The sequence below is a fragment of the Achromobacter spanius genome (genome assembly GCF_003994415.1).
GTDB classification, from domain to species: Bacteria; Pseudomonadota; Gammaproteobacteria; order Burkholderiales; family Burkholderiaceae_B; genus Achromobacter; species Achromobacter spanius_C.
On record NZ_CP034689.1, the window covers coordinates 168872 to 224442 of the forward strand.

The following is a 55571-nucleotide window of genomic DNA, read 5'->3' on the forward strand; positions in this document are numbered from 1 at the left end:
GCCGGATGCCGGCCTGCAACTGCTCGATGCTCTCGAAGCGGTTGAGGTGGAAGAACTCTGCTTTGAGCGTGCCGAAGAAGCTTTCCATGGCGGCATTGTCCAGGCAGTTGCCCTTGCGTGACATGCTCTGCGTGACGGACCGGGCGGCCAGCATGCGCCGGTAGATGGGCTGCTGGTATTGCCAGCCCTGGTCGGAGTGCAGCACGGGGCGCTCCGTCGGCCGCAGCCGCGCCAGCGCCTTCTTCAGCATGCTGCCCACGAGCTTGAACACCGGCCGCAGAGCGGTCTCGTAGGCCACGATCTCGCCGTTGTACAGGTCCATCACCGGCGACAGGTACAGCTTCTCGCCACGCACGTTGAACTCGGTCACGTCGGTGACCCACTTCTCGTTCGGACGCTCGGCCTCGAAGCGACGCGCCAACACGTTGGCCGCCACATGATGCGACTGACCTCGGTATGACCGGTACTTCTTGGCGCGCACGAGCGACTTCAAGCCCAGCGCCTGCATCAGCTTCTGCACCGTCTTGTGATTCACCAGCTCACCTGCCTGGCGCAGCACCGCCGTGATCCGGCGGTAACCATAGCGGCCCTTGTGCTGCGCATAGACCGCGTCGATGCGCTGCTTGAGCTCGGCGTACGGGTCCACGGCGCCAAGCGCCTTCAGGTGGTAATAGAACGTGCTGCGCGACAGCTTGGCTGCTCTCAGCAATAGCGCCAGCGGATGACGATGCCTCAACCCTTGGACCATTTGCGCTTTTTCACCAGCGCTTCGGTCCGTTCCGCTTGGATCAAGGCATCGAGTTTTTTTAGGTAATCGAGCTCCGCTCGCAGGTACGCGTTCTCTTCGCGCAACTGCTTCTCTGTCATGTCCTTGGCTGTTGGCTCGGGTGGATACTTGTGTGGCATGGCGGGGCTATCTCGACGTCTGGGCGCCAATGCGCCCATTCCGCCCTCATCATACCCACGACGCCATTTGCCGATGGTCCCGGAATCGCCCAAGTTGTAAACCGCCACAGCCTGCCTGTCCGACAAGCCGTCCTGCTCGATGCGCTTCAACACCTCAAATTTGAATTGCGCCGAATACCGCTTGCGCGGCCTGACTAAACCAGCCCGTCCATGCAGTTGGTAGACAGCCACCCATCGCCGCAGCAACGCATAGTCCACGCCGACCTCCCGCGCCACTTCCGCATAACTATGCTGTTCAGACAGATACCGCCGGACAGCGTCCAGCTTGAACTGCTCGTCGTACTTTGCCATGCAAAAAACCCCCGAAGGATGGATCAAAGTCCAACTTTCGGGGGTCAGTTCACCTGGTGCGGGCTTTCATACTATCTTGCGATATTTTGAACTGCGGTTTTGTGCGGTGAAAGGAATCGTATTGTTGTTGGAGGCCGCGCCAATTCTGGAGAATAGAACTTAAAAATGAATGCTCACCCCAGGAGTACCCCCATATTCAGAAATCTGCGTGTATGTCATGCGCTGCCCGGGCGACCGAAGGGGGCTGGACACTAGGCCTTTTCGAGTAGCATCTATGCTTCGAACGGGCGCGCGTCTGCGCGATGATGAGTCGGGACAGCGGGTAAGGTCATAGCAAAAGCGTGGCAGGAAACCGTACATGGCGACATACAAAGACGTCCAGGAATGCACCCATGATCGTTTATGTAGGCATGCGCCGCGTAGTCAGAGTCATATCAATAGCAGCTTGGGTTGCGCTCGCCGCGTTCATTTGGATAGCTGCGCTCTCTTACCCTGACCATGTTGGCGTCTACGCATCCTCGGTATTTGGTGTTGTCGCTTACATCATCATTCAAGCCATCGCCTGGGTGACGGCAGGATTTTCAGAGAATCCCAAGGGCGACGACGGCCTCATCCGATGGCCTTTCAAGTCCTGAGCAACCTTTTGCAGTCGGCATGTGTATCGGAGAATGTTCCAGAATGGAGCTTGTATTCATAAATCTGAGCGCCCCTCCCCCAGCCTCAGAAGAACAAGATAAGGGACTGTAGTGAACAACGTTACGGCTGCAGAAGCGTACGAGATGCTCTCATTGCCATTGACATGTGAAGATTGCCCTGACTGGCTTCCAGGCAACGAATTGAAGGGCCTTCTCAGCATGAGCTGCGGTCTACTCGATGCAAACGGACGGAGCGCGAAACTAATTGTCGAGCTCAGATTCCGGCGCTCCAGTAAGACGAATGTCGCGCAGTATGTCTTCTCCGTCTTCCGTAGAGTGTTGCCGAAGGGCTTGGAGCGGGTCTACCAGCTAGACGTCATGCAATGGCCCAAGCCGGTGCGCGATCAGCACCAAATGCCTCATGAGCATTTTGGCAACGAACGTAACCTGGGGGATGATTCCTGGGCAAAATGGTCTTATGATGAAGTCTTGGCGTACTTCTGCGCCAGAACGAACATCACGTTCGTTCCTCCGGTTCCGCACCCGGAAGAGCTCCGACTGAAGGGGCAATAATGATCTGCGACAAGATACAAGACATCCTCGGGCTTACCTGCTTCCCTCTCAACGATGAGGGAAGCTTAGCGATGATTTCCACCCCGTTCACCTTCGAAGATGGTGACGGCGTCCCCGTGTACATCGAGAAGGTGCCGGGGCATGTCCGATTCTTCGACGACGGCGGGGTGGTCATGCATTTCTTAGGCCGGGGTCTGTCGTTGGATTCCGGCAGAAAGACCCGATTCCTCAAAACGATTGCCCAACACAACGGCGCGACGTTCAACGAGGACGGTGAACTTGAAGTCTGGGCGCCAGAAGCGCAGGCAAACATGGCCTTTGCTAAGTACATGGCCACTGTATTGGGGCTGGTTAGCTGGGAGCGCGAGCAACAAGGCACATCCACAGACATATCCTTTTTCATCGAGGAAGTAGCTATGTGCCTGAAGGCTTGGAAGCCGGCTGACGAACTGGTGGAAGGACCGGAATTTACCGGGATATCCGGCCACGCCTACCGGTTCGATTTCCAGCAAGGTAGCGACATAGTCATCGCGATTTCGCCTCACCCCCTTTCGGTGAGTGCGGCATTGAAAAAGATGGTCGATGTCATTAGTGCTCCTTTCAACCAGAACATCTCGCTAACGGTTGTCCTCGATGACCGCGCCCAGCCAGATCAAGCCAAAAGTGAAGGCGCAGTTCTGGGCGCGGTGGCGGGTGTCCTAATGATGAGCAAGCTAGAGCATCTGGCCAGCGTGCATAGTTCGATCAACTAGGAATCTCAAGTGTCTTAAAGAGCCACCTCCGGGTGGCTTTTTTGTTGGCCGCTCGCATTTGCCAATAGATACCCAGGCGGTTCGGAGCACATGGGAACTTACGCATTCGCCGTGTGCCATTCATAGCATCAACTAACCATATTTCAACAGTCTGTAGCCACCGCTACTATCCCACTTCACCACGTCCGAATCCCTCAAATGCCACCCACGGCAGCTCGCGAATCTCGCGGACAGCCAGCTCGAACGCCCGATCGCCCTGGCGCGGATTTGGTTCTCAGAAATAAATATCCTCGGTTGACTGTACTGGTACGATCTATGCCTTCTCGCCCTCGGATAAGACTGGCGCTTAGGCACCGACGCTAATTCAGTCTTCGGAAGGATGCCCACTTAAAAGTGGTAAGGACTATCGGAGACAGTGGCTGCGCCCAAAACGTGTTCGCGGGGCGCTTACCCTAGCCATGGTGGCGCGCTACGCAAACCAAGATGGCGATTACATCCATGCTGCATTGGACAAGCTTGACGGCCGTTTGGCCGAAACAATTGCGCCAAATTACGCAAACAAAAAAGGCCGATCCATAAGGAATCGGCCTAGCGCATTGATTTCATTGGTGCCGGTGAAAGGAATCGAACCCTCGACCTTCTCATTACAAGTGAGCTGCTCTACCAACTGAGCTACACCGGCACGGCGTGCCGGGGCACGCGCAGGGACTGCATTGTAATGAATATTGCGGCGTTTGTAAGGCCAGCATCCCCCAGGGGGAAAACGGGTCCGCCGTCCTCCTTTATCGCGGAATCTTTTGCGGCTGGCCGTGATGCAGCGATGCCGTGATGGCACGGGCAATACGCGTGGCTTCGGTGGCGTCTTGGAGCGACAGCGGCGAGGCGCCGCCCATGCGGCAGGCGTTTACGAAAGCCGTCAGCTCATGACGAAAGGCATCGGAGAAGCGCTCGAAGAAATCGGCCGTCGCCTGATGCCGCACGCCGTGCTCGTCACTGCGCACAACGTGGTCGCGGGGTGCGCCCTGTCCGATCAATAGCTTGCCCTCTGTGCCGATGATTTCGGTGTGTTGCTCGTGTCCGTGCGCGAATGTGCGCGACGCATAGAACACGGCGCGGGCGCCACCCTCGAATTCAACGATGGCCAGCCCGTTGTCCACGTCACCCATGGCGGCCAGTTCATCATGAACCGCAATGGTGCCGCTGGCGAACGCGCGCGTGGCCTTGGGATTGCCCAGCATCCAGCGCGCCAGATCGACGTCATGCACGCTGCAATCCATGAAGATGCCACCCGAGGTGGGCGCGAAGGCGAGGAAGCCGCCGTCCGGGTCAAGGCGGTCGCAGGTTTGCGAGCGCACCAGGAAGGGCCGGCCGATGTCGCCTTGCCGGACGCTGTCGAAGGCGTGGGCGTGGCTGGGGTCGAAACGCCTGACGAAGCCCACCATGGCGATCAGGTCGGGGCGTTCCGATGCGGCGGCCTCCACCCGCAGACAATCCGCCACATCAAGCGCCAAGGGCTTTTCGATGAAGACGTGCTTGCCTGCCTGCAGCGCGGCGATGGCCTGGTCGGCATGCAGGGACGTGGGGGTGACCAGCACGATGGCGTCAAGGTCGGGATCTTGCAAGAAGGCATTGAAATCGCGGTATGTCTTGCGGACGCCCAGCTTGGCTTGCGCGTAGGCGAGCTCGGTTTCGACCGGACTGCACGCAGCAGCCAAGATGCAGTCAGGCGTATGAAACGCCAGGTTTTCCGCGTGTCGTCGCCCAAGCCGGCCCATGCCGGCGATACCGACGCGCAAGGGTGCGCTTGCAGTGCTCATGGTGGCGCCTCTCAAAGTGCGACCGGCTGGCCGCTGGACAGGGATTGGGTGGCGGCATCCGCGAGCCGTTGCGCGGCGACGCCATCGGCGATCGTGGTGCCCAGCGCGCCGCCCGAGCGCAATTGCGTGAAGAAATGGTCCAGCTCCAGCCGGTAGGCTTGCCCGTAGCGTTGCAGGAAGAATGGCTCGGGTACGTCGCGAACAAGTCCCGCCGCCGTCCAGTGCTCGACCTCGGTGGGGCGATGGTTGCCGCAGGCCAGCATGCCGTCGGAACCCAGGATTTCGAAGCGCTGATCGTAGCCATAGGCGGCCCGGCGCGACGCGTTGATCTGGCAGAGTTTGCCGCTGGCCGTGCGCAGCGTCACGGCGGCGGAATCGATGTCGCCGGCGTCCGCAATGCGCGGGTCCGTCAGGCACGAGCCGCTTGCATGGATCATCGTTGCCTCTTCTCCTAGCAGCCAGCGAAAGACGTCGAAGTCGTGGATCAGCATGTCGCGAAACATGCCGCCCGATTGGCGCAGATAAGCCTGGCTGGGTGCACTGGGATCGCGGCTGGTGATGATCAGCATCTCCGGCGTGCCGATCGCGCCGCGCTGCAAGCGATCGCGGGCAGAGGCGAAGGTAGGGTCAAAGCGGCGTTGGAAGCCCATCATGCAGCGCACATTTGCCGCGGCCACGGCGTCCTGGCAGCGGATGGCGCGCTCGGTGGACAGGTCCACCGGTTTCTCGCAAAAGATGTGTTTGCCGGCGTGTGCGGCGCGCAGGATCAGGTCGCTGTGCGTGTCGGTGGACGAGCAGATCAGCACGGCGTCTATGTCGGGGTCGTTCAAGGCGTCTTGCTCGCTTGCCCGGCGTGCGCCGTGCTTGTGCGCCAGTGCGTCCGCCAAGCCGGTGGCGGGGTCGCACACCGTCGCCAGTGTCAGGCCCGGCATGGCGGCCAGGTTGGCGGCGTGGATAGCACCGATACGTCCGGCGCCGAAGAGTGCGACTTTCATGCTGCAGCCTCCGCAAAGGGGTCAGGGTCTGGCGCGCGCTTGCGCGGCGCCGGTTTCGCTGGCGTCAAACTTCAATTCCAGTTTGTAGGCCAGCGCGATGAACAACGACTGCACCAGGCTCATGGTGCTGGTCAGGGATCGGAAACCGAAGGTGGAGCTTTCCTGCACGACCAGGGTGGCGCTGGCCACGCGCGCGATGGGGCTCATCTGGCTGTCGGAAATCGCGATGACGCGCGCGCCGCGCGCCACCGCTTCCGTCACGGTGGCAACCGTTTCGTCGGCATAGGGAATAAAGGAGATGGCGATCATCACATCGCCCGCGCCCAAGCTGCGTAGCTGGCCTTCTTGCATGTGGCCCAATCCGCTCATCCAATGCACCGTCTTGCGGGTGTGCTGCAGCGCATAGGCCAGATACGCGCCCACCGGAAACGAGCGCCGCGACGCCACCACCCACACGGCGGGCGTCTCTTCAAGCAGGCTTACCGCCGCATCGAAAGCCTTGGGATCCAGATCGCGTGACAAGGCTTCCAGGCTGGCGATGCCGCCGCCGATGACCTCGTGCGACAAGGTCGACAGCGAAAGGTCTGCGGGCGCGGACTCGATCAGGTCACGAATCCGGTCCTGGTAGCTGCGGCCCGGCGCAATCTGCTGCGCCATGCCATCGCGAAACAGTTGCTGCATGTCCGAGAACCCGGAAAACCCGAAATGCTTGGCGAAGCGCACGATCGCCGACGGCTGCGCCTGGCAACGCTCGGCCATGTCCTGGATGCGGTCCAGGGCGACGTGGTCGCGGTTTTGCTCGATGTATCTGCCCACCGCTTTGAGCTGACGGCTCAGGCCCGGGTACTGATGCGAGATATCGCCAAGAAATTGCGCGACGGTGGCGTAGGGGGCGGTCTTGGTGGCGGATTTCGGCATGGCGGCTCGGCTATTGGGAAGACTCGGTATCGGGGGCGGATCGAACGAATTATAGGAATCCATAGGAATATTTAGAAAATTATTTCCATAGGGTTTACTCTCACAAATTAAATTCCATTCCGGCCTATGATCCCTGCACATTGATCGGCCAGACGCTGGAACGGCAAGGGCTTGACGACACAAGCCCGCCGCCCTGCCGCAACGCCGCACGGAGAAGACAGATGACGCACCCGCGATTCAAATTCACACTGCGCGCCTTGTTGTTCAGCGCTCTGCTGCTGGGCGCCATGCCAGCAATGGCCGACAAATACGTCTTGATCAGCCACGCGCCCGATTCCGATTCCTGGTGGAACGTCATCAAGAATTCGCTCAAGCAGGCGGGCGAGGACTACGGGGTGCAGGTGGACTACCGCAATCCCGCCACCGGCGATATCGCGGAAATGGCGCGCCTGATCGAACAGGCGGCCGCCGCCAACTATGACGGGGTGATGGTCACCATTGCCGACTTCAACGTGTTGCAGCGCGCGTTGGAAAAGGTTCGGGCCAAGCGCATCCCGCTGATCACCATCAATTCCGGGTCGGCCGAACAGTCCGAGCAGTTGGGCGCCATCATGCATGTGGGCCAGCCCGAGTACGACGCCGGCCACGCAGCGGGCCTGCGCGCGAAGGCGGCCGGCGTAGAACGCTTTCTATGCGTGAACCACTACGCCACCAACCCGGTGTCCTTTGAACGTTGCAAGGGTTTTGCCGATGCCATCGGTGCGGATTTCCGGGCCAGCACGCTTGATACCGGGGGCGTGGATCCCAGTGCGGTGGAATCCAAGGTGTCCGCGTACCTGCGCCAGCACCCCGACACCCAGGGCATTCTTGCCCTGGGTCCGGATGCGGCAGGCCCCACCTTGCGCCTGCTGGAAAAGGCCGGGCTGACAAACAAAATCTGGTTTGCCTCGTTCGACCTGTCCGACGAGCTCGCTCGCGCCATCAAGGCCGGCACGGTGCAGTTCGCCATCGATCAGCAACCTTTTCTGCAGGGCTACATCCCCGTGGCCGTCATGGTGGCGATGAAGGCGGATCGCGCGCGCGGCGCCGCGCCGGCCGAGTCTTTTCAAGCCGCGCTGAAAGCCAACGCGAAGGCCGTCGCGCGCTTCGAGGAATACGGACTGACGCCTGTGTACGGACCGCGCCACATCAGCTCGGGGCCGGGCTTCATCACCCAGGAAAATCTTTCCAAGGTGGAGAAATACGCCGGTCAGTATCGCTAAGCGAAGGAGCACGACATGACAGAAGGCTCGGCAGTGATGCCGTCGTCGCCCGACGAGCGCGTGCAATCGCTGGCATGGCCGCAGCGCCTGCTGGGTAGACCGGAAGCGGCGTCGGTATCTGGAACGGTGGCGGTCTTCCTGGTGTTCGGCCTGGTCGCCGGCGGCTCCGGCATGTTCAGCGCCGAAGGCATCGTCAACTGGGCCACGGTGGCCGCCTTCATCGGCATTCTTGCCACCGGCGCGGCCTTGCTGATGATCGGTGGTGAATTCGACCTGTCCATCGGTTCGATGATCGGCTTCGCGGGCATGGGCCTGGCGATACCCACGCTGTACTGGGGCTGGCCGCCCTGGCTGGCGTGCCTGTTCATGTTCGGCCTGTGCATCGCCATCGGCGCGCTCAACGGGTATCTGGTCATCCGCACCGGCCTGCCTTCCTTCATCGTCACCTTGGCGTTCTATTACATCCTGCGCGGGTTGACGCTGGCCTTGTCCACGCTATTCACCGGCAAGACCATCATCAGCGCCAACGGCCCCCTGATCTTGCGCGACCTGCTGGAATCCGACTGGGTCATGCAGGTGCTCTTCCAGGGCTATCTGCTGACCGGCCTGTTCGACGGTCTGGCGGCAATGGGATGGATCGATGCGCGCGAAGGAGGCGGCGCGCTGGCGATCGGCCTGCCCAAGGTCGTGGCTTGGTGGCTGGGCCTGGCGGCCATCGGCGCCTTCGTGCTGGCCCGCACGCGGTTTGGCAACGCGGTGCTGGCGGCCGGCGGGCACGCCGCGGCGGCCAAGAATATGGGCATCCCCGTTGCGCGGGTGAAGCTCATCCTGTTCATGATCATGGCCCTCTGCTCCGCCTTGTTCGCGGTCCTGCAAGTGGTGGACGCCGGCTCGGCCGCGGCGGATCGAGGTCTGCAAAAAGAGTTTGAAGCCATCATCGCCGCCGTCATCGGTGGATGCTTGTTGACGGGCGGGTTTGGCTCCGTCGTTGGGGCGGCGTTCGGCGCGCTGATCTTCGGCGTCGTGCAGATCGGCATCGGCTACACCAGCATCGACAACAACTGGTACCGCGTTTTCCTGGGCATCATGCTGTTGCTGGCGGTGGTCTTCAATAGCATCGTGCGCCGCCGCGTCGCCGTGGCCAGGCATTGAAGGAGCCCACCATGAGCGCACCCATCATTGAACTTGAAAGCATACGCAAGACGTTCGGCTCGGTTATTGCGTTGCACGGGGTGACCTTTCAATTGCGTGCCGGTGAAGTGCACTGCCTTCTGGGCGATAACGGCGCCGGCAAGTCGACGTTGATCAAGACGCTGGCGGGCGTGCATCCGCCGGATGAAGGGCGCTATTTCCTGGACGGCAAGCCCGCGCGCTTTACGTCGCCGCGTGATGCGCTGAACGCCGGCATCGCCACGGTGTACCAGGATCTGGCGCTGGTGCCCTTGATGAGCATCGCGCGCAATTTCTTCATGGGCCGTGAACCCACGCGCCGATGGCTGGGCGTATTGCCGGTCATGGATCATCGCGAGGCTGCCAGCACCGCCCGCGAGAAGCTGGGCGAAATGGGCATTCGGGTACGCGATCCCCAGCAGGCTGTCGGTACCCTGTCGGGCGGTGAAAAGCAATGCCTGGCGATCGCGCGCGCCATGCACTTCGGCGCCCGGGTGCTGATTCTGGATGAGCCCACCGCGGCGCTGGGCGTCAAGCAATCGGCCAACGTGCTCAAGCTGATCGCCACGGCACGCCAACGCGGCATCGCCGTCATTTTCATCACGCACAACGTCAACCACGCCTACCCCGTGGCAGATCGTTTCACGCTGTTGAACCGGGGCCGATCCTTGGGCACCTACCGAAAAGACGACATCTCCAAGGAAGAGGTGCTGGACATGATGGCGGGGGGGGCCGAGATGAAGGCTCTGATGCGTGATCTTGAAGGCGTGATCGTCTGAGGGTGCCATGAAACAACTTTGCTTTCCCGAGGGCCGCCGTTTTGACCTGGCCTGCCTGGGTCGTCTGGCCGTGGATTTGTATGCGCAGCAGATTGGATGCGCGCTGGAAGAGGTCTCGAGCTTTGCGAAGTACCTGGGCGGCTCATCCGCCAATATCGCTTCCGGCGCGGCCCGCCTGGGCCTGAAGTCCGCCATGATTTCGCGCGTGGGCAACGAGCAGATGGGCCGCTTTCTACTTGGCGCGTTGCAGGCCGAGGGTTGCGATGTCAGCCAGGTACGGCAAGATCCGCAACGGCTGACGGGACTGGTGCTGCTTGGCATCAAGGACCGCGACACGTTCCCGCTGCTGTTCTATCGTGAAAACTGCGCCGACATGGCCATGGACGCTGAAGATATCGACGCGGCCTTCATTGCGCAATGCCGGGCGTTGCTGGTCACGGGTACGCATCTGAGCACCGTGGGTGTGCGCCAGGCCTCGCTGCGAGCGTTGGAACTGGCGGCGCAACATCGCGTGACGCGGGTGCTGGATATCGATTTCCGCCCGGTGCTGTGGGGCTTGGTGGAGCAAGGCGACGGAGAGCGCCGCTATGTGCCCGATGCGGAAGTCAGCGCGCGGTTGCAGGCCTTGCTGGGCCATTTTGACTTGATCATCGGCACCGAAGAAGAATTCCTGATCGCCGGCGGCGTGCCCACGGACCTGATGGCGTCGTTGCGGACGGTGCGCGCCCACAGCGAGGCCGTGCTCGTGATCAAGCTTGGCCCCCACGGATGCGCCATTGTGCCGGGTGACGTGCCCGAACGAATCGAGGACGCACTCACGGTCGTGGGTGAAGACGTGCGGGTTTTGAATGTACTGGGGGCGGGGGACGCCTTTGCCGCGGGCTTGATGGCGGGCCTGTTGCGTGGACAGGGCTGGGAGGAGTCGGCGCGCATGGCGAACGCATGCGGCGCCATCGTGGTGTCGCGGCACGGCTGCGCGCCCGCCATGCCCACGCAAGCCGAACTGCGCTACTGGTTGTCGGGGAATAAATCCCGGCAGCCGGACGCTGACGTCATGCTGTCGCATCTGCACCGAGTGACCACGCCGCGTCCCGAATGGCGCGAACTCTATGTGCTGGCGTTCGATCATCGTTCGCAGTTCCACGAGTTGGCGGCAAGCCATGGCCGGTCCGATGCGGATATCGCGGCGCTCAAGCGCCTGATCGTGCAGGCGGTGGATGTGGTGGCCCAGGCGCCCGGCATGCAAGGTCGTATCGGGGTGCTGATTGACGACGTCTATGGCGAACAAAGCCTGCACGCGTCGACCGGCCGGGGTTGGTGGGTAGGCCGACCCATCGAACTGCCGGGCTCGCGCCCGTTGCGCTTCGAGGGCGCCCGGTCGCTGGCTTCTCGTTTGCAGCAGTGGCCGCGCGAACAGGTGGTGAAATGCCTGGTGCAGTACCACCCCGATGACGACGCGGATTTGCGCGTTGCGCAGGAAGACCAACTGCGGCATGTCTGGGAGGCCACGCGCCATAGCGGCCATGAACTGCTGCTGGAAATCATTCCCCCAGACGACATGCTTTTCGGCGAAGCCGCCGATGATGCCGTGCTGCGTTCGGTACGGCGCTTGTACAACCTGGATATCCGGCCGGAATGGTGGAAGCTGGGCATGATGGAGGCCGAATCCTGGGACGCGCTGGATCAGTTGGTGACGCAACGCGACCCGCATTGCTGGGGGGCGGTCATCCTGGGCTTGAACCAGCCGGTGCCCACGCTATTGCAGGGCTTTGCCCAAGCGCGGGCACGGGTGGTGAAGGGCTTCATGATCGGCCGCAGCGTCTGGAGCGAACCCGCCGCGGCCTGGTTGCGCGCAGATATCGCCGATGCGGAATTGGTCGATCGGGTTGCCGCGAGCTTTCGCAGCCTGATCACCGGCTGGCAAGCGAGCCGTTCCGACACCCACCGGACGGTCGCGGCCCGCGCCGACATCGTATCCGCGCCCGCCGAAAGGGCCGCGTCATGAGCCCCCGCCAAACCCTGCGCCTGACGACGGCCCAAGCGCTTACGCGCTATCTGGCCGCGTTGCGGGTCCAAGAACCGGACGGCACGCTTACGCCCTACCTGGGCGGCGTGTGGGCAATCTTTGGTCATGGCAATGTGGCGGGCATGGGTCAGGCATTGGCAGAGTCGCGCGATGCCTTGCCCGTCCTGCGTGCCCACAACGAGCAGGCGATGGCGCACGCGGCCATCGCCTATGCCAAGGCGCACATGCGCCGGCGCATCATGGCGGCCACAACGTCCATCGGCCCCGGCGCCACCAACATGGTCACCGCCGCGGCGCTTGCGCACGTCAATCGCTTGCCGGTCCTGCTGCTGCCGGGCGACACCTTCGCCTCACGCGCGCCCGACCCGGTGCTGCAGCAGCTTGAACCCTTCGGCGATGGCGACACGACGGCCAATGACGTGTTCCGGCCCGTATCGCGATACTTCGACCGCCTCGTCAGGCCCGAGCAGATCCTGACTGCGTTGCCGCGCGCGATTCAGGTGCTGACTGATCCCGCGCTGTGCGGTCCGGTCACGCTGGCCTTGCCACAAGATGTGCAGACGCAGGCGTTTGATTGCCCGCTTGAATTTCTACAGCCCGCGCCCCTGCATTTTCTGCGTCCTCCTCCCGACGAGGATGCACTTCGGCGCGCGGTAGTGGCCGTCCGTGCCGCGCGCCGACCGTTGTTGGTGGTGGGCGGCGGCGCGCTCTACGCTCAGGCTTCGGAGGCGCTGTCCGCGTTTGCCAAGGCGTATGGCGTACCCGTGGCCGAGACGCAGGCCGGCAAGGGCACGCTGGCCTGGGACCATCCCATGAATCTGGGCGCCATCGGCGTTACCGGTTCCCCAGCGTCGAACGCCCTGGCCGCGCGCGCTGACCTGATCATCGGCGTGGGCTCGCGCTTGCAGGATTTCACAACCGGATCGAACTCCCTGTTCGGCAATACGCTGTTGCTGTCGATCAACGTGCAGGCGCTGGACGCTGGCAAGCGACGTGGGCAGGCGCTGGTGGCGGACGCGGCGCTGGCGTTGGCGCAGTTGGGCAACGCGCTGACCGGTTGGCGCGCCGATGCGGATTGGACGGAGAAAGCCCGGCGGCTTGGGACACAATGGCGCGAACGGGTCCTGGCATTGACCACGGCGGCGCCGGATGGCCTGCCCTATGAGGCCGACGTGATCGGCGCGGTGCAATCTTCCGATGCGGCGTCGGCGAGCCATGACATTGTCGTGTGCGCCGCGGGGACGCTACCCGCTGAACTGCACAAGCTGTGGCGCAGCAGCCGGCCGGGCGGCTACCACGTGGAGTACGGCTATTCCTGCATGGGATATGAAATCGCGGGTGGCCTGGGCGTGAAGCTGGCCCAGCCCGACAAGGAAGTCATCGTGATGGTGGGCGACGGTTCCTACCTGATGATGAACTCCGAGATTGCCACGTCGGTCATGTTGGGGTGCAAGCTGATCATCGTGGTGCTCGATAACCGTGGCTTTGGATGCATCAACCGCCTACAGCACGCTTGCGGCGGCGAAAACTACAACAACTTGTTGGACGACTGCGTCGCACCCGCGGGCATCGCGCCCCGCATCGACTTTGCGGCGCACGCCCGCAGCCTTGGCGCGCATGCCGAGCACGTCGCTGATGTTGCCGAACTCGTACTGCGCTTGCGCGAGGCGCGCAGCCGTCAACACACCACGGTGTTGGTCATTGATACGTCGGCCTCACACACGACGTCGGACGGCGGCTGCTGGTGGGACGTGGCCGTGCCGGAAGTGTCTGACCGCGTTCAAGCGCAAACGGCGCATGCGGCCTACGTCGCGGACAAACGCCGACAGGCACTTTGAAGGAACCGGCATCGTGAACAGAGAGTCTGCTTGGAAGGTACGCATAGGCGTCAACCCCATTTCGTGGAGCAACGACGACCTGCCTTCGCTAGGCGGCGACACGCCGCTTGCAACGGCCTTGTCCGAAGGTGCGCGAATCGGCTACGCGGGTTTCGAGCTGGGCAACAAGTTTCCCCAGTCGTCGCAGGCGTTGAAGGCTGTGTTGGCTGAGTATGGCGTGGCCTGCGTATCTGGCTGGTACTCGGGCCGACTCGCTCATCAGGGCGTGGATGCCGAGATCCGCGATGGCGCGGCGCACATGGAAAAGCTGCAGGCGCAGGGTTGCAACGTGGTGGTCTATGGCGAGGTTGCCGATTCGATCCAGGGGCGGCGCGGCACTCCACTGGCCAAGCGGCCGCGCTGGCGCAGCGACGCATCCTGGAGCGACTATGGCAAGCGTTTGAACGCCTATGGCGAGCACTTGAGAGCGCGCTACGGCCTGACCCTGGCCTATCACCATCACATGGGCGCCTACGTTGAAACCGCCGACGACGTCGACCGGCTGATGGCGGTCACGGACAAGAACGTGGGTTTGCTATTCGACACGGGGCATTGCTATCTGGCGGGTGCCGTCGCGGGGCTGGACACCGACGTCGTGGCGCAATTGGCCCGGCACGCGCAGCGTGTCGTGCACGTGCATTGCAAGGATGTACGGCCCCGGATCGCAAGAGCGGTTCGCAACGAGGGCTGGTCCTTCCTGGATGCGGTGATGAACGGCGTGTTCACCGTTCCAGGCGACGGCTGCATCGATTTTCACGCGGTCTTGGCGGTATTGCACAACGCGGGGTATCAGGGCTGGCTGGTGGTTGAGGCTGAGCAGGATCCCGCCGTGGCGCCGTCCTACCAATATGCCAAGCTGGGCTATCAAACCTTGTCCGCCATTGTGGCTGACCTTCAGGGAGATCAGGCATGAGTTTATTGATCAAGGCCAGCGCAAGCGGCAGGCAGATCGTGGAAGTCACGCCCGCCAGCGCGGGCTGGAAGCATGTGGGGTTTCGCGCGTTGCGCATGCTGCAGGACGAAGAGGAGCTATTCAGTACGGACGCGCGCGAATGCTGCGTTGTCGTGCTGGCGGGCGAAGTGGATGTGAGCGTCGGCGCGCACCGCTATCGGGCGCTGGGTAGCCGCATGTCCGTGTTTGATCCGGTGTCGCCCTATGCCGTCTACGTGCCGCCTGGCCGGGGCGTGTCGATACGCGCGATCACGAATGTCGAGTTGGGACTTTGTTTTGCCCCTGCGCTAGGGCGCCATGCGCCGCGCGTGATTGAGCCGATGTCGATGCAACGCAGCGTTCGCGGGCAAGGCAGCAATGCGCGGCATGTATGCGACATTCTGCCTGAAGGCGACGTGGCCGAGCGCCTGCTGGTGGTTGAAGTGATCACGCCCGCGGGGCATGCATCAAGCTACCCGCCGCATAAGCACGACACGGCGGAAGCAGGCGAAACGCAGTTGGAAGAGACGTACTACCACCGCTTGAACCCACCGCAAGGGTTCGCATTTCAGCGCGTGTACACCGATGATCGCAGTCTGGACGAAGCCATGGCCGTGGAAGATCACGATGTTGTGACGGTGCCGCGCGGCTACCATCCTTGCGTCGCGCCCCATGGCTACGATCTCTACTACCTGAACACGATGGCGGGTCCGCGACGCGAATGGGCGTTTCGCAACGACCCCAGGCACGAGTGGATACTTCAGGCTTCAGCGTGAGGCGCTTGAATTGAGTAAGCCGGAAAAGCAAAGACGGCGTGCCAGGCACGCCGTCTTTGTGTCACGCACACTACTTGACGATCGTCAGGCGCGGGCGCTTGGGTTCGTCGTCGTTGCCGCCGTCGTCGCCTTGCGTGGCGTCGGCCTGGGCTTCAACGCCTTCCAGGGCAGCGGGGTCCGCCGTGCCCTGTGCGCCTGCTTCCGGCGGTTCATAGGGCTGCACTTCGAAGCCCATGCCCGCGCCGGTTTCGCGCGCGTAGACGGCGCTGACGGCGCCGACGGGAACATAGACGTTTTCGGTCACGCCGCTGAAGCGGGCTTGGAATTCAATGAATTCGTTGCCCAGCACCAGGCGGTTGGTGGCCAGCGTGCCGACGTTCAGTGTGATCTGACCGTCACGGACATGCGCGACGGGCACCATGGTGTGCTCATCGACCTGCACGGTGATGTACGGCGTGTAGCCGTTGTCGGTGCACCATTCATGCAGTGCGCGGATCAGATACGGTTTGGTCGAGGTTTCACCCATCACACTGCCAGCCTTAACGACGCATTACTTTTTCCGAAGGCGTCAGCGCTTCGATGTAGGCCGGGCGCGAGAAGATGCGTTCGGCGTACTTTTGCAGCGGAGCCGCGTTCTTGGGGAGTTCGATGCCGTAGTGATCCAGGCGCCACAGCAACGGAGCCACGGCCACGTCGAGCATCGAGAATTCTTCGCCCAGCATGTACTTGTTCTTCAGCAGCATCGGGGCCAACTGGGCCAGGCGGTCGCGAATGTTCTGGCGCGCGTTGGCCAGCTTCTTCTCGTCGGGCTTGGTGCTGCGGTCTTCCAGCGTCGAGACGTGAACAAACAGTTCTTTCTCGAAGTTGTACAGGAACAGGCGGGTGCGGGCGCGCATGACGGGATCCGCCGGCATCAGTTGCGGATGCGGGAAGCGCTCGTCGATGTACTCGTTGATGATGTTGGATTCGTACAGGATCAGGTCGCGCTCAACCAGGATGGGCACTTGACCGTACGGGTTCATCACCGCGATGTCTTCGGGTTTGTTGTACAGGTCGATGTCACGGATCTCGAAGTCCATACCCTTTTCGAACAACACGAAGCGGCAGCGTTGCGAAAACGGACACGTGGTTCCGGAATAGAGCACCATCATGGTGAAAGTCCTTTATGAAAAACGAAAGGCCAGCGCCTAAATCTAGCAGGCGCTGGCCCCGATTGCCAGGCGGGATAGGCGTACGGCCCTATCCTCCGTTGCCGTCCCTTATTAATGAGGTAGCGGCTTGCATGCCTGGCGGGGCGTTGCGGTTAGCGCACGTGTTTCCAGTACGAGGCGTTCAAGCGCCACGTAACCAGGAAGAACAACAGCAGGAACAACATGACGCCGACGCCGATACGGACGCGCAATGTCTGGACGGGCTCGGCCATCCAGGACATGAATGCGGTCAGGTCTGCGACGTCGTTGTCGTATGTTGCGACTTGGGCCGGGTTGGCGGCCTTAAATTTGGCATCAAAGGTGGCATGGCCGTGGTAATCAGCTACCGGTTCGGCCTTGACCGTGGAAAAACCTTGAGCATCGTACACCGTCGTGATGCGTTCCCAGTTTTTGGGTGCGCCTTCCTTGGCATCCTTGGCTTCCACTTCATGCATGGCCACGGTCGTCAGCTCGCGCGGACCCTGGCGTTCCCAGAGGGCGTGCGGCATGCCCACGGACGGGAAAACCAGGTTGTTCCAGCCCGTGGCGCGCGACGTGTCGCGGTAGAAGGTGCGCAGGTAGGTGTAGATGTAGTCTGCGCCGGACGGGCCGGCGTTGACCGATTTGGCCCGGGCGATCACGGATAAATCCGGGGGCGTCGTGCCAAACCACTTCTTGGCGTCCTGGGGCGTCATGGCGATATGCATCATGTCGCCGACCTTTTCGCCGGTGAACAGCAGGCTTTCCTTGATTTGCTGGTCGGTCAGGCCAATGTCCTTGAGCTTGTTGTAGCGCATCGACGACGCGCTATGACAGTTCAGGCAGTAGTTGACGAACAGCTTGGCGCCGTTTTGCAGCGACGACATGTCGTTGACGCGGTACGGCGCCTTGTCCAGCGGGAAACCGCCCTCGGCGGCAAATGCGGTGGTACACGTGAGCATCAAGGCCACGGCACCAATCAGCTTCTTGATCATGGTTAATCCGTTATCTGGTGGGCTCAGTGGGCGTGGAACGTAACGCGCTCGGGCACTTGCTTGAAGGTGCCAAGGCGGCTCCAGACCGGCATCAGGAAGAAAAATGCCAGGTACAGCAGCGTGCCAATTTGCGACGTGATGTTCAACGGCGGACTGGGCGGCTGCGTACCGATGTAGCCGAGCACCAGGAAGTTGACCATGAAGATGCCGTAGATCCACTTGTGCCAGGTGGGGCGGTAGCGGATCGACTTGACCGGGGAATGGTCTAGCCAGGGCAGGAAGAACAGGATCACGACCGTACCACCCATGGCCACCACGCCCCAGAACTTGGCGTCGATCACGCGCAGCAGCACGGCCACGACGATCAGGATGCCGGGGATGGCAATGCGCAGGATGCCGCGCAGGTTGCTCTTGACGAGCAACGCGATGGCGCCCAGCACCGAGGCACCCGCCAGCACCCACGTGAATTCGTCGGTAGTGGCGCGCAGCATCGAATAGAACGGGGTGAAGTACCAGACCGGCGCGATGTGCGGCGGCGTCTTCAGCGAGTCAGCGGGAATGAAGTTGTTGAACTCGAGGAAGTAGCCGCCCATTTCCGGCGCGAAGAACACGATGAACGCGAACACGAGCAAGAAGCCCGCCACGCCCATCAGGTCATGCACGGAATAGAACGGGTGGAACGGAATGCCATCCTTGGGGCGGCCGTACTTGTCTTTCGGGCCCTGCTTGATTTCGATGCCGTCCGGGTTGTTCGAGCCGACTTCGTGCAGCGCCACCAGGTGAGCCGCGACCAGGCCCACGAGCACCAGCGGAATCGCGATGACGTGGAAGGCGAAGAAGCGGTTCAAGGTGGCGTCCGACACGACGTAGTCGCCGCGGATCCAGATGGACAGTTCGGGGCCGATGAACGGAATGGCGGCGAACAGGTTCACGATCACCTGGGCGCCCCAATACGACATCTGGCCCCACGGCAGCAGGTAACCGAAGAAGGCTTCCGCCATCAGACAGAGGAAAATCGCCACGCCGAAGATCCACACGAGCTCGCGCGGCTTGCGGTAGGAACCGTATAGCAGCCCGCGCAACATGTGCAGGTAGACGACGACGAAGAACATCGACGCGCCGGTGGAATGCATGTAGCGCACGAGCCAGCCCCAGGGGACCTCGCGCATGATGTATTCAACGGATTGGAACGCGCGTTCGGCGTCCGGCTTGTAATGCATGACCAGGAAAATACCGGTCACGATCTGCAGCACCAGGACCAATAAGGCCAGAGAGCCAAAGAAATACCAGAAGTTGAAATTCTTTGGTGCGTAGTACTCGGACAGATGGGCTTTCCAGGTGGATGTCACCGGAAAACGCCGGTCCAGCCACCCCAACAGGCCTGTTGTCTCGACGGTTTTCTCGCCAGCCATGTAACGGCTCCTTCTCTAATACGTGGCGTATTTGTTTTACTTACGTAATCGGGAAAAAAGCGCGACGCGAGCGTCAGGCCTTGTTGTCTTCATCGACGCCCACAATGATGCGGGTATCGCTCAGATACTGGTACGGCGGAACTTCGAGATTATCGGGAGCAGGCTTGTTCTTGTAGACCCGGCCAGCCAGGTCGAACGTGGAGCCGTGGCAGGGGCAGAGGAATCCGCCTTGCCAATTGGCGCCCATGCCGCCCCCCCGCCTGTTTCGAAGTGCGAGGTGGGCGAGCAGCCCAAGTGAGTACAGATGCCGACGCAAACGAAGATCTCGGGCTTGCGCGAGCGAACTTCGTTCTTGGCATATTCGGGAGTGAAGCCAGGCCGCTCGGATTCCGGGTCGGCCAGCAAGGGGTCAAGCGTCTTGAGGGCGGCGAGCTGTTCGGGAGAACGGTGCATGATCCACACCGGCTTCCCACGCCATTCCACGGTTTTCATGGTGCCGACGGGTATATCGCCGATATCCACTTCAACGGGGGCCCCGGCCGCGCGGGCCTTTTCAGAGGGAGAAAATGTGCTCACAAGCGGCACTGCCGTTGCGACACCTGCTACGCCACCCACAGCACAGGCGGTGGTAACCCAGAAACGTCGCGAAGGATCAGGTGGCAGGTTGGGATCAACCGCACCGTCATCATCGTGCACCAGCGTATCCTGACTCATCTTCCTATCCTTGTTGATGCGCCCGCTCTACGAGTAGCATCACTTCTGCGGCATCGGGTTCGCGGGAATATGTAACAACATAGCAACCGCGTATTATAGCGCCAGCCCACTCAAGGGCGTATCACGATGGGAGTGCTTTTATGAGCAAAAAGACTGGTTTCGTCAAAGAATTCCGAGATTTCGCTGTAAAAGGCAACGCGATCGACCTGGCGGTTGGTGTGATTATCGGCGCGGCGTTCGGCCGAATCGTCGATTCGATGGTGAAAGACATCATCATGCCCTTGGTCAATTTCATCCTGGGGGGCGCAGTCGATTTTTCGAACAAATTCTTTGTACTGTCGATGCCTGCCGGCTACAACGGCCCGATGACGTATGCCGACCTCACCAAAGCGGGCGCCTCCGTGTTCGCCTGGGGTAATTTCGTGACGATCCTCATCAACTTCGTGTTGTTGGCGTTCGTGATTTTCTGGATGGTCAAAGCCATCTACAAGGCCCGCACCAAGGCCGAGGAAGCACCGGCCGCACCGGCCGCAACGCCGGAAGACGTGGCGCTGCTGCGCGAAATCCGCGACCTGCTCAAGAAATAAAACCCCGGAATGCCCCGCGCGGCACACGCGTCGGGGGCTTGCTGCTGGTGTTGCGGCGGTACTACGCCGGGTTATCAAGGTCGATGAATTCGACCTTGATGCCGAACTGCTCGGCCACCGCCTGACCCAGCGCCTGCGCACCATAGCGCTCGGTGGCGTGGTGGCCGGCCGCAATGAAGCCGACACCGGTCTCGCGCGCCAGATGCACGGTGGACTCCGACACTTCTCCTGTGAGGTAAGCGCTGGCGCCAGCGTCCACGGCATCGGACAGCATGCCCTGCGCCCCACCGGTACACCACGCCACGCTGGATAAGGGTTGATCCGGATCGCCCACCACCAGCGGCTGCCGGCCCAGCCGTTCGGCCACGCGCGCGCCCAGTTGGCCCAGCGTCGTCAGGCCCGTGGCCTCGCCCAGCCACACCAGGTTGTCCTGCCCACAGGTGCGCGGAGAGCCATCGTCGCGCCGCGCGGGGACCAGGCCCAGCACGCGGGCCAGTTGCGCGTTGTTGCCCAGACTGGGGTGGGCGTCCAAGGGCAGATGATAGGCGTACAGATTCAGGTCGTTTTTCAAGGCCAGCGCCATGCGCGTGCGGCGCGTGCCTATCACGCGGCGGTCTTCGTTGCGCCACATCCAGCCGTGGTGCACCAGCACTGCATCCGCGCCACGTTCGACCGCGGCGCGCAGCAATGCTTCGCTGGCGGTGACACCGGTGATAATGTGTCCGACTTCAGATCGGCCCTCCACTTGCAAGCCGTTGGGGCAGTAGTCCTTGAAGCGGGCGGCTTGCAGGGTGTCGTCCAGCCAACTGGCCAGCACGTGGGAGTCCACTTTTTTCATCGTTCGTCCTATCAGAATCATGCGCCGATATTGGCTGATATTTGCTCAGGCCGTCACGGTCTGCCTGGGTATTCTATTCGTGGTCACAACGTTGCGGCCCGACCTGCTGCGCCTTGGCGGCCCAGGGGCCGCGTCGCCCGCCGCCGTGGCGGCAGCGCGTCCACCCGCCGGCGGCGGCGTGGGGCCGGTGTCGTATGCGGACGGCGTGGCGCGAGCGGCGCCATCGGTGGTGAACGTCTACACGACCAAGCACGTGAACGTACCGCTGGTGCCGCTGCCCGACGATCCGGTGCTGCGCCAATTATTCGGACAAGTGCCGGGCATGAGCCGGCGTCAGGCGACGACCAGCCTGGGCTCTGGCGTCATCGTCAGCCAGGACGGCCATGTGCTGACCAACTACCACGTGGTGCAGGCGGCTGACGCGATTGAAGTCGCGCTGCGCGACGGCCGGCGCGACACCGCGAAGCTTGTGGGCGCGGATCCCGATACGGACCTGGCGGTGCTGAAGCTGAGTTCCTTGCGGACGCTGCCCGCCGCCACGTTGGCTGCCGACCGTGGCCTGCGGGTGGGCGATGTGGTGCTGGCCATAGGCAACCCGTTTGGGGTGGGCCAGACCACCACCCAGGGCATTGTGTCGGCGTTGGGCCGCAATGGCTTGGGGCTGAACACCTACGAAAGCTTCATTCAGACCGACGCGGCCATCAACCCCGGCAATTCTGGCGGCGCGCTGGTGGATGCCGAGGGCAATCTGGTGGGCATCAATACGGCCATCTATTCGGAATCGGGCGGGTCGATGGGCATCGGCTTTGCCACGCCGATCGAGATTGCGCGCAAGGTAATGGATGACATCGTCAAGACGGGCTCGGTCAAGCGCGGTTGGCTGGGCGTGGAACCGCAGGACGTGACGCCGGAGCTTGCCCGCGCGTTTGGCCTCAAGAATGACACGCGCGGCGTGATCATCGCCGGCGTGATGCGCGATGGCCCGGCGGCGCGCGCCGGTTTGCGTGTGGGCGATATCGTGCAAACGGTCAATGGCAAGCGCATGGCCGATACCGTGCAATTGCTGGCCGAGATTGCACAGTTGCCGCCGGGCCAGCGCGCCACGCTGGGCGTCTTGCGCGCGGGCAAGGCGGTCGAGGTGGCCGTAGCGGTGGGCACCCGCCCCGGCAAGCCACGATAAGGGTGATCGCGGCGGGCGGGGCTGCCTGGCATGCTGCTACTACGCATCGGGGGGCGGCCGTTCGGCCAGCAGGCGCACCATCGACAACACTGCTTTTTTGATGCTCTCGGGTTGGCTTTGCAGCAATGCGCCGATCTCGGCACAGTAGCCGTCCAGGGTGGCGAAGGGCGCGCTGGGCGTGGCGGATTCCGTTGCGCTTACCACGCCGTCGCTCAGCCAGGGGACGCTGGTGTCCAGCGCTTTCGCCAGGCGCAGCAACGTGGCGCGCGAGGGCGCGTAGTGCTCATCGCGGGTAAGGATTCGATGGATGCAGGACTGCGGCACGCCGGAAAGGCGCGCCAACTGGTTTTGGCTGTGGATGCCGCGCCACCGCATCAGGGCGCGCAGCCTTTGAGCAGGCGACATGCCAACAATGTAGGGTGGCGGCCAGGCGCCGGCAAGAGTGAAAGAGTCCGATACTGGGCCGTGCCCTGCGCCTTGTCTTTCGTGGGGCCGTGCGTTTCTTTCGGGGTGTTTCGCCTGGCATGCGCCGCGGACGCAAGCGACGGATATGAATAGGGCCGCTCGAAGGCGGCCCTGCGCAATACGACCCCAGTGGCGCCCTGTCAGTGGCGCTCGGTCAGTGAGTCAGAGACGGCGTCGTCGGCCGCGCCCGCCTTGGGCGTTACCATTCGGGCAACGAGCAGGCCCACTTCATAAAGCAGGCACAGTGGCACCGCCAGCATGAACTGGCTGACCACGTCGGGCGGCGTGACCACGGCGGCGATGATGAAGGCGCCCACCACCACATAGCCGCGCGCGGCGCGCAGCTTGGACAGTTCGACTACGCCCATCTTCACCAGCAGCACCACGGCCACGGGCACTTCGAAGGTGATCCCGAACGCCATGAACATCGTCATGACGAAACTCAGGTAGGCCTCGATGTCCGGCGCCGGCGTGATGGACTGCGGCGCGAACGTGGCGATGAAATGGAACACCGTGCGGAACACCACGAAGTAGCAGAACGCCATGCCCGCGATGAACAGGAACGTGCTGGAGACAATCAGCGGCAACGCCAGTCGCTTTTCGTGGCGATACAGCCCCGGGGCCACAAAGGCCCAGGCCTGATACAGCACAACTGGCAACGCCACGATGAAGGCGGCCATCATCGTGACCTTGACCGGCACCATGAACGGCGTGATGACGCCCGTGGCGATCATGCGCGTGCCTTGGGGAAGCGACGCCAGCATGGGGGCCGCCAGCACGTCGTAAATGGCCGATGCGCCGGGATAGATGAACAGCACGATGAACACGGCCACTACCGCGCCGACGGCGCGCATCAGGCGGGTGCGTAATTCGACCAGGTGAGAGATGAAGGTCTCTTGCTGGCCTTCTTCTTGGGAGGCGTCCTGGGTCACGTCGGTGTTCCGGAGGGCGGGACGGGCTTGGCGGCGGGCGCTGCGTCGTCAGCCTTGGGCGCGCGAGGCGCCTGGGCGGGTTGTTGAGGTGCGGGGGCCGCAGCCGCCGTGCTGCTGGGCGCGGACGCGGGCGGCAGGTCCAGGTCCAGGCTGTGGCTCTGCCCGGGCGGCGCGATCGTGCGCGTGGGTTCGGGCACGGCGTCGGGCGTGGGTTCAACCGACGCGCTTGCCGCGGAGGCCGACGCGTCTCCCACGATCACGGGGGCAACCTTGCCGTTGGCTTCACGCGCGACTTCGTCGAGTTCGGCCCGAAACTGCTGCACCGGCTCTTGCAAGGAAGCTTGCGTTTCATTCAGCGACTGTTGTACGCCTTGCGCGGCGTCTTCCATTTCGCTTTTGAATTTGCGCAGCTCGTCGATTTCGATTTCGCGCTGGATATCGGACTTCACGTCATTGACGTAACGCTGCGCGCGACCCAGCAGGTGGCCGACGGTGCGGGCTACCTTGGGCAGGCGTTCGGGGCCAATGACGATCAAGGCGATGACGCCGACCACCATCAGCTCAGTGAAACTGACATCAAACATGCGACGGCCGCTCGGGAAGGGAAGCAATAAGGGCCGGCCCTTTCAGGGCTGGCCCGGGATTCGAGCCGCGGCTCAGGAATTGGTCTTTTCCTTGGCCTGCACGTCGATGGTGTCATCGGACACGCGCTGTTGCGCGATGGGTTCCGCTGGCTTGTCGCCGTTGGCGTCCTTCATGCCTTCCTTGAAGCCCTTTACCGCACCGCCCAGGTCCGAGCCGATGTTGCGCAGCTTCTTGGTGCCGAAAATCAGCGCCACGATGACCAGAACAACCAACCAATGCCAAATGCTGAAACTACCCATGATGTTTCTCCGAATTACGCGGTGGGGGCCACGCGCCCTTTCCAGGGTCGCGCGCCGCCAATAATGTGGAAATGCAAATGCGGGACTTCCTGGCCGCCTTCGACGCCAGAGTTGATCATGATGCGAAATCCACCATCAGGGCCCGGACGGCAACCGTTTTCGGCTGCTAGCCGCGGCGCCAACGACATCATTCTACCCAACCAACCTGCGTCCTCGCCGGTAATATCCTGCATGGATGTGACATGACGTCGAGGGATCAGCAGCAAATGCACCGGTGCTGCCGGATTGATATCGTGAAATGCAACAAAGTCCTCGTCTTCATAGACCTTCTTGGACGGGATTTCGCCAGCGGCGATTTTGCAAAAAAGACAGTTGTCGCTCATGTTTCCGGGCTCCGGGGTCAGTCTTTGGGGCGGCTGGCTTTTTCGGCCAGGCCCGACAGGCCTTCGCGGCGGGCCAATTCGGCCAGCACATCTTCTGGGCGCAGCTTGAAATGCGTCAGGGCGACCAGGCAATGAAACCACAGGTCGGCCGTTTCGCTGACGATGCGTTCCGGCACCCCGTCTTTCGCGGCCATGACCAGTTCCGTGGCTTCTTCGCCGATCTTCTTCAGGAAGGAATCGGGGCCTTTGGCCAGCAGCTTGGCGGAATACGACGCGGCCGGGTCGCCGCCGTTTTCAGGGCGGCGGGTTTCCAGCGTGTCGGCGATGCGGGCCAGGATATCGGCGGCGCTTAGCGTTTGATCGGTCATTTGTAGATCAGTTCGGGGTCTTTGAGCACGGGGTCGACCGTGACCCAGGAGGCGTGGTCCGTCGGCCCTTCCAGGCGACGGAAAAAGCAACTTGCACGGCCGGTATGGCAGGCAATGCCGCCTTCCTGGTGGACCTTGAGCAGGATGACGTCGCCGTCGCAATCCAGGCGCAATTCGTGCACTTCCTGCACATGTCCGGATTCCTCGCCCTTGCGCCACAGGCGCTGGCGCGAACGCGACCAGTACACGGCGCGGCCGGTGGCGGCCGTTTCGGCCAGCGATTCGCGGTTCATCCAGGCCACCATCATGATCTGGCCGTTTTCAACGTCTTGGGCGATGGCGGGGATCAGGCCGTTTTCATCGAAAACAACGTCGGCCATCCAGGCGGGTTCGGTGCTCATAGTTAGTCCAACCGTACGGAAATACCTTGTTCGGCCATGAAGCGCTTGCACTCGCCGACGGTGTGCTGGCCGAAGTGGAAGATGCTGGCGGCCAGCACGGCGCTGGCGCGGCCGGTGGTGACCCCATCGGCCAAGTGCTGCAGGTTGCCCACGCCGCCCGAGGCGATGACGGGCACCGGCACGGCGTCGGACACGGCGCGCGTCAGTTCCAGGTCGAAACCTGACTTGGTGCCATCGCGGTCCATGCTGGTCAGCAGGATTTCGCCCGCGCCGTAGGCGGCCATGCGGCGCGCCCAGGCCACGGCGTCCAGCCCGGTGGCCTTGCGGCCGCCGTGCGTGAAGACTTCCCAGCGCGCCGGTTCGCCCTCGGGCGACACGCGCCGCGCGTCGATGGCAACCACCACGCATTGCGAGCCGTGGTAGTCGGATGCGGCCCGAACCAGTTCGGGGTTGGCCACGGCGGCGCTGTTGATGCTGATCTTGTCGGCGCCCGCGTTCAGCAGGCGCTGGATGTCGGACACCTGGCGCACGCCGCCGCCCACCGTCAGCGGAATGAACACCTGGGACGCCACCTGCTCGATGATGGGCAGGATCAGGTCGCGGCCGTCGCTGGTGGCGGTGATGTCCAGGAAGGTGAGCTCATCGGCGCCCTGCTCGTTGTAACGGCGGGCGATCTCGACGGGGTCGCCCGCGTCCAGCAGATTGACGAAGTTCACGCCCTTGACGACGCGGCCAGCGGTGACGTCAAGGCAGGGAATGATGCGGCGGGTCAGCGCGCTGGTTACGGGCGCGCCGGCCTCGGTGCTGCTGCGGGAAAGAGTCATTTTGCCAATTCGTCGGCGCGAGCCTGGGCTGCCTGGAAATCAAGCGTGCCTTCGTAGATGCTGCGGCCCAGGATGGCGCCTTCGACGCCCTCTTCCTCGACGGCGCAGAGGGCTTCGATGTCCTGGATGCCGGCGATGCCGCCCGAGGCGTACACGGGGATGCGCACGTGTTGGGCCAGGCGGACCGTGGCTTCGACGTTCACACCCGACAGCATGCCGTCACGGCCGATGTCGGTGTAGATGATGGCCTCGCAGCCGTAGTCCTCGAACTTCTTGGCCAGGTCCAGCACGTCGTGGCGGGTCAGCTTGCTCCAGCCGTCGGTGGCGATCTTGCCGTCGCGGGCGTCCAGGCCGACGATGATCTGGCCGGGGAAAGCGCCGCAGGCGTCTTGCAGAAAGCCCGGGTTCTTGACCGCGGCGGTGCCGATGATGACGTACGAAATGCCGGCGTCAAGGTAGCGTTCGATGGTGTCCAGATCGCGAATGCCGCCGCCGATCTGGACGGGCATGTCGTCGCCGACGGCCTCCAGAATGGCCTTGATGGGCGCTTCGTTCTTCGGCTTTCCGGCAACGGCGCCGTTCAAGTCGACCAGATGCAGGCGGCGCGCGCCCTGGTCAAGCCAACGGGTGGCCATGGCGGCGGGGTCTTCGGAGAACACCGTTGCATCGTCCAGGTCACCCTGGCGCAGGCGCACGCAGCGCCCGTCTTTGAGATCGATGGCGGGGATCAGCAGCATGGTGGGCAGCAAAAAAGAAAGAGGGGTTGAATGGGCTGGCGCATGCAGGTCCGGGACCTACGGCTGCCAGTCTACAAAATTGCGATACAGGCGCAAACCGTGTTCGGCGCTCTTCTCGGGGTGGAACTGCACCGCGAAAATGTTAGCCGCCGCCACCGCGCAGGTAAAGGCGATGCCGTAATCGGTTTCACCAACTGTCAGGCTGGAATCATCCGGATCGGCGTAGTAACTATGGACGAAATAGAAGTGCGTATCGTCCGGAATGCCGGCCCAGATGGGATGAGAGCGCGTCTGGCGCACTTTGTTCCATCCCATGTGCGGCACTTTCAGCCGTTCGGGGCGGGTGTCGGCCAGGCCCGCGTCGCCGGTGTCAGCCAGGCAGGCTTCGTCATCGGCGGGGATCAGGTCGGCAAAGCGGGGGCCCGAGAAACGGCGCACCACGCCCGGGAACAGGCCCAGGCAAGACGTGCCGCCTTCTTCGCTGGAGTCAAACAGCATCTGTTCGCCCACGCATACGCCCAGCAAGGGCTTGTTGCGGGCGGCGCGCACGACGGCTTCGCGCAGGCCGGATTCGTTCAGGGTGCGCATGCAGTCCGCCATGGCGCCCTGCCCGGGAAACACCACGCGGTCAGCCGCGTCGATGTCTTGAGGCTGGTTGCAGATGCGGATGTCCGCGTCGGGCGCGGCGAACTTCAGGGCGCGGGCGACGGAGTGGAAATTGCCCATTCCGTAGTCAACGATGGCGATAGTGGTCACTTCTTTTGCCTGCTGCGTTGGGGTTGGCGAACGTTACAGCACGCCCTTGGTGGAGGGCACGACGTCGCCCATGCGCGGGTCGACTTCCATGGCCATGCGCAGGGCGCGGCCACAGGCCTTGAACACGGTTTCGGCCTGATGGTGGGCATTGAAGCCGCGCAGGTTGTCGATATGCAGGGTGATGAGGGCGTGGTTGACCAGCCCCTGGAAGAACTCACGCGTCAGGTCTACATCAAAATTTCCGATGTGGGCGCGCGTGAACGGGATGTGATATTCCAGGCCGGGGCGGCCCGAGAAGTCCACCACCACGCGCGACAGCGCTTCGTCCAGCGGCACGTAGGCGTGGCCGTAGCGGCGCAGGCCGGCCTTGGTGCCGACGGCCTTGGCAATGGCCATGCCCAGCGTGATGCCCACGTCTTCCACCGTGTGGTGCGCGTCGATGTGCAGGTCACCCTCGGCCTTGATGTCCAGATCGATCAGGCCGTGGCGCGCGATCTGATCCAGCATGTGGTCCAGGAACGGCACGCCCGTGTCGATGGTCTGCTTGCCGGTGCCGTCGATGTTGATGGCCACGCGGATGCGGGTTTCGTTGGTGTTGCGGGTGATCTCTGCGGTACGCATGTTAAGCACTCAAAATCTCTTGCAGGGCAACCAGCAAGGCGGCGTTCTCGGCCGGGGCGCCCACCGAGATACGCAGGCAGTTTGCCAGGAGCGGATGGGCGTTGGAAAAGTTGCGAATCAATATTTTGCGCGTTTTCAGCGCAAGATGCACGGCGTTGCCATCCAGCTTGCCGGAAAAGCGGGCAAGCACAAAGTTGCCGGCGGAAGGGAATACCCTGACGCCCGGCAAGGCAGCCAGCGCATCGGCCAGCGGGCCCCGGTCGGCGCGCAGGCGCACGGCCTGTTCGTCCAGCACGGGCTTGTGGCGCAACACCGCCATCAACGTGGCCTGGGTCAGCACGTCCAGGTTGTAGGGCGGGCGCAGCTTGTTCAGTTCGGCGATCCAGTCGGGATGCCCGGCCAGATAGCCGAAACGCAGGCCGGCCAGGCCGATCTTGGACACCGTGCGCATGACGACCACGTTGGGGGCGTCCAGCACTTGCGGCATCCAGGTGCGGTCGGCGAAAGGCTGATAGGCCTCGTCCAACACCACCAGCCCGGGGGCGGCGGCGATGATGGCCTGCACGTCTTCGTCCGACCACAGGCCGCCGGTGGGGTTGTTGGGCACGGCCAGGAACACCACCTTGGGCTGATGTTCGCGGATGGCGGCCAGCATGGCCGGTAGATCCAGGGCCAGATCCTCGGTCAGCGGCACGCCGACAAAGCGCGCGTGGTCAAAGCGCGCCGCCATGTCGAAATAAACGAACGACGGCCACGGCGACAGCACCACGTCGCCCGGGTTGCAACAGGCCTGGACGATGATGTGGATGAGTTCATCCGAGCCGTTGCCAAACAGCACGTCGGCCGCATCGGGCACGCCGAACCCGGCCTTTACCGCCTGCTGCAAGGCGGACAGATCGGCGGCGGGATAGCGGTTCAGCGGCGTGTCACGCACGGCGCGGGCGATGTCGTCGCGCACCGCGTCGGGCAGTTCATACGGGCATTCCATCGCATCCAGCTTGATGCAGCCATCCGCGTGGGCGACCGGGTAGGCGGCCAGCGCCAGGACGTCCGCGCGCAGGGTGCCTTGGATGCGGCCAGCGACGCTTGCCGCCGGGGCCGCGCTCATGGCTTGTCGACCCGGTACTGGGCGCTGGCGGCGTGCGCTTGCAGGCCTTCGCCCAGCGCCAGTTCGGCGGCGATGCGGCCCAGCGTTTGCGCGCCTTGGTGCGACACCTGGATCAGGCTGGAACGCTTCTGGAAGTCGTACACGCCCAGCGGGGAAGAAAAGCGCGCGGTGCGCGACGTGGGCAGCACGTGGTTGGGGCCGGCGCAGTAGTCGCCCAGCGCTTCCGAGCTGAAACGGCCCATGAAGATGGCGCCGGCATGGCGGATCTTGGCGGTCCAGATCTCAGGCTGTTCGGTGGAGATTTCCAGGTGCTCGGGCGCGATGTCGTTGGCGATCTGGCAGGCTTCTTCCAGGCTTTGCACCTGGATCAACGCACCGCGATTGGCCAGGCTGATGCGCAGGATGTCGGCGCGCGGCATCGTGGGCAACAGGCGCGCGATGGCGGCTTCGACTTCTTCGATGAAGGCCGCGTCCGGGCACAGCAGGATGGACTGCGCCAATTCGTCGTGTTCGGCTTGCGAGAACAGGTCCATGGCGATCCAGTCGGCCGGCGTCTTGCCGTCGCAGATGACCAGGATTTCGCTGGGGCCGGCAATCATGTCGATGCCGACCACGCCGAACACGCGGCGCTTGGCGGCGGCCACATAGGCGTTGCCCGGGCCGACGATCTTGTCCACGGCGGGCACGGTGGCGGTGCCGTAGGCCAGCGCGCCCACGGCTTGCGCGCCGCCGATGGCGAACACGCGGTCCACACCGCCGATGGCGGCGGCCGCCAGCACGATGGGGTTGCGCACGCCGTCAGGCGTGGGCGTGACCATGATCAGTTCCTGCACGCCCGCCACCTTGGCGGGAATGGCGTTCATCAGTACCGACGACGGGTAAGCGGCCTTGCCGCCCGGCACGTACAGGCCCACGCGGTCCAGCGGCGTCACCTGTTGGCCCAGCATGGTGCCGTCGGCTTCGGTGTAGGTCCAGGTATGGGCAAGCTGGCGCTCGTGGTAGCTGCGCACGCGGTCGGCGGCGGCTTCCAGCGCGTTGCGCTGCGCGGTGGGCAAGGTGGCCAGCGCGGCGTGCCAGTCGGCCTTGGGAATTTCAAGCGTGTCTGCCGAGGCGGCCGGCATGCGGTCAAAGCGCTGCGTGTATTCCACCAACGCGGCGTCGCCACGCGCGCGCACGTCAGCCAGGATGCCGGCGGCGGCGCGGTCGATGGACTCGTCCTCGGTGGCCTCGAAGGCCAGCAGCTTGGACAGGGCGGATTTGAATCCGGGATCGCGGGAGTCAAGACGATTGATCAGGGCCATGGCGTCATGGAGCAAAGCGGAAAGCGGCCGCCGCGACGTCGCGGCGGGCGGGGGTCAGGCGTTGCGGGAGGCGGCTCTTTCGAAGGCGTCCAGCAAGGGTTGCAGGCGGGCGCCGCGGGTCTTCAGCGCGGCCTGGTTGACGATCAGGCGCGACGAAATCGGCATGACGTCTTCCACCGCGACCAGGTCGTTGGCGCGCAGCGTGCCGCCGGTGGACACCAGGTCCACGATGCAGTCGGCCAGGCCAACCAGCGGCGCCAATTCCATCGAACCATACAGCTTGATGATGTCCACGTACACACCCTTGGCCGCGAAGTGTTCACGGGCTGAGTGCACGTATTTGGTGGCCACGCGCAGGCGCGCGCCCTGGTGCACGGCGCCTTCGTAGTCAAAGCCGTTGCGTACGGCCACGGCCAGGCGGCACTTGGCGATGTTCAGGTCGATGGGCTGGTACAGGCCGCCGGGCTGCTCCTTGGCGTGCTCGATCAGCACGTCCTTGCCCGCGATGCCCAGGTCCGCCGCGCCATATTGCACGTAGGTCGGTACGTCGGAGGCGCGCACGATGATCAGGCGCAGGCCGGGGTCGCTGGTCGGCAGGATCAGCTTGCGCGAGCTTTCCGGGCTTTCCGTGACTTCAATGCCGGCTTCAGCCAGCAGCGGCATGGTTTCTTCAAAAATCCGACCCTTGGACAGCGCCAGGGTCAGGGGCTTCATCGTGGTGGCATTGGTCATTGCCGGGCAGCCTCAAAATGAACGGACCCACTCGGGGGGCAGCAAGCCGAAGGCGCAGCGTGGGGGCTACTACATTTCATGCCTGTTCCTGGCCGGTCACGCGTTGGATATTCGCGCCCAGGGCGCGCAGTTTGACTTCCATCTGGTCGTAGCCACGATCCAGGTGATAGATGCGGTCGACCAGCGTGTCGCCATCGGCCGCCAGGCCGGCGATGACCAAGCTGGCCGAGGCGCGCAGGTCGGTGGCCATGACGGTGGCGCCCGACAGGCGCTTCACGCCGCGCACGACGGCGGTGTGGCCGTCGATGTCGATGTCGGCGCCCATGCGGCGCAGTTCCTGCACGTGCATGTAGCGGTTTTCGAAGATGGTTTCGACGATGACGGACGTGCCTTCCGCCACGGCGTTCAGCGCCATCACCTGGGCCTGCATGTCGGTGGCGAAGCCGGGGTATTCATGCGTGCGAAACCCCACGGCCTTGGGGCGCGTGGACATGGCGCCGCGTATCCAGTCGGGGCCGGTTTCGATGGTCAGGCCGGCGTCGGCCAGCTTGTCCAGCGTGGCGCCCAGGATGGCGGGGTCGGTGTTGGTCAGGCGGATGTCGCCACCCGCCGCGCCCACGGCGCACAGGAAGGTGCCGGCTTCGATGCGGTCGGAGATGACGCGATGCTCGGCGCCATGCAGGCGCTCAACGCCGTCGATCACGATGCGGCCGGTGCCGTGGCCCTGGATGCGGGCGCCCATCTTGATGAGCAGTTCGGCCAGGTCCACCACTTCCGGTTCGCAAGCCGCGTTTTCAAGCACGGTCTGGCCCTCGGCCAGCACGGCGGCCATCAGCAGGTTTTCGGTGCCGGTGACGGTGACCATGTCGGTGCGTACCGACGCGCCCTTCAAGCGCTTGGCGCGCGCCACGACGAAGCCGTGTTCGATGCTGATTTCCGCGCCCAGCGCGGCCAGGCCTTTGATGTGCTGGTCCACCGGCCGCTGGCCGATGGTGCAACCGCCGGGCAGGCTGACGCGGGCTTCGCCGAAGCGGGCCAGCAACGGGCCCAGCACCAGGATCGACGCGCGCATCGTCTTGACCAGGTCGTACGGCGCTTCCAGCTTGTCGACGTGGTTGGCCTGCAAGGTGACCACGCCATCGGCGCCGCGCTCGGCCCGCATGCCCATGCGCGCCAGCAGGCGCAGCATCGTGGCCGTGTCATTCAGATGCGGCACGTTGGCAAGCGTCAGCGCGTCGGCGGTCAAGAGGCCGGCGCACAGAATCGGCAGGGCCGAATTCTTGGCGCCGGATATCGAGATCTCGCCGTGCAACGGCGAGCCGCCGGTGATGCGCAATTTATCCATTACTTGCCTGCTTGCTGGTATTCGTCGGGAGTCAGTGTGCGCATGGACAGCGCGTGGATCTCGGCCTTCATGCGGTCGCCCAGGGCGGCGTAGACCATTTGATGACGCTGGATCAGGCGCTTGCCTTCAAAGGCCGCGCTGACGATGACGGCGTCGAAATGCGAGCCGTCGCCTTGCACGTCAAGATGTTCACAGGACAGGCCATCCGCAATGTATTGGCGGACTTGCGCGGGAGTGGGAAGCATGGACGTCAGTTCCTGAGTTTGTAGCCGCTGGCCAGAAGCCGCAGCGCGTAAAGCGAGAGCACCAGGAATACCCCCGTCACCACCGCCAGGCTGCGCCAGGGCGAGACGTCCGACACCGAGAAGAATCCGTAGCGGAAGCCGTCGATGGCGTAGAAGATGGGGTTCCAGTGGGACACGGCCTGCCAGAAAGGCGGCAGGGTGTGGATGGAATAGAACACGCCGGACAGGAACGTCGCGGGCATGATCAGGAAGTTCTGGAAGGCAGCCAGTTGGTCGAATTTTTCGGACCACAGGCCCGCGACCACGCCCAGCACGGCCATGATGCCGCAGGACAGCACCGCGAAGACCAGCAGCCACAGCGGGTTGGCCGGCACCAGCGACACGAAGCCCAGCGCTACGAACCAGACGAACAGGCCCACGCACAGGCCGCGCACGATGGCCGCCAGCACGAAGGCGCCGAAGATGTCGCGGTGTGACAGCGGCGGCAGCAGCATGAACACCAGGTTGCCCGTGATGCGGCTTTGAATCAGCGACGACGACGGGTTGGCGAAGGCGTTCTGCAGCATGCTCATCATCATGAGCCCGGGGATCAGGAACGCGGTGTAGGGCACGGTGCCATACACCATCAGGCGCCCTTCCAGCACGTGCGCAAAGACCAGCAGATACAGCAGCGCCGTGATGACGGGCGCGGCGATGGTCTGGAAACCCACCTTCCAGAAGCGCAGCAATTCCTTGCGCAACAGGGTGGGAAAGCCGGAACCCGCATCCAGGCGGGGCTGCACCAGCGGCTGGCTGGCGGTCGCGTTGGACTGCGTCATGACGAGATCTCTTCAGGTTGCAGGGCGGGCGCGGCGGGTTCATCGCCCTGGTGCATGATGCGCACGAAAGCGTCTTCCAGGTCAACGCCGCCCACGCGCGCCATCAGCGCCTGCGTGGTGTCCAGCGCAACGACGCGGCCGCGCTTGAGCATGGCGATGCGGCCGCACAAGGCTTCCGCTTCTTCCAGGTAATGCGTGGTCAGCATGATGGTGTGGCCGGCCTTGTTCAGGCGCGATATGAATTCCCACAGCGTGCGGCGCAGGTCGACGTCAACGCCCGCGGTGGGTTCGTCCAGCACGATGACCGGCGGGCGGTGCACCAGCGCCTGCGCCACCAGCACGCGGCGCTTCATGCCGCCGGACAGCGCGCGCATGTTGTTGTCGGCCTTGTCGGCCAAGCCCAGGTTGAACAGGATTTCGTCGATCCAGTCGTCGTTGTTGCGCAGGCCGAAGTAGCCGGACTGGATGCGCAGCGTTTCGCGCACGGTGAAGAACGGGTCGTAGACCAGTTCTTGAGGCACAACGCCCAGCGAACGCCGCGCCGACTTGTAGTCGGTGACGACGTCGTAGCCACAGACGCTGGCCCGGCCGGAGGTGGCATGCGCCAAGCCGGCAAGAATCGAAATCAGGGTGGTCTTGCCCGCGCCATTAGGCCCCAGCAGGCCGAAGAATTCGCCGTGTTCGATGTTCAGGCTGACGTTGTCCAGCGCCTGGAAGCCGGGGGCGGACTTGCGCCCAAGCAGCTTTTGCCAGCCGCGTTGGCGCGGCGAGTAGATTTTGGAGACGTTTTCAAGACTGACGGCTGACATGACGGCGGGTGGTGCCCGAAAAAGAGCGAATTGATCATTATATAAGCGCACCGTGACGGCAAGCGCCTATGGCCCCGGCAAGCGTGGGGGATGCGCAAGCTATGCGTCCCCGAAATAATCAGCCCGGCGGGCCACTCAGGGCGCGCCGGGCCGGAAGCAGCCGGAACCGCGCGGTTACTGGTTGCGCTTGTTCAGCGCCTGGATCAGGCCGTCGATGCCGCTCTGGTTGATCTGCTGCGCAAACTGGTTGCGGTAGTTTTCAATCAGCCAGATGCCTTCGACGTTCATGTCGTAGATCTTCCAGCCTTGCGGCGTCTTTTCCAGGCGGTAGTCCACGCCGGTGGGCTGGCCGTTGGATTGGCTGATCAAGGTGCGCACGACCACGTCGTCGGCCTTGGGATCGCCACGGAACGGCAGCGCCTTGACGGTGGTGTCGGGCGTAACGCGGGTCAGCGCGCCGCTGTAGGTACGCACCAGCGTGCCACGGAAGGCATCGGCCAGCTCGGTCTTTTGTTGCGCGGATGCCTGGCGCCAGAAGCGGCCGGCAGCCAGACGCGTGGTCTTCTGGAAGTTGACGTAGGGCAGGATGTGCTGGTTGACCACTTCGTTGATGCGCGCGGTGTTTCCGGCTTTGACGGCACCGTCGGCCTTCAGCACGTCAAGTGCTTCGTTGGCCGTGGCAATGACGAATTGGTCGGGCGGACCACTGGGATCGGGCTTGGCCTGGGCAACGCCGGCCGCGGCAAGACCAAGCAGGCCCGCGAAGGCCAGGCGTTGCAACAGGGGAACAAAAGCAAATCGCATCAAAACTCCTTACTGTACCGATGAACGCAAGGCCACAGCTTACTTGGTTGCGGGGGCAGGCGCCGGGGCGGCCTTGTCCGCGGCAGGGGCATCGTCCTCGTCGTCTTCGTAGTTGGGCAAGGAACTTTCGTCATCCGCTCGGTTGCCCATCACCATGGCGTTGCGGCGTTGCAGATAGGCGTCGCGGATAAAGCTGTACGGGTCCAGCGCCACACGGTCGACCGTGTCGGTGGCGTCCAGCAAGCTGGCGCGGGTGTCGACCAGGCGCAGGCCCCACAGCGAGTTGCGCAGGCGCACGTTGTCGATGGAATCGATGCCCATGTACCCGTAGGTGGTGCCGGCGAAATCGCCGGCCAGACCGACGCCGTCGCGCACGGTGGACGAACCGAAGATGGGCAGCACCAGGTACGGACCCTGGCTAAAGCCCCACACGCCCAGCGTGGTGCCGAAGTCGTTCGGGATCTTGCGGGCGCCATTGGCCGAGGCCACGTCAAAGCAGCCGCCCACGCCCATGGTGGTGTTGAACAGGAAGCGGCCCAGCGTGTTCACGAAGTCGTGGCCACGGCCCTGCAGGAAGCTGTTCGTGCCCGACCAGAGGTCGGTCATGTTGCTGAAGATGTTGTGCACGCAACTGCGCACGGGCTGCGGCGTGACGAAGGTATAGGCCTGGGCCACCGGCTTGAATACCGCACGGTCGACCGTGTCATTGAACTTGTAAACGCCCCGGTTGAAGCCTTCCCATGGGTCGCGCGGGTCCGGGTTCTGCGGCGCGGCGCAGCCGGCCATCAGGACACCCGCCGCCGCGATGGTGGCAATTCGGGAGAGTGCGTTCTTGTTCATGATCAGGAGATCCCTATCAACGATTCTTATGTTATGGCGATGTCGAGGCGTGGCGCCGTTACAGCGTTTATCGCATCGTCTTTAATTCGGCGCTTTCGCGGCGGGCTAAGGCGATGTGGTGCCTTCTTTTTCGGCGGACCCATACAGGAACTTGCTGATCAGCTGCTCCAGCACGACCGCGCTCTGTGTATAGCGGATTTTTCCACCGTCGGTAAAGTTCTCTTCCTCGCTGCCCGCCGTCAGGCCCAGGTACTGCTCGCCCAGCAAGCCGGATGTGAGGATCGAGGCCGAGGAGTCTTTCGGAAACTGATAAGCCTTTTCCAGGTTCACCGACACGACCGCCTGGAAGGTCTTGTCGTCGAAGGTGATGCTGGACACACGGCCCACCACAACACCGGCGCTTTTCACGGCCGCGCGCGGCTTGAGGCCGCCTACGTTATCGAAGTTGGCGGAAAGCGTATAGGTGGGGGCGAAGGAAAAGGTGCTGAGGTTGCCGGCCCGCAACGCCAGGAACACCAGCGCGACCGCGCCCAGCAATACAAACAGGCCTACCCAGAAGTCGGTTTTTTCGCGTGACATGATCAATCCGTTTCAATTTCCAAACATCAAGGCGGTGAGCAGGAAGTCCAGCCCAAGTACCGCCAGGGAACCCACGACCACGGTGCGCGTGGTGGCGCGCGCCACGCCTTCCGGGGTGGGCTTGGCCTGCCAGCCTTCATGAAGCGCGACCAGCGTGACCGTAATGCCGAACACCACGCTCTTGATGACGCCGTTGGCCACGTCGTTCCAGACGTCAACGCCGCTTTGCATCTGCGACCAGAACGCGCCCGCATCCACGCCGATCATCAAGACGCCGACGACCCAGCCGCCCAGAATGCCCACCATGGAAAACACCGCCGCCAGGATGGGCATGGCGATGATGCCGCCCCACAGGCGCGGCACCAGCACACGGCGGATAGGGTCGACAGCCATGACTTCCATGGCGGCCAGTTGTTCGCCCGCCTTCATCAGGCCGATCTCGGCGGTGAGCGACGTGCCTGCCCGCCCGGCGAACAGCAGCGCCGTGACGACAGGCCCCAATTCGCGCACCAGCGACAACGCCACCAGCAGGCCCAGCGCTTCTTCGGAGCCGTAGCGGTTCAGCGTGTAATAGCCTTGCAGCCCCAGCACGAAGCCCACGAACATGCCCGACACGGCGATGATCAGCAGCGAATAGTTGCCGATGAAATGGACCTGCTGCGACACCAGGCGCGGGCGCGAAAACACGATGCCGCTGCGTGCCAGCATGCCGCCGAAAAAGCGGGTGAAAAAGCCAATGCCGGAGACTTGCTTGCGCACCCAGCCGCCCATCGCGCTAACCGCGTTGTTGGAACCGCTCATGCTTTGCGCCCTTTCTGTTCGGACAGCCACTTTTGGAAAGCGGGCGTTTCGGGGTACTGGAACGCGACCGGGCCGTCGGGTTCGCCTTTCAGGAATTGCTGGACATAGGGGTCTTGCGACGCCGACAGCGTTTCCGGCGTGCCGGCCGCGGCCAGCTTGCCCTGGCCGACCAGATACACGTGGTCGGCGATGGAAAAGGATTCTTGAACGTCGTGGGTGATCAGCACCGAGGCGCAGCCCAGGCGGTCGGCCAGGTGGCGGATCAGGCGGGCGGTGATGCCCAGCGAGATCGGGTCCAGCCCGGCAAAGGGCTCGTCGTACAGGATGAGTTCGGGTTCCAGCACCACGGCGCGCGCCAAGGCCACGCGCCGCGCCATGCCGCCGGAGATCTCGGCAACCTTCAGGTGCGCGGCGGCGCGCAGGCCCACGGCGTCAAGTTTGTCCAGCACCCGTTCGGTAACGTCGGCTTCGGACAGGCGGGTGTGTTCACGTAGCGGAAAAGCCACGTTTTCAAATACGTTCAGGTCGGTAAACAGCGCACCCTGCTGGAACAGCACGCCCATGCGCTTGCGCAGGGCCTGCAATTCGTCGGGGTTGGCGCGGCTGATGTCCTGGCCGAACGCCTGCACCTGGCCCTGGCGGGCGATGAGCTGGCCGGTGGCCGCGCGCAACAGCGTGGTCTTGCCCGAGCCCGAGCCGCCCATGATGGCGACCACTTCGCCCGCGCGCACGTCCATGGAAATGTCGCGCAAGACGGTGAAATCACCGTAGCCTAGCGCCACACCGTCCAGGCGCAGGGCGAATTCCGGGGTGCTGCTTGTTTGAGCGGGCATGGGCAACGAAAGGGTGTTTCGGTGGCGGAGCTTGCCCTGTCGGCTTGTCGATACGCAGGGCGGAAACCGAGGCTGCGGGGGCGAGACAAGCGGTGGCGGGAAGCGCCCGGTTACTCAGGTGCGGGAGCCAAGAAAGGCGATGGCTGCCAGCGGCGAGGCGCCATTGTAGCTCGACGCTTTGTAATCACAACGTAAGGGTGCGCCCATGGAACAGTGTTTTCGGCGTGAGGGACAATCCGGCCCGAATGCCACACTGGCGTCTGCGGCCAGAGCGGCGGGCCGGGGCGCTGCCCTGGCTTGCGTGGGAATCGCGTCGCGGTTAGCGGGAATTCGTGTCGCGTCAGTGGCGCGCTTGCGCGGCGGCCAGTTCCTGCGCCAGGCGGCGGACGAGGTCAGCCGTGGATTCGCGCCGGGCCAGCGGCGCGGCCTGCCCCGCCCACAGGGACAGAACATTGACGTTGCCCGCCTTGCCGCCTTCGGTGCGCATCGGGCGGGTCAGGGCGTTCTGCAGGGGATACGGCAGGATGTCGGCCGCGATGGCGTCCGCGTCCTGCATGAAGGCGTTGGCGATGCCGCGCGCGGGGCGGCCCGAAAACGCCCGCGTCAGGCGCGATTGTTCCGAGCGCGATGCCGGCAGCACGGCCTTGTAGGCGTCGCTGATACCGGATTCGTCTGTCGTCAGAAAGGCCGTCCCCATTTGCGCGGCCTGCGCGCCCAGCGCCAGCGAGGCAGCGATGCCACGGCCATCCATGATGCCGCCGGACGCAATCACCGGCACCGAGACCGCGTCCGCCATCTGCGGCACCAGCGCCATGGTGCCGATCAGCGACTGCTCGAAGCCGTCCAGGAACGTGCCGCGATGCCCGCCCGCTTCCGCGCCCTGGGCCACCACGGCGTCCACCCCGTCTTGCTCCAGCGTGACCGCTTCGCGCACGGTGGTGGCCGTGCCCACCGTCAGGATGCCCAGTTCGCGGCAGCGCGCCAGGACATCGGGGGCGATGCGGCCGAACGTGAAGCTGAAGACGGCGGGGCGCAGCCGCAGGATGGCGTCGATCTGGCCCGGCAGCGGGTCTGCCTGCGGGCCTGGCATGGTCGGGGCCGGTAGGCCCAATTGCGCGTGGTAGCGGGCCATCAGCGCCAGCATTGGGGCGGCATCGCCCTGCATGGGCTGGTCCGGCACGCTGGCGAACAGGTTGATCGCGAACGGCCGGTCCGTTCGGGCGCGGATGCCGTCCACTGCGGCTTCAATCTGCGCCGGGCTCATGTAAGCCGCCCCGAGCGATCCCAGAACCCCCGCCTTGGATGCCTCCGACACCAGCCCCACCGTGGTGGCGCCGCCGGCCATGGGCGCCTGGATGATGGGATGGTCCAGCTTCAGCAGGTCAAGCATACGGGGGGACATGGGAAGACTCCTTTAGGTTATTGAAGCTGGATGTTTCCAGCCTTGATGACGTGGGCCCACTTCTCGGTTTCGCTCTTGATGAAGGCCGCGAATTCCTCGGGCGTGCCGCCGCCGGCCTGGCTGCCGGTGTCGGCAATGGCCTTTTGCACATCCGGCTCTTTCAGGATGCGATTGAACTCGGCGTTCAACTTGGCGATGATCGGCGCGGGCGTGCCGGCGGGGGCAACGATGCCTTGCCAGTTATAGGACTCGAAACCCGTCAAACCCGATTCGGCCATGGTCGGCACATTGGGCAACACGGCCAGGCGCTTGGCGGACGTGACGGCAATGGGGTGGATCTTGGAACCCTGGATGGCCGGCAGCGCGGAATAGCCCATTTCGAACATCATCGAGATATGGCCGCCCATCAGGTCAGTGGCGGCCAGGCTGCCGCCCTTGTAAGGCACGTGCACGATGTCGATCTTGGCTTGTTCCCGGAACATTTCGCCCGACAGGTGATGCGCGCCGCCCACGCCGGACGAGCCGAACGACAGCTTGCCGGGTTGCTTCTTGGCCAGCGCGATCAGGTCGTCCAGCGTCTTGACCGGCAGCTCGTTGTTCACGCTCAGCACCAGCGGGCTGGTTTCGATCAGGATGATCGGCGCCAGATCCTTTTGCGGGTTGTAGGGCATGTCCTTCATCAGCGTCGGGTTGACCGCCATCGGCGCCAGGTTGCCGGTGCCGATGGTGTAGCCGTCCGGCGCGGCCTTGGCGATCAGGCTGGTGCCGACCACGCCGCCCGCGCCCGCCTTGTTTTCAACCACGATAGGCTGCCCCAGCGATTCGCCCAGCTTGCGTGCCAGGAGGCGCACGCGCGTGTCGGCAAAGCCGCCGGGAGCGTAGGGCACGATCATCGTGATGGGCTTGGCGGGCCACTCGCCGGTTTGGGCGTGGGCGGCGCCGCTGAAGGCGGCAGCGGCCGACAGGGCGGCAATCAGGGGGCGCAATGCTTTCATGCTGGGTGACTCCTCGTTCTCTTCTCTAATGTGTACAGCCCTTGGGGCCGATCGCATTATGCCCAGCGCCTTCGCCTTCTGTGGGGATTTTTCCCAAACGCCATGCCGACAGCGCCAGCAGCGCCGCGCCGCCGCCCAGCACCTGCGGCAAACCCGCGCCCCAGTGGCCGGCCCATGACGCCAACAAGGGTCCCAGGATCTGGCCGGCCGCGAAGGCGGCGGTCATGACGGCGGCGGCACGCGCAGCGGCCGCGCCCGCCGTGCGCCGCGCCGTCAGCATGCCGGCCTGGGTGATCACCATGAAGGTGCCGCCTACCAGCAGCGCGGCCACGATCACGGCGGCGATGTGCTGCCATAGCGCCGCGGTCAGCATGCCCGCGGCCATTAGCACCTGGGCGGCTTGCCATACGCGCTTTTCGTCGCGACCGCGCGCCAGGCGGGGCACCAGCAGGCAAGACACCGCCGCGGCCAGGCCAAACAGCGGCCAGGCCCAGCCGAAGATGGCGGGGTTGGGGATAAGCTGCTTGGCCATGGCGGGCAGGAACGTCGCGGGAATGATGTAACCCACGCCGAACACGCCGTAGTGCAGCGCCAGCCAGGGGGTGGTGCGGGGCAGGCGGGCGGGTGGTGCGACGGTCGGTGTGTTTGGAGCGATTGCAACGTTTGCAGCGCTCGGCGCAAATGCAGCGTTTGGGGCGATTGCGGCGTTCGCAGCGCTTGGGGTGTTCGCAGCGTATGCGGCGCTCGGGGCAATTGCAGCGTTTGCTGCGGTCGGTGCGGTCGGCCGGTTCAGGCCCGGCCACGCCATGGCGGACAGCGCCAGTGTCAGCGCGCCCAGCATCAGCCAATTGCCGTCGGCCCCCACCTGCCCGGCCATCAGCACCAGGCAGGCCAGCCCCGTCAGCGCGATACCTGCGCCTACCCCGGCGTAGGTCAGCGCCGCCGTGGCGGCTTCGCGCGGGTCTCCCGGGGGCACGGCGCGGCTGGAGGCCACGCAGATGAAGGCGCTGGCGCTGGCGTAGCCGGCGGCCAGCCGCAGCCCGCACCAAACCGCCACATCATGCGTAAGCGGCATCGCCAAGGTCAAAAGCGCCACGGCCAGCAGGCTGATGGCAAGCTGGGCGCGGACGTGGCGCACCGGCCAGGCCACGGCGGCCAGCGCACCCAACAGGTAGCCGGCATAGTTGGCCGATGCAACCCAGCTTCCCTGGGCCAGCGACAGCCCGCCTTCCTGCGCCATCAGCGGCCACACCGGCGTGAAGGCAAAGCGGCCGATGCCCATGGCGGCGGCCAGCGCCAGCGCGGCTGGCCACGCCAGGCTGAGCGCGCTGCGGGAATCGGAAGTGAAAGGGTAAGCAGGCGTTGACATGCGTCCACTCTACGGCTGTACTTATATCTTTAATAGTGAATTATTAAGAACATAGGTTCTTGAAATGAGAAACTTGGATCTCGACGCCTTGCAGATTTTCAAAGCGGTGGCCGACCAGGGCGGCGTGGCGCGGGCCGCCGCGCACCTGAACCGGGTGCAGTCGAATGTGTCGACGCGCTTGAAGCAGTTGGAGGCGTCATTGAACGCCCCGCTTTTCAGACGCCAGAATCGCCGGCTGGTGTTGTCGGACCAGGGGCGCGTGCTGCTGTCCTACGCTGACCGCCTGCTGCGCCTGTCAGACGAAGCACAGGCCGCCGTGCGCGATGGCGCACCACAAGGCGTGCTGCGCATCGGCACCATGGAAAGCACGGCCGCCGCGCGCTTGCCGCCCATTCTGGCGGCCTATCACGCGGCGTGGCCGCAAGTGGGCATTGAACTTGTCACCGGCACGTCGGGCGCGTTGGCGGCCAAGGTGCGCAACTACGAGATCGAAGCCGCCTTCGTGGCCCAGCCGTTTCCCGACGAAGGATTGGCGGCGATGGACGCCTTCGATGAAGACCTTGCGTTGATTTCACCGCTGGCCTGGGGCGACATCGACGGCGCGCGCGACGTGGGCGGCCGCACGGTGATCGCGTTTGCGGCCGGGTGTTCGTATCGGCGCATCCTGGAATCCTGGCTGAACCACGAAGGCGTGGCGCCGGGGCGAGTGATGGAGTTTGCGTCGTATCACGCCATCGTGGCGTGCGTGGCAGCGGGCTCTGGCGTGGCCATCGTGCCGCGTTCGGTGTTGGCGGTGCTGGGGGCGGAGCATGCCGTCCGCGTCAGTGCGCTGCGCGGCCCGTACGGGCAGGCGCGCACGCAGTTGGTCTGGCGCGCGGATGACGACACGCCCGCATTGCAGGCCTTGCGTCAGCAGTTGCAGTCTGAAGGCGATTGATCTGCATGCGGGTTGCGCGGCATGTTGCGCAACCCATCCCGCCAAGGTTCAGAAGCGGTAGCCCACGCCCAGCGTCGCCACCCACGGGTCGATGCGCGCGGTGCCGATGTGCTGGCCGTCCAGCTTCACCTTCGACTTGATGTCGATGTAGCGGATGTCCGCGTTCATGAACCAGCGTTCGTTGATCTTGAAGTCCGCGCCCAGTTGCGCGGCCACGCCCCAGGAATCTCCCAACTTCAAGTCCGATCCCTTCAGCGCGCCTTCAGCCTGGGTGTCGAAGAAGTGCGTGTAGTTGATGCCGACGCCGATGTAAGGCTGGATCATGCTGTCCGGCAAGATGTGCCATTGCAGGCTCAGCGTGGGGGGCAATTGCTTGCTGGACCCAATCTTGCCCAGGCCGCTGCCGCTGACGTCATGCTGGAACGGCCAGGCGCCCAACAGTTCGATGCCAATGTTGCGCGTCACCATGTAGCCCAGCGTGAAGCTGGGGCGCACGTTGTTGTTGACGTCCAGCTTGACGCTGCCATCCAGTACGGTGCCGTTATTGGAAGAGGGGCGAACCTGCGTGACGCCCACCCGGAACAGCACATCGCCCGCTTCATGCGCGTGGGCCGGGGTGGCAAACCCGCCGACGGCGATCAGTCCAGCGATGGCGGCGGCGCGGATACGCCCATTCAACGAAAACATTTTTGTTCTCCGATCTTTCCATGAGGGTGAGGCCACAGGTTCTCAGACGTGGCGCCCGGCCCGCTTGACGTGTATCAAGCCGTTAAAAGATGCGGATCGCGCCGTGGCGGTATGGCAACAGGAGCTTCGCGACGCGCCGTAGATTCTATGGTTTGGCGCAAGCCTGGCTGGCCATAAAGAGGTTTACATCGAAGGGTTTGCGCGATTTCCATACGCCGAAGGCGATGCGTAGGAGTTTTCTGGCGATGATGTTTAATGCCTGCGTTGAGGCCCAGCCCTTGACTCGTAGCGCTGTGTAGAGGGGTTTGAAGGCAGCTGTTCGGCTTGCTGAGGATGCCGCGTTGTAGGCAAGGCTTCTCAGGGCCGCATCGCCTTGCTTGCTGAGTTTACGCAGGCCTTTGTAGGCGCCAGACTCCTTGGGCCTGGGGTCTAGCCCCGCGTAGGCCACCACGGCGTCCGAGGAGGCGAACGGGATGCGGGCGAAGGCGGTCACCAGTGCGGCCCCAGTCAGCTTTCCCACGCCGGTAATGCTGGTGATTAAGTTGAAGTCGTCGGCCAAGGCGGGTTCGGCAGCGATCTGATCGAGCATTTCGCGCTCAAGAGCGTCTGCCAACTGCGTCAAGGCATCCAACGCTCGCTGGACCTGAGCTTGCGAGCCCACGTGTTTGTGCCGATCGCTGGACAGGCGCAGCCTCGTGCGCGTCGTGACCGCCACCTTGCGTAAGCGTTGGATCTGACTCAGGCGCTCGATGTGCTCCGGGCAAGGTTCGTACCTATGCAACCGCTCGTGCTCGAGCGCCACGTAACGCGCAATCATGACAGCGTCGAGTCGGTCGGTCTTGCCCCGTTGAGCCTGCGACTTGGCGTAATGGTGCAGGGCCTTGGGGTTCAGCACGTAGACGCGCAGCCCACGCTCATATGCCAGGTCGGCCAACAGGCGCTCGTAGCCACCGGTGGACTCCATGGCAAGAACGCTTCCGCGCGGCAGCGTTTGCAACCATTTTTCCAAGCCAGTCGTTGAGTTTTTGACGGCCCGGGTCAACGGCTTGGCCGCCCCGTGCATCGCCACAACAACCTCGGATTTCCCCACATCCACACCAAAGAAAGATTGAGACGTTTGCATCTCTAGACTCCCTGCGATAGCGTTGTGTCTGCTGGGGAAGCCGCGCCCGATTCGTTACCTTGCGATCAATCGGCGGTCATGGCCGCTAGATTCTTAATCGACGTATTTGGGCGGGGTGGGATATCTACCGACGTCAGTCCGCTAGTGACGGCTGATGGATGGGTGCGTCCCGATCCCCAGCACCCCCGAAGCAAGATCGGTAAGTGCTATGAAAACATACAAGGATGGGTGTAGCGCGAGAGATTTCAAAAAAGAACGCCAACGCCAATCGCGCGAAACCCATCAAGCAACGCCGGGTTCTTCTGCAGAGCAGCCACATGGCAAGCGCTGCATGATGGGTTTCGCGCGTTGGACGGCAGCGTTCTTCTATCGTTTCACCCGCGCTTCACCCATCCTACGCCCAGCCTGCAACGCCATCAGGTAGCCGCGTCGCCACGCGGCAACAGCCGCTTCGCGAACACACCGTAGGATGGGTGCAGCGCGCACGATTCAAAAAAAGAACGCCACCGCCGATCGCGCGAAACCCATCAAGCAACGCCGTCAGGTGGCCGCCCAAATAGCATTCGCCGCCTTGGCGCTACGGCGCGAAGGCGGCGAATGGGTGTTGCAGAGCTTTAGGATCAGCGCGGCAGTTCGCTGCTGCCCATCAGGAATTCATCCACCGAGCGCGCGCATTGGCGGCCTTCGCGGATGGCCCAGACCACCAGCGACTGACCCCGGCGCATGTCGCCCGCCGCGAAGACTTTTTCCACGTTGGTGCGGTAGTCGTCGGTGTTGGCGCGCACGTTGCCGCGCCCGTCGCGATCCACGCCGAAAGATTCCAGCACGGTCTGCACCGGCGACACAAAGCCCATGGCCAGCAGCACCAGGTCAGCCTTGATCTCGAACTCCGAGCCCTCGACTTCGCGCATCTTCATCTGGCCGGTGGCGTCGTCTTTGAACCACTCGACGCGTGCCCCGACCAGCTTTTCGACCTTGCCGTTGCTGCCCTTGAGCAGCTTGGTGGTCACGGACCAGTCGCGCTCGCAGCCTTCTTCGTGCGACGACGATGTGCGCATCTTCAGCGGCCAGTACGGCCACGTCATGGTCTTGTTTTCGGATTCGGGCGGTTGCGGCATCAGCTCGAACTGCGTGACCGACGCGGCGCCATGGCGGTTGCTGGTGCCCACGCAATCCGAACCCGTATCACCACCGCCGATCACGACCACGTGCTTGCCCTTGGCCAGCGTCTGGTTGGCCAGGCGATCACCCGCCACGGCCTTGTTCTGCTGGCGCAGGAAGTCCATGGCGAAATACACGCCCGACAATTCACGGCCCGGAACCGGCAGGTCGCGCGGCGTTTCCGAACCGCCCGTCATGACGATCGCGTCGAATTCCGCCTTCAGCGAATCCGGCGTGCGCACCGTCAAGCCATCGGCCACGGGGTCTTTCGGGTTGCCGATGTAAGTAGACGGCGCGAACTCCACGCCTTCCGCTTCCATCTGCGAAATGCGGCGGTCGATCTGGTGCTTTTCCAGCTTGAAGTCGGGGATGCCATAGCGCAGCAGGCCGCCGATGCGGTCGCTCTTTTCGAACAGCGTCACCGAGTGGCCGGCACGCGCCAGTTGCTGCGCGCACGCCATGCCGGCGGGGCCGGAGCCCACCACCGCGACCTTCTTGCCCGTCTTGCGGGCCGGCACCTGCGGCGCCACCCAGCCTTCTTCCCAGCCCTTGTCGATGATCGCGTGCTCGATGGACTTGATGCCCACGGCGTCGCTGTTGATGTTCAAGGTACAGGCGGCTTCACACGGCGCCGGGCAGATGCGGCCGGTGAACTCGGGGAAGTTGTTGGTGGAGTGCAGCACGTCCAGCGCGCGGCGCCAGTCCTGCTTGTACACCAGGTCATTCCAGTCGGGGATGATGTTGTTGACCGGGCAGCCGTTGTTGCAGAACGGGATGCCGCAGTCCATGCAGCGCGCGGCTTGCTGCTTGGCCTGGTCATCGGTCAGGTGCAGCACGAATTCGCGCCAGTTCTTCAGCCGCTTCTGCGGGGCCTCGGAGGCCTCCTGCAGACGCTGAAATTCCATAAAGCCAGTAATCTTTCCCATGGTATTCCTCACGCAGCCAATTGTTGCTGATTGGCCGCACGCCACATTTCACCCAATGCGCGACGGTAGTCCGTCGGCATGACCTTTACGAACTTGCCGCGCGAGGCTTCCCAGTCGCCCAGGATTTCGCGGGCGCGGTAGCTGCCGGTGTAGCGGAAGTGGTCTTCCACCAGGCGGCGCAAGATGGTTTCATCCGTCTCGCGTTCGCCACCGCGCTGCGCGCTGTGCCAGATGTCGATGTTGTTCAGCGCTTGCTGTTCCGCATGCGGCGCCACGCTTTCCAGTTCCACCATGGACAGGTTGACGCGGTGCTTGAGCGTGCGTTCCGGGTCCCACACATAGGCCACGCCGCCCGACATGCCGGCCGCGAAGTTACGGCCCGTGGCGCCCAGCACCACAACCGTGCCGCCCGTCATGTATTCGCAGCCGTGGTCGCCCGTGCCTTCGACAACCGTCGCCGCGCCCGAGTTACGCACCGCGAAACGCTCGCCGGCCACGCCGTTGAAGAACGCTTCGCCCGCCAACGCACCGTACAGCACGGTGTTGCCGGCAATGATGTGGTCGGGGCCGAAGCCGCGGAAGTCGTTGGGCGAGCGCACGATGATGCGGCCGCCCGACAAGCCCTTGCCGACGTAGTCGTTGCCTTCGCCCACCAGGTCCATCGTGATGCCGTGCGCCAGGAACGCGCCGAAGCTTTGGCCGGCGGTGCCGTTGCACTGGATGTGGATGGTGTCGTCGGGCAGGCCGTCGTGGCCGTAGCGCGAGGCCACGGCGCCCGACAGCATGGCGCCGATGGTGCGGTTGCGGTTGCGCACCGGCACGATGAACGACACCTTCTCGCCACGCTCAAGCGCGGGGCGGCTGCGTTCGATCAACTGGTGGTCCAGCGCGTTGGCCAGGCCGTGGTCCTGCTCTTCGGTCTGGCGCACGTCGGCATCCGACTGCGTTTGATGGAACACGCGGGCGAAGTCCAGGCCTTGCGCCTTCCAGTGTTCCACGCCCGAACGCATGTCCAGCAGATCGGCGCGGCCGATCAGGTCGTCGAACTTGCGAATGCCCAGCTGCGCCATGATTTCGCGCACTTCTTCGGCGATGAAGAAGAAGAAGTTCACGACGTGTTCCGGCTTGCCCTGGAATTTCTTGCGCAGGACGGGGTCTTGCGTGGCCACGCCCACCGGGCAGGTATTCAGGTGGCACTTGCGCATCATGATGCAGCCTTCCACCACCAGCGGCGCCGTCGCGAAACCGAATTCATCGGCGCCCAGCAGCGCGCCGATGACGACGTCGCGGCCGGTCTTCATCTGGCCGTCGGCCTGCACGCGGATGCGGCTGCGCAGGCGGTTCAGCACCAAGGTCTGCTGCGTTTCGGCCAGGCCCAGTTCCCAGGGCGTGCCCACGTGCTTGATGGACGACACCGGGGACGCGCCCGTGCCGCCGTCATGGCCGGCGATCACAACGTGATCGGCCTTGGCCTTGGCGACACCAGCGGCCACCGTGCCCACGCCCACTTCGGACACCAGCTTGACCGACACCGAGGCCTTGGAATTCACGTTCTTCAGGTCGTGGATCAGTTGGGCCAGGTCTTCAATGGAATAGATGTCGTGGTGCGGCGGGGGCGAAATCAGGCCCACGCCCGGCACGGAATAGCGCAGCTTGGCGATGTATTCCGACACCTTGTGGCCGGGCAACTGGCCGCCTTCGCCGGGCTTGGCGCCCTGGGCCATCTTGATCTGGATCTGGTCGGCGGACGACAGGTATTCGGCGGTCACACCGAAACGGCCCGAGGCCACCTGCTTGATCTTCGAACGCAGCGAGTCGCCCTTCTTCAACGCAACGTCGGCTTCGATACGGTCCGAACCGAGCAGCGAGGCCAGCGTGTCGCCGTCCTTGATGGTGCTCTTGCCTTCGCGCATTTCGGCGCGGTAGCGCAGTTCGTCTTCGCCGCCTTCACCGGTATTGGACTTGCCGCCGATGCGGTTCATGGCCACGGCCAGCACCGAGTGCGCTTCGGTCGAGATCGAACCCAGCGACATGGCGCCGGTGGCAAAGCGCTTGACGATGTCCTTGGCAGGTTCCACATCATCCAGCGGAATGGCGCGCGTCGGGTCGAAGCGGAACTCGAACAGGCCGCGCAAGGTCATGTGACGACGGCTTTGGTCGTTGATGATCTGCGCGTATTCCTTGTACGTGCGGTAGTTGTTGGCGCGCGAGGCGTGCTGCAGCTTGGCGATGGAATCCGGCGTCCACATGTGCTCTTCGCCGCGCACGCGGTAGGCGTATTCGCCGCCCGCGTCCAGGTCGTTGGCCAGCACCGGGTCGGTGCTGAAAGCAGCGCGATGCTGGCGCAGCGCTTCTTCGGCCACCTGGAAAATACCGATGCCTTCGATGTTGGAGGACGTGCCGGTGAAGTACTTGTCCACCAGCTTGCTTTGCAGGCCCACGGCTTCGAAGATCTGCGCGCCGGTGTACGACATATAGGTCGAAATGCCCATCTTGGACATGACCTTGTTCAAGCCCTTGCCGATGGCCTTGATGAAGTTCTTGACCGCCTTTTCGGGGTCATTCATCTTGCCCAGCGATTCCAGCGCCAGGTACGGGTGGATGGCTTCGGCGCCATAACCGCCCAGCAGCGCGAAGTGGTGCACTTCACGCGCGGAACCGGTTTCCACGACCAGGCCGGTGTTGGTGCGCAGGCCGGCGCGGATCAGGTGCTGGTGCACGGCGGACGTTGCCAGCAGCGCGGGGATGGCCACGCGCTCGCTGTCGACCAGGCGGTCAGACACGATCAGGATGTTGTAGCCGCTTTGCACGGCATCGACGGCGCGCGCGCACAGCGCGGCCACGCGGGCCTCAATGCCCTCGGAGCCCCAGGCGGCGGGGTACGTGATGTCGAGTTCGAAGCTGCGGAATTTCTTGCCCGTGACCTGTTCGATGTCACGGATCTGCGCCATGGCGGCGAAGTCCAGCACCGGCTGGGACACTTCCAGACGCAGCGGCGGGTTGACGTTGTTGATGTCCAGCAGGTTGGGCTTGGGGCCGATGAACGACACCAAGGACATCACCAACTGTTCGCGGATGGGGTCGATGGGCGGGTTCGTGACCTGCGCGAACAACTGGCGGAAATAGTTGTAGAACGGCTTGGCGCGGTCGGACAGCACGGCCAGCGGGGCGTCATTGCCCATCGAGCCGATCACTTCCTCACCGGTGGACGCCATGGGTTCCAGGATGAACTTGTAGTCTTCCTGGGTCCAGCCGAAGGCTTGCTGGCGGTCCAGCAGCGACACGGCCGACTGCGTGGCAACGGCGGTCTGGCGCGGCGCGGGCAGCGATTCCAGCTTGATCTGCAGGCGCTCGATCCATTGGCGGTACGGGCGGCTATTGGCCAGTTGCAGCTTGATTTCGGCGTCGTCGATGATGCGGCCTTGTTCCAGGTCGATCAGGAACATCTTGCCCGGCTGCAGGCGCCACTTCTTGACGATGCGATTTTCCGGAATCGACAGCGTGCCGGCTTCGGACGCCAGGATGACCATGTCGTCATCGGTGACCAGATAGCGGGCGGGGCGCAGGCCGTTGCGGTCCAGCGTGGCGCCGATCTGGCGGCCATCGGTGAACGCGACGGCGGCGGGGCCGTCCCACGGCTCCATCATGGCGGCGTGGTATTCGTAGAACGCGCGGCGCGACTCGTCCATCTGCGTGTGCTGTTCCCAGGCTTCCGGGATCATCATCATCATGGCGTGGGCCAGGGAATAGCCCGAATTCACCAGCAGTTCCAGGCAGTTGTCGAACGTGGCGGTGTCCGACTGGCCTTCATAGACGATGGGGTACAGCTTCTTCAGGTCGTCGCCCAGCACGGCCGATTGCATCATGCCTTCGCGGGCGCGCAGCCAGTTGAAGTTGCCCTTGACCGTGTTGATTTCGCCGTTGTGGGCAATCATGCGGTACGGGTGGGCCAGCGGCCAGGCGGGGAACGTGTTGGTCGAGAAACGTTGGTGTACCAGCGCCAGGGCGGACACCGTGCGGGGGTCGGCCAGATCGCGGTAGTAGCGGCCAACCTGGTCGGCCAGCAGCAGGCCCTTGTAGACCACGGTGCGAACCGATGCCGACGGCACGAAGTATTCCTTGCCGTGGGCCAGATGCATGGCCTGGATGGCGTGGCTGGCGGTCTTGCGAATGACGTACAGCTTGCGTTCCAGCGCGTCCGGCACCATCACGTCGGCGCCACGGCCGATGAACAATTGGCGGATGACGGGCTCGCAATCGCGCACCGTGGGCGACATGGGCATGTCGACATCCACCGGCACATTGCGCCAGCCCAGCACGACCTGGCCTTCGGCACGCACCGAGCGTTCAAGCTCTTGCTCGCAAGCCAGGCGCGAGGCGGTTTCCTTGGGCAGGAACACCATGGCCACGCCGTATTCGCCCGGAGGCGGCAGGATGATGCCTTGCTGGCCGAGTTCGTCGCGATAGAGCGTGTCGGGGATCTGGATCAGGATGCCGGCGCCGTCGCCCATCAGCTTGTCCGCGCCAACCGCGCCGCGGTGGTCCAGGTTTTCAAGGATCTTCAGGCCTTGCTGGATGATCGCGTGGCTTTTCTTGCCCTTGATGTGCGCAACGAATCCAACGCCGCAGGCGTCATGCTCGTTCTTGGGGTGGTACAGACCCTGGGCCGCGGGCAGACCGATGCGGGACGCATCGATAGGGGTGGCCTTGGGCGTGGGACAGGATTCGATCGGGGTAATTTGGGGCATGGCGCGCTCCGCAGTGAGCCTGCGTCGTAATGTTGCAGTGCAGGAGACGGACAATACCCCCACCGAGGGTAGGGTGCAATAAAAACAAACAGGGTATGACCCTATTTATATTGATGATCCATCATAGGGCATTAATATGGGGACATATTAAGGTCCGCGCCATTCCTGGGGCGATGCGCAGGGGTGAGCGCGAGGCGATCCGAGTCTGCACCAAAATCGATCTTTTTCGAATAATGCGTCCCCATTTTTTGGCGCGCATGTGCGCCATCGCCTGTGGCGAAAAATGCACAGCCGGGGGCAGTCCAGGTCCACAAAGGGCGTCAAATAAAAACCCGCCAGGCAGGCGGGTTTGGAAATTCAAGAAGTTGCCGGAGGGTTGTTGCTGGGCGGCGGGGTCGCGGGCGAATCCGATTCCGTTGCAGCGGCGGGTTTCTTGCGCGGCCGACCGCGCTGGCCCGGTGCCACGCGCCGGCTGGCGGTATGCGCCAGGCTGGCAATGAAGCTGGGCCCGCCCAATGCCCACTGGCCGGATACAGCTTGATCAATGCGCTGGGACTCTTCCCGCGACAAGCCGTCTTGCAAGCGTTTGCGGTAGTTGGCTTGACGGTCGAAAGGCGTGTTGCCGCAAGCCCAGTAGTCCGCGTGGTCGGACTGCCATTGCGCGGGCGCGGCCGTGGTGTTGCCGGTGTGGCTGGCCGCCGAGGACCATGGCCATGAATCAGGATCTTGCGAGGCGCCGCTGCGCACGGGATACGTTTCCAGCCAGACCAGCGCCGGCAGCACCCATGCGCCCGGTTCCAGCAAGGCGGACCGGTAACGCCCCGCGAAGACCCGGCCACCGCGCAGGCGAGCGGCCAGGTTGCGGCCCAGCGTCTGCATCAACCGAGGCAAACCTTCTTCGTCGGCGGGGGTGGCCAACAGCAGGATGCGGTCGTTCGCCAGCAGCCAGCCGTGGACAGACACCCGATGGCGTTGAGCGGATTCGCCCAGCCAGGTGGCCAATTGGTTCAGGATGTCGGCGGGCGCGGGTTGAGACGGCGCGGCCAGCGGCGAAATGAAGTTGGCCTGCACCAGTTGGGGCAGCCCAGGGGCGTACAGACGGGGCAGACGGGCCATAGTGTCAGGGCTTGCGTATCTGGAAGAACGGGTTGTCTTCGCTCACGGTATATAAATAGTGCCACGATGGGCGCTGGTCAAGTACCGCGATCACAATATGGGCACGGAATCGCTTTTTTTTGTCGTCCGGCCGGTATGCAGCGCAGGTTAACATTCGGCGACGGAACGTCGTACCGTGGATATACCCTAACCCGTCTTCGCTTTTTCATCCCCCGACCGGAGAACGTCCATGCCCGTGGCCCTGGAGCTCATTTCCCAGCATCGCTGCTTTGGCGGTACGCAGCGCTACTACCGCCATGAGTCCGCCCAGATCGGCCTGCCCATGCGCTTTTCGGTCTTCGTGCCGCCCCAAGCCGAGCAAGGCCCCGTGCCCGTGCTGTTCTTTCTGGCAGGCCTGACCTGCACGGAAGAGACGTTCATGATCAAGGCCGGGGCACAGCGCCTGGCGGCGGAATTGGGCGTGATGCTTGTTGCGCCAGACACCAGTCCGCGCGGCGCCAACGTGCCTGGCGAAGACGAAAGCTGGGATCTGGGCACTGGCGCGGGCTTCTATGTGGATGCCGTCACGCCAGCGTGGCGCGACCACTACCGCATGTACAGCTACGTGACCGAAGAACTGCACGCCATCGTCACGGGCGGCACATTGCCGGGCGATGCGTCGCGCACCGGTATTTTCGGCCACTCCATGGGCGGCCACGGCGCGCTGGTATTGGCGCTGCGCAACCCGGGCAAATTCCGTTCGGTGTCGGCCTTTGCGCCGATCGCCGCGCCCAGCCAGTGCCCCTGGGGCAAGAAGGCATTCGGCGCCTACCTGGGCGACAACCCCGCCGACTGGGCCGCGTACGACGCTGCTTCGCTGATGCAGGGGATGAAACAGCCCTTTCCGGGCGGCATCCTGATCGACCAGGGAGAATCCGACCAATTCCTGGCCGAGCAGTTGTATCCCGAGGTGTTCGAATCCGCCTGCGCCGCCGCCGGCCAGCCACTCACCCTGCGCCGCCAGCCCGGCTATGACCATGGCTATTACTTCATCTCGACCTTCATCGAAGATCACATCCGGTTTCACGTCGAGCGGCTTGGAAAACCGGCAGGGTGAAAGCCCGCTTCTATACTGGGTAGCCTGCCGCGGCAGGCTCGCGGCGCTCTGGGCGCATCGGGCTATCAGCCGTGGTGCGCTATATAGGAACGCCTGACTTGATCAACGGTATTGCTCCCTTCGTCTGGATTCTTCTGGGCGCCCTCGTCGTCCTGCTGCCCGGCCTTGTCATGCTGCTGAGCCGCGGCGGCCCGCGTGACGAGCGCGGCCGCAAGATGTTCCAGTTTCGTCCGGTACGCCGCCTGTTCGGCCTGATGCTGGTCTTGCTGGGATGTGTTTCCGGGCTGCTGGCCTTGTCGCTGGTGCAGTTTTACAAGCTGACTACGGACGAATCCGTGGCCCGGGTCGAAATTCGCCAACAGGCCGAAGGGCAGTTTCAGCTGACCGCCACCGGGCCGGGCACGGAGCCCAAGCAATACGTGCTGTATGGCGACCAATGGCAAATCGACGCCCGCGTCGTGCGCTGGAAGCTGCCGGCGCTGATGGCGGGTGTGCCGCCGTTGTACCGCCTTGAGCGCTTGTCAGGGCGCCACAGCGACATCGCGCGTGAAGCGACCGGCACCAGGTCCGTCCACGCGCTGGACGATTGGCCCGCGCCGGATCTTGGGTCCCTGAAGAAGAGTTTTCCGAACTGGTTCCCCTTCGTCGATGTCCAATTTGGCAGCGCCGCCTACATGCCGATGTTCGACGGCGCGAAATACCAGGTGTATATGGACCCGCGCGGCGCCTTGTTCATCCGGCCGGATGGAGAGGCCACGGCAG

Annotated in this window: 55 protein-coding genes, 1 tRNA gene and 1 pseudogene (2 of these 57 running past the window's edge); 15 read left to right on the top strand and 42 right to left on the bottom strand. The window is 63.7% G+C overall.

The features are described 5' to 3' along the window. Positions 1–1257, bottom strand: a protein-coding gene (locus ELS24_RS00775; RefSeq protein WP_428839675.1) for an IS3 family transposase whose coding sequence is annotated in 2 segments (ribosomal slippage) — positions 1–810 and positions 810–1257 — 1350 coding nt in all; it reaches 92 nt to the left of the window's first position. Because the reading frame shifts where the segments join, the coding sequence is not laid out codon by codon here. 392 nt (positions 1258–1649) lie between these two features. On the opposite strand from ELS24_RS00775, the gene ELS24_RS00780 reads away from it, so the two are divergent. The 3 genes from ELS24_RS00780 to ELS24_RS00790 all read left to right on the top strand — a co-directional run bounded on the left by ELS24_RS00780 (position 1650) and on the right by ELS24_RS00790 (position 3217). Continuing rightward, on the top strand, positions 1650–1892 hold the full coding sequence (locus ELS24_RS00780) for a hypothetical protein (protein ID WP_127183128.1): 243 nt from the start codon (positions 1650–1652) through the stop codon (positions 1890–1892). Positions 1893–2003: 111 nt separating this feature from the next. Beyond that, a complete protein-coding gene (locus tag ELS24_RS00785) occupies positions 2004–2465 on the top strand; it encodes a hypothetical protein (RefSeq protein WP_127183129.1) in 462 nt (153 codons plus the stop codon). Further along, positions 2465–3217 (top strand): DUF1828 domain-containing protein, encoded by a 753-nt coding sequence (locus ELS24_RS00790; protein WP_127183130.1) that lies wholly within the window; start codon positions 2465–2467, stop codon positions 3215–3217. Before ELS24_RS00785 ends, ELS24_RS00790 begins: the two co-directional genes overlap by 1 nt. A gap of 606 nt (positions 3218–3823) precedes the next feature. Here ELS24_RS00790 and ELS24_RS00795 read toward each other — a convergent pair. The 4 genes from ELS24_RS00795 to ELS24_RS00810 form a co-directional block, all read right to left on the bottom strand. After that, positions 3824–3899, bottom strand: a tRNA-Thr gene (locus tag ELS24_RS00795). A 100-nt stretch (positions 3900–3999) separates the two neighbouring features. Beyond that, the gene (locus tag ELS24_RS00800) at positions 4000–5034 is read right to left on the bottom strand and encodes a Gfo/Idh/MocA family oxidoreductase (protein ID WP_127183131.1); all 1035 of its coding nucleotides are present in this window, start codon (positions 5032–5034) and stop codon (positions 4000–4002) included. Positions 5035–5045: 11 nt separating this feature from the next. Then, entirely contained in the window at positions 5046–6029 is a 984-nt protein-coding gene (gene iolG, locus ELS24_RS00805) for an inositol 2-dehydrogenase (RefSeq protein WP_127183132.1), read from the bottom strand. Positions 6030–6050: 21 nt separating this feature from the next. Further along, entirely contained in the window at positions 6051–6947 is an 897-nt protein-coding gene (locus ELS24_RS00810) for a MurR/RpiR family transcriptional regulator (protein ID WP_127183133.1), read from the bottom strand. Between the two features lie 221 nt (positions 6948–7168). Here ELS24_RS00810 and ELS24_RS00815 point away from each other — a divergent pair, with 221 nt between their 5' ends. From ELS24_RS00815 to iolB, 7 genes are read left to right on the top strand one after another with little or no spacing between them, the layout of a single operon-like run. Further along, positions 7169–8209, top strand: coding sequence for a sugar ABC transporter substrate-binding protein (locus ELS24_RS00815; protein WP_127183134.1), 1041 nt, complete (start codon positions 7169–7171; stop codon positions 8207–8209). Between the two features lie 15 nt (positions 8210–8224). Further along, on the top strand, positions 8225–9361 hold the full coding sequence (locus tag ELS24_RS00820) for an ABC transporter permease (protein WP_127183135.1): 1137 nt from the start codon (positions 8225–8227) through the stop codon (positions 9359–9361). Between the two features lie 11 nt (positions 9362–9372). Beyond that, entirely contained in the window at positions 9373–10158 is a 786-nt protein-coding gene (locus ELS24_RS00825; protein ID WP_127183136.1) for an ATP-binding cassette domain-containing protein, read from the top strand. Between the two features lie 7 nt (positions 10159–10165). Then, complete coding sequence (locus ELS24_RS00830; protein WP_127183137.1) at positions 10166–12163, top strand: bifunctional 5-dehydro-2-deoxygluconokinase/5-dehydro-2-deoxyphosphogluconate aldolase; 1998 nt, start codon at positions 10166–10168, stop codon at positions 12161–12163. Further along, positions 12160–14022, top strand: a complete 1863-nt coding sequence (iolD, locus tag ELS24_RS00835) for a 3D-(3,5/4)-trihydroxycyclohexane-1,2-dione acylhydrolase (decyclizing) (RefSeq protein ID WP_127183138.1) — start codon at positions 12160–12162, stop codon at positions 14020–14022. Before ELS24_RS00830 ends, iolD begins: the two co-directional genes overlap by 4 nt. A gap of 13 nt (positions 14023–14035) precedes the next feature. After that, a complete protein-coding gene (iolE, locus tag ELS24_RS00840; RefSeq protein ID WP_240669413.1) occupies positions 14036–14974 on the top strand; it encodes a myo-inosose-2 dehydratase in 939 nt (312 codons plus the stop codon). Beyond that, complete coding sequence (gene iolB, locus ELS24_RS00845; protein WP_127183140.1) at positions 14971–15768, top strand: 5-deoxy-glucuronate isomerase; 798 nt, start codon at positions 14971–14973, stop codon at positions 15766–15768. The genes iolE and iolB overlap by 4 nt, the downstream gene beginning before the upstream one ends. A gap of 70 nt (positions 15769–15838) precedes the next feature. Here iolB and ELS24_RS00850 read toward each other — a convergent pair whose 3' ends face one another. From ELS24_RS00850 to petA, 5 genes and pseudogenes are all read right to left on the bottom strand, one after another. Beyond that, positions 15839–16294, bottom strand: a complete 456-nt coding sequence (locus tag ELS24_RS00850; RefSeq protein WP_050448900.1) for a ClpXP protease specificity-enhancing factor — start codon at positions 16292–16294, stop codon at positions 15839–15841. 13 nt (positions 16295–16307) lie between these two features. Next, positions 16308–16919: a glutathione S-transferase N-terminal domain-containing protein gene (locus tag ELS24_RS00855; RefSeq protein WP_050448901.1), complete on the bottom strand. Its 612-nt coding sequence runs from the start codon at positions 16917–16919 to the stop codon at positions 16308–16310. 152 nt (positions 16920–17071) lie between these two features. Continuing rightward, complete coding sequence (locus ELS24_RS00860) at positions 17072–17932, bottom strand: cytochrome c1 (RefSeq protein WP_050448902.1); 861 nt, start codon at positions 17930–17932, stop codon at positions 17072–17074. A 23-nt stretch (positions 17933–17955) separates the two neighbouring features. Then, on the bottom strand, positions 17956–19344 hold the full coding sequence (locus ELS24_RS00865) for a cytochrome b (protein ID WP_050448903.1): 1389 nt from the start codon (positions 19342–19344) through the stop codon (positions 17956–17958). A 73-nt stretch (positions 19345–19417) separates the two neighbouring features. Further along, positions 19418–20058 (bottom strand): annotated as a pseudogene (gene petA / locus ELS24_RS00870) (ubiquinol-cytochrome c reductase iron-sulfur subunit). A gap of 140 nt (positions 20059–20198) precedes the next feature. Here petA and mscL point away from each other — a divergent pair. Further along, complete coding sequence (gene mscL, locus ELS24_RS00875) at positions 20199–20645, top strand: large conductance mechanosensitive channel protein MscL (RefSeq protein WP_050448905.1); 447 nt, start codon at positions 20199–20201, stop codon at positions 20643–20645. Between the two features lie 61 nt (positions 20646–20706). Here mscL and ELS24_RS00880 read toward each other — a convergent pair whose 3' ends face one another. Next, the gene (locus tag ELS24_RS00880; protein WP_127183141.1) at positions 20707–21483 is read right to left on the bottom strand and encodes a Nif3-like dinuclear metal center hexameric protein; all 777 of its coding nucleotides are present in this window, start codon (positions 21481–21483) and stop codon (positions 20707–20709) included. A gap of 19 nt (positions 21484–21502) precedes the next feature. On the opposite strand from ELS24_RS00880, the gene ELS24_RS00885 reads away from it, so the two are divergent. Beyond that, positions 21503–22663, top strand: coding sequence for a trypsin-like peptidase domain-containing protein (locus ELS24_RS00885; RefSeq protein WP_127183142.1), 1161 nt, complete (start codon positions 21503–21505; stop codon positions 22661–22663). 39 nt (positions 22664–22702) lie between these two features. On the opposite strand, the gene ELS24_RS00890 is transcribed toward ELS24_RS00885, so the two are convergent. From ELS24_RS00890 to ELS24_RS01015, 26 genes are all read right to left on the bottom strand, one after another. Further along, the gene (locus tag ELS24_RS00890; protein ID WP_050449677.1) at positions 22703–23068 is read right to left on the bottom strand and encodes a helix-turn-helix domain-containing protein; all 366 of its coding nucleotides are present in this window, start codon (positions 23066–23068) and stop codon (positions 22703–22705) included. Between the two features lie 200 nt (positions 23069–23268). Then, positions 23269–24060, bottom strand: coding sequence for a twin-arginine translocase subunit TatC (gene tatC, locus ELS24_RS00895; protein WP_050449676.1), 792 nt, complete (start codon positions 24058–24060; stop codon positions 23269–23271). Beyond that, a complete protein-coding gene (gene tatB / locus ELS24_RS00900) occupies positions 24057–24644 on the bottom strand; it encodes a Sec-independent protein translocase protein TatB (protein WP_050449675.1) in 588 nt (195 codons plus the stop codon). Before tatB ends, tatC begins: the two co-directional genes overlap by 4 nt. 72 nt (positions 24645–24716) lie before the next feature. Continuing rightward, a complete protein-coding gene (gene tatA, locus ELS24_RS00905; RefSeq protein WP_050449674.1) occupies positions 24717–24944 on the bottom strand; it encodes a Sec-independent protein translocase subunit TatA in 228 nt (75 codons plus the stop codon). Between the two features lie 14 nt (positions 24945–24958). Then, the gene (locus tag ELS24_RS00910) at positions 24959–25327 is read right to left on the bottom strand and encodes a histidine triad nucleotide-binding protein (RefSeq protein ID WP_050449673.1); all 369 of its coding nucleotides are present in this window, start codon (positions 25325–25327) and stop codon (positions 24959–24961) included. Positions 25328–25344: 17 nt separating this feature from the next. After that, on the bottom strand, positions 25345–25695 hold the full coding sequence (locus ELS24_RS00915; RefSeq protein ID WP_050449672.1) for a phosphoribosyl-ATP diphosphatase: 351 nt from the start codon (positions 25693–25695) through the stop codon (positions 25345–25347). Further along, positions 25692–26096, bottom strand: a complete 405-nt coding sequence (gene hisI, locus ELS24_RS00920) for a phosphoribosyl-AMP cyclohydrolase (protein ID WP_050449671.1) — start codon at positions 26094–26096, stop codon at positions 25692–25694. The genes ELS24_RS00915 and hisI overlap by 4 nt, the downstream gene beginning before the upstream one ends. Positions 26097–26098: 2 nt before the next feature. Beyond that, positions 26099–26920 carry an imidazole glycerol phosphate synthase subunit HisF gene (gene hisF, locus ELS24_RS00925; RefSeq protein ID WP_127183143.1) on the bottom strand — a complete coding sequence of 274 codons (822 nt, stop codon included), beginning with the start codon at positions 26918–26920 and terminating at the stop codon, positions 26099–26101. Further along, the gene (hisA, locus tag ELS24_RS00930) at positions 26917–27657 is read right to left on the bottom strand and encodes a 1-(5-phosphoribosyl)-5-[(5-phosphoribosylamino)methylideneamino]imidazole-4-carboxamide isomerase (RefSeq protein ID WP_050449680.1); all 741 of its coding nucleotides are present in this window, start codon (positions 27655–27657) and stop codon (positions 26917–26919) included. The genes hisF and hisA overlap by 4 nt, the downstream gene beginning before the upstream one ends. Before the next feature lie 57 nt (positions 27658–27714). Further along, complete coding sequence (hisH, locus tag ELS24_RS00935) at positions 27715–28413, bottom strand: imidazole glycerol phosphate synthase subunit HisH (protein WP_050449669.1); 699 nt, start codon at positions 28411–28413, stop codon at positions 27715–27717. Positions 28414–28446: 33 nt separating this feature from the next. Next, positions 28447–29034, bottom strand: coding sequence for an imidazoleglycerol-phosphate dehydratase HisB (hisB, locus tag ELS24_RS00940; RefSeq protein WP_006216836.1), 588 nt, complete (start codon positions 29032–29034; stop codon positions 28447–28449). Between the two features lies 1 nt (position 29035). Beyond that, the gene (gene hisC / locus ELS24_RS00945; RefSeq protein WP_127183144.1) at positions 29036–30142 is read right to left on the bottom strand and encodes a histidinol-phosphate transaminase; all 1107 of its coding nucleotides are present in this window, start codon (positions 30140–30142) and stop codon (positions 29036–29038) included. Next, on the bottom strand, positions 30139–31443 hold the full coding sequence (gene hisD, locus ELS24_RS00950) for a histidinol dehydrogenase (protein ID WP_127183145.1): 1305 nt from the start codon (positions 31441–31443) through the stop codon (positions 30139–30141). The genes hisC and hisD overlap by 4 nt, the downstream gene beginning before the upstream one ends. Positions 31444–31497: 54 nt before the next feature. Continuing rightward, a complete protein-coding gene (gene hisG, locus ELS24_RS00955; RefSeq protein WP_050449664.1) occupies positions 31498–32175 on the bottom strand; it encodes an ATP phosphoribosyltransferase in 678 nt (225 codons plus the stop codon). A 76-nt stretch (positions 32176–32251) separates the two neighbouring features. Further along, on the bottom strand, positions 32252–33520 hold the full coding sequence (gene murA / locus ELS24_RS00960) for a UDP-N-acetylglucosamine 1-carboxyvinyltransferase (protein WP_127183146.1): 1269 nt from the start codon (positions 33518–33520) through the stop codon (positions 32252–32254). Further along, the gene (locus ELS24_RS00965) at positions 33520–33765 is read right to left on the bottom strand and encodes a BolA family protein (RefSeq protein WP_046805270.1); all 246 of its coding nucleotides are present in this window, start codon (positions 33763–33765) and stop codon (positions 33520–33522) included. The genes murA and ELS24_RS00965 overlap by 1 nt, the downstream gene beginning before the upstream one ends. A gap of 5 nt (positions 33766–33770) precedes the next feature. Next, on the bottom strand, positions 33771–34583 hold the full coding sequence (locus ELS24_RS00970; RefSeq protein WP_050449662.1) for an ABC transporter permease: 813 nt from the start codon (positions 34581–34583) through the stop codon (positions 33771–33773). Beyond that, complete coding sequence (locus ELS24_RS00975; protein ID WP_127183147.1) at positions 34580–35392, bottom strand: ABC transporter ATP-binding protein; 813 nt, start codon at positions 35390–35392, stop codon at positions 34580–34582. Before ELS24_RS00975 ends, ELS24_RS00970 begins: the two co-directional genes overlap by 4 nt. 174 nt (positions 35393–35566) lie before the next feature. Further along, positions 35567–36196: an MlaC/ttg2D family ABC transporter substrate-binding protein gene (locus ELS24_RS00980; RefSeq protein WP_050449660.1), complete on the bottom strand. Its 630-nt coding sequence runs from the start codon at positions 36194–36196 to the stop codon at positions 35567–35569. A gap of 39 nt (positions 36197–36235) precedes the next feature. After that, positions 36236–37036 carry an MlaA family lipoprotein gene (locus tag ELS24_RS00985; RefSeq protein ID WP_050449659.1) on the bottom strand — a complete coding sequence of 267 codons (801 nt, stop codon included), beginning with the start codon at positions 37034–37036 and terminating at the stop codon, positions 36236–36238. A gap of 105 nt (positions 37037–37141) precedes the next feature. Beyond that, complete coding sequence (mlaD, locus tag ELS24_RS00990) at positions 37142–37615, bottom strand: outer membrane lipid asymmetry maintenance protein MlaD (RefSeq protein ID WP_050449679.1); 474 nt, start codon at positions 37613–37615, stop codon at positions 37142–37144. A 12-nt stretch (positions 37616–37627) separates the two neighbouring features. Next, a complete protein-coding gene (gene mlaE, locus ELS24_RS00995) occupies positions 37628–38416 on the bottom strand; it encodes a lipid asymmetry maintenance ABC transporter permease subunit MlaE (protein ID WP_050449658.1) in 789 nt (262 codons plus the stop codon). Beyond that, complete coding sequence (locus ELS24_RS01000) at positions 38413–39249, bottom strand: ABC transporter ATP-binding protein (RefSeq protein WP_050449657.1); 837 nt, start codon at positions 39247–39249, stop codon at positions 38413–38415. The genes mlaE and ELS24_RS01000 overlap by 4 nt, the downstream gene beginning before the upstream one ends. A gap of 340 nt (positions 39250–39589) precedes the next feature. Then, entirely contained in the window at positions 39590–40651 is a 1062-nt protein-coding gene (locus ELS24_RS01005; protein ID WP_127183148.1) for an NAD(P)H-dependent flavin oxidoreductase, read from the bottom strand. Positions 40652–40668: 17 nt separating this feature from the next. Then, a complete protein-coding gene (locus tag ELS24_RS01010; protein WP_127183149.1) occupies positions 40669–41646 on the bottom strand; it encodes a Bug family tripartite tricarboxylate transporter substrate binding protein in 978 nt (325 codons plus the stop codon). A gap of 25 nt (positions 41647–41671) precedes the next feature. Then, positions 41672–43015 (bottom strand): YbfB/YjiJ family MFS transporter, encoded by a 1344-nt coding sequence (locus tag ELS24_RS01015; protein ID WP_127183150.1) that lies wholly within the window; start codon positions 43013–43015, stop codon positions 41672–41674. A 64-nt stretch (positions 43016–43079) separates the two neighbouring features. On the opposite strand from ELS24_RS01015, the gene ELS24_RS01020 reads away from it, so the two are divergent. Beyond that, the gene (locus ELS24_RS01020; RefSeq protein WP_050449653.1) at positions 43080–43952 is read left to right on the top strand and encodes a LysR family transcriptional regulator; all 873 of its coding nucleotides are present in this window, start codon (positions 43080–43082) and stop codon (positions 43950–43952) included. 48 nt (positions 43953–44000) lie between these two features. Here the strand turns inward: ELS24_RS01020 and ELS24_RS01025 are convergent, their stop codons facing one another. The 5 genes from ELS24_RS01025 to ELS24_RS01045 form a co-directional block, all read right to left on the bottom strand. Next, on the bottom strand, positions 44001–44639 hold the full coding sequence (locus tag ELS24_RS01025; protein WP_127183151.1) for an OmpW/AlkL family protein: 639 nt from the start codon (positions 44637–44639) through the stop codon (positions 44001–44003). 145 nt (positions 44640–44784) lie between these two features. After that, positions 44785–45762: an IS110 family transposase gene (locus ELS24_RS01030; RefSeq protein WP_127183152.1), complete on the bottom strand. Its 978-nt coding sequence runs from the start codon at positions 45760–45762 to the stop codon at positions 44785–44787. 620 nt (positions 45763–46382) lie between these two features. Next, a complete protein-coding gene (locus ELS24_RS01035) occupies positions 46383–47849 on the bottom strand; it encodes a glutamate synthase subunit beta (RefSeq protein WP_050449650.1) in 1467 nt (488 codons plus the stop codon). Positions 47850–47857: 8 nt separating this feature from the next. After that, a complete protein-coding gene (locus ELS24_RS01040) occupies positions 47858–52597 on the bottom strand; it encodes a glutamate synthase-related protein (protein ID WP_050449649.1) in 4740 nt (1579 codons plus the stop codon). A 357-nt stretch (positions 52598–52954) separates the two neighbouring features. Beyond that, positions 52955–53713: a hypothetical protein gene (locus ELS24_RS01045; RefSeq protein ID WP_050449648.1), complete on the bottom strand. Its 759-nt coding sequence runs from the start codon at positions 53711–53713 to the stop codon at positions 52955–52957. Between the two features lie 229 nt (positions 53714–53942). Here ELS24_RS01045 and fghA point away from each other — a divergent pair, with 229 nt between their 5' ends. Continuing rightward, a complete protein-coding gene (fghA, locus tag ELS24_RS01050; RefSeq protein WP_050449647.1) occupies positions 53943–54809 on the top strand; it encodes an S-formylglutathione hydrolase in 867 nt (288 codons plus the stop codon). Positions 54810–54907: 98 nt separating this feature from the next. Further along, on the top strand, positions 54908–55571 hold the 5' portion of the coding sequence (locus ELS24_RS01055; protein ID WP_127183153.1) for a hypothetical protein. The gene runs 26 nt beyond the window's last position; the window shows 664 of its 690 coding nt (coding positions 1–664); the start codon lies at positions 54908–54910; the stop codon falls past the right edge of the window.

Excerpts from the sequence above, each read along its gene's own strand:
- ELS24_RS00780 (WP_127183128.1), top strand. The coding sequence starts at position 1,650 with ATGATCGTTTATGTAGGCATGCGCCGCGTAGTCAGAGTCATATCAATA.
- ELS24_RS00790 (WP_127183130.1), top strand. The coding sequence starts at position 2,465 with ATGATCTGCGACAAGATACAAGACATCCTCGGGCTTACCTGCTTCCCT.
- ELS24_RS00800 (WP_127183131.1), bottom strand. The coding sequence starts at position 5,034 with ATGAGCACTGCAAGCGCACCCTTGCGCGTCGGTATCGCCGGCATGGGC.
- iolG (WP_127183132.1), bottom strand. The coding sequence starts at position 6,029 with ATGAAAGTCGCACTCTTCGGCGCCGGACGTATCGGTGCTATCCACGCC.
- ELS24_RS00810 (WP_127183133.1), bottom strand. The coding sequence starts at position 6,947 with ATGCCGAAATCCGCCACCAAGACCGCCCCCTACGCCACCGTCGCGCAA.
- ELS24_RS00815 (WP_127183134.1), top strand. The coding sequence starts at position 7,169 with ATGACGCACCCGCGATTCAAATTCACACTGCGCGCCTTGTTGTTCAGC.
- ELS24_RS00820 (WP_127183135.1), top strand. The coding sequence starts at position 8,225 with ATGACAGAAGGCTCGGCAGTGATGCCGTCGTCGCCCGACGAGCGCGTG.
- ELS24_RS00825 (WP_127183136.1), top strand. The coding sequence starts at position 9,373 with ATGAGCGCACCCATCATTGAACTTGAAAGCATACGCAAGACGTTCGGC.
- ELS24_RS00830 (WP_127183137.1), top strand. The coding sequence starts at position 10,166 with ATGAAACAACTTTGCTTTCCCGAGGGCCGCCGTTTTGACCTGGCCTGC.
- iolD (WP_127183138.1), top strand. The coding sequence starts at position 12,160 with ATGAGCCCCCGCCAAACCCTGCGCCTGACGACGGCCCAAGCGCTTACG.
- iolB (WP_127183140.1), top strand. The coding sequence starts at position 14,971 with ATGAGTTTATTGATCAAGGCCAGCGCAAGCGGCAGGCAGATCGTGGAA.
- ELS24_RS00850 (WP_050448900.1), bottom strand. The coding sequence starts at position 16,294 with ATGGGTGAAACCTCGACCAAACCGTATCTGATCCGCGCACTGCATGAA.
- ELS24_RS00855 (WP_050448901.1), bottom strand. The coding sequence starts at position 16,919 with ATGATGGTGCTCTATTCCGGAACCACGTGTCCGTTTTCGCAACGCTGC.
- ELS24_RS00860 (WP_050448902.1), bottom strand. The coding sequence starts at position 17,932 with ATGATCAAGAAGCTGATTGGTGCCGTGGCCTTGATGCTCACGTGTACC.
- ELS24_RS00865 (WP_050448903.1), bottom strand. The coding sequence starts at position 19,344 with ATGGCTGGCGAGAAAACCGTCGAGACAACAGGCCTGTTGGGGTGGCTG.
- mscL (WP_050448905.1), top strand. The coding sequence starts at position 20,199 with ATGAGCAAAAAGACTGGTTTCGTCAAAGAATTCCGAGATTTCGCTGTA.
- ELS24_RS00880 (WP_127183141.1), bottom strand. The coding sequence starts at position 21,483 with ATGAAAAAAGTGGACTCCCACGTGCTGGCCAGTTGGCTGGACGACACC.
- ELS24_RS00885 (WP_127183142.1), top strand. The coding sequence starts at position 21,503 with ATGCGCCGATATTGGCTGATATTTGCTCAGGCCGTCACGGTCTGCCTG.
- ELS24_RS00890 (WP_050449677.1), bottom strand. The coding sequence starts at position 23,068 with ATGTCGCCTGCTCAAAGGCTGCGCGCCCTGATGCGGTGGCGCGGCATC.
- tatB (WP_050449675.1), bottom strand. The coding sequence starts at position 24,644 with ATGTTTGATGTCAGTTTCACTGAGCTGATGGTGGTCGGCGTCATCGCC.
- tatA (WP_050449674.1), bottom strand. The coding sequence starts at position 24,944 with ATGGGTAGTTTCAGCATTTGGCATTGGTTGGTTGTTCTGGTCATCGTG.
- ELS24_RS00910 (WP_050449673.1), bottom strand. The coding sequence starts at position 25,327 with ATGAGCGACAACTGTCTTTTTTGCAAAATCGCCGCTGGCGAAATCCCG.
- ELS24_RS00915 (WP_050449672.1), bottom strand. The coding sequence starts at position 25,695 with ATGACCGATCAAACGCTAAGCGCCGCCGATATCCTGGCCCGCATCGCC.
- hisI (WP_050449671.1), bottom strand. The coding sequence starts at position 26,096 with ATGAGCACCGAACCCGCCTGGATGGCCGACGTTGTTTTCGATGAAAAC.
- hisF (WP_127183143.1), bottom strand. The coding sequence starts at position 26,920 with ATGACTCTTTCCCGCAGCAGCACCGAGGCCGGCGCGCCCGTAACCAGC.
- hisA (WP_050449680.1), bottom strand. The coding sequence starts at position 27,657 with ATGCTGCTGATCCCCGCCATCGATCTCAAAGACGGGCGCTGCGTGCGC.
- hisB (WP_006216836.1), bottom strand. The coding sequence starts at position 29,034 with ATGCGTACCGCAGAGATCACCCGCAACACCAACGAAACCCGCATCCGC.
- hisC (WP_127183144.1), bottom strand. The coding sequence starts at position 30,142 with ATGAGCGCGGCCCCGGCGGCAAGCGTCGCTGGCCGCATCCAAGGCACC.
- hisD (WP_127183145.1), bottom strand. The coding sequence starts at position 31,443 with ATGGCCCTGATCAATCGTCTTGACTCCCGCGATCCCGGATTCAAATCC.
- hisG (WP_050449664.1), bottom strand. The coding sequence starts at position 32,175 with ATGACCAATGCCACCACGATGAAGCCCCTGACCCTGGCGCTGTCCAAG.
- murA (WP_127183146.1), bottom strand. The coding sequence starts at position 33,520 with ATGGATAAATTGCGCATCACCGGCGGCTCGCCGTTGCACGGCGAGATC.
- ELS24_RS00965 (WP_046805270.1), bottom strand. The coding sequence starts at position 33,765 with ATGCTTCCCACTCCCGCGCAAGTCCGCCAATACATTGCGGATGGCCTG.
- ELS24_RS00970 (WP_050449662.1), bottom strand. The coding sequence starts at position 34,583 with ATGACGCAGTCCAACGCGACCGCCAGCCAGCCGCTGGTGCAGCCCCGC.
- ELS24_RS00975 (WP_127183147.1), bottom strand. The coding sequence starts at position 35,392 with ATGTCAGCCGTCAGTCTTGAAAACGTCTCCAAAATCTACTCGCCGCGC.
- ELS24_RS00980 (WP_050449660.1), bottom strand. The coding sequence starts at position 36,196 with ATGCGATTTGCTTTTGTTCCCCTGTTGCAACGCCTGGCCTTCGCGGGC.
- ELS24_RS00985 (WP_050449659.1), bottom strand. The coding sequence starts at position 37,036 with ATGAACAAGAACGCACTCTCCCGAATTGCCACCATCGCGGCGGCGGGT.
- mlaD (WP_050449679.1), bottom strand. The coding sequence starts at position 37,615 with ATGTCACGCGAAAAAACCGACTTCTGGGTAGGCCTGTTTGTATTGCTG.
- mlaE (WP_050449658.1), bottom strand. The coding sequence starts at position 38,416 with ATGAGCGGTTCCAACAACGCGGTTAGCGCGATGGGCGGCTGGGTGCGC.
- ELS24_RS01000 (WP_050449657.1), bottom strand. The coding sequence starts at position 39,249 with ATGCCCGCTCAAACAAGCAGCACCCCGGAATTCGCCCTGCGCCTGGAC.
- ELS24_RS01005 (WP_127183148.1), bottom strand. The coding sequence starts at position 40,651 with ATGTCCCCCCGTATGCTTGACCTGCTGAAGCTGGACCATCCCATCATC.
- ELS24_RS01010 (WP_127183149.1), bottom strand. The coding sequence starts at position 41,646 with ATGAAAGCATTGCGCCCCCTGATTGCCGCCCTGTCGGCCGCTGCCGCC.
- ELS24_RS01015 (WP_127183150.1), bottom strand. The coding sequence starts at position 43,015 with ATGTCAACGCCTGCTTACCCTTTCACTTCCGATTCCCGCAGCGCGCTC.
- ELS24_RS01020 (WP_050449653.1), top strand. The coding sequence starts at position 43,080 with ATGAGAAACTTGGATCTCGACGCCTTGCAGATTTTCAAAGCGGTGGCC.
- ELS24_RS01025 (WP_127183151.1), bottom strand. The coding sequence starts at position 44,639 with ATGTTTTCGTTGAATGGGCGTATCCGCGCCGCCGCCATCGCTGGACTG.
- ELS24_RS01030 (WP_127183152.1), bottom strand. The coding sequence starts at position 45,762 with ATGCAAACGTCTCAATCTTTCTTTGGTGTGGATGTGGGGAAATCCGAG.
- ELS24_RS01035 (WP_050449650.1), bottom strand. The coding sequence starts at position 47,849 with ATGGGAAAGATTACTGGCTTTATGGAATTTCAGCGTCTGCAGGAGGCC.
- ELS24_RS01040 (WP_050449649.1), bottom strand. The coding sequence starts at position 52,597 with ATGCCCCAAATTACCCCGATCGAATCCTGTCCCACGCCCAAGGCCACC.
- ELS24_RS01045 (WP_050449648.1), bottom strand. The coding sequence starts at position 53,713 with ATGGCCCGTCTGCCCCGTCTGTACGCCCCTGGGCTGCCCCAACTGGTG.
- fghA (WP_050449647.1), top strand. The coding sequence starts at position 53,943 with ATGCCCGTGGCCCTGGAGCTCATTTCCCAGCATCGCTGCTTTGGCGGT.